General features: G+C 55.2%; 54 protein-coding genes and 2 tRNA genes (2 of these 56 running past the window's edge). 29 read left to right on the top strand and 27 right to left on the bottom strand.

Annotation, left to right across the window (positions count from 1 at the left end; genetic code table 11):
- From hscB to ACXAF0_RS09460, 7 genes are all read left to right on the top strand, one after another.
- Positions 1 to 602: the 3' portion of a Fe-S protein assembly co-chaperone HscB gene (gene hscB / locus ACXAF0_RS09430; protein ID WP_475345619.1), read on the top strand. The gene continues 19 nt to the left of window position 1, outside the view; the window shows 602 of its 621 coding nt (coding positions 20-621); its start codon lies off the left edge, out of view; its stop codon occupies positions 600 to 602.
- A 25-nt stretch (positions 603 to 627) separates the two neighbouring features.
- Positions 628 to 2526: a Fe-S protein assembly chaperone HscA gene (hscA, locus tag ACXAF0_RS09435; RefSeq protein ID WP_475345620.1), complete on the top strand. Its 1899-nt coding sequence runs from the start codon at positions 628 to 630 to the stop codon at positions 2524 to 2526.
- A gap of 153 nt (positions 2527 to 2679) precedes the next feature.
- Positions 2680 to 3015 carry a ferredoxin family 2Fe-2S iron-sulfur cluster binding protein gene (locus ACXAF0_RS09440; protein WP_062957393.1) on the top strand — a complete coding sequence of 112 codons (336 nt, stop codon included), beginning with the start codon at positions 2680 to 2682 and terminating at the stop codon, positions 3013 to 3015.
- A 56-nt stretch (positions 3016 to 3071) separates the two neighbouring features.
- Complete coding sequence (iscX, locus tag ACXAF0_RS09445) at positions 3072 to 3269, top strand: Fe-S cluster assembly protein IscX (protein ID WP_033067522.1); 198 nt, start codon at positions 3072 to 3074, stop codon at positions 3267 to 3269.
- A 125-nt stretch (positions 3270 to 3394) separates the two neighbouring features.
- Positions 3395 to 4099 (top strand): thiaminase II, encoded by a 705-nt coding sequence (tenA, locus tag ACXAF0_RS09450; protein ID WP_475345621.1) that lies wholly within the window; start codon positions 3395 to 3397, stop codon positions 4097 to 4099.
- A 129-nt stretch (positions 4100 to 4228) separates the two neighbouring features.
- Entirely contained in the window at positions 4229 to 5374 is a 1146-nt protein-coding gene (gene mnmA, locus ACXAF0_RS09455) for a tRNA 2-thiouridine(34) synthase MnmA (RefSeq protein ID WP_475345622.1), read from the top strand.
- A 170-nt stretch (positions 5375 to 5544) separates the two neighbouring features.
- A tRNA-Met gene (locus ACXAF0_RS09460) sits at positions 5545 to 5621 on the top strand.
- A gap of 190 nt (positions 5622 to 5811) precedes the next feature.
- Here ACXAF0_RS09460 and ACXAF0_RS09465 read toward each other — a convergent pair.
- The 5 genes from ACXAF0_RS09465 to ACXAF0_RS09485 form a co-directional block, all read right to left on the bottom strand.
- Positions 5812 to 6387, bottom strand: a complete 576-nt coding sequence (locus ACXAF0_RS09465; protein WP_475345623.1) for a DUF4145 domain-containing protein — start codon at positions 6385 to 6387, stop codon at positions 5812 to 5814.
- 86 nt (positions 6388 to 6473) lie between these two features.
- On the bottom strand, positions 6474 to 6899 hold the full coding sequence (locus tag ACXAF0_RS09470; RefSeq protein WP_475345624.1) for a type II toxin-antitoxin system HicB family antitoxin: 426 nt from the start codon (positions 6897 to 6899) through the stop codon (positions 6474 to 6476).
- A 39-nt stretch (positions 6900 to 6938) separates the two neighbouring features.
- Entirely contained in the window at positions 6939 to 7151 is a 213-nt protein-coding gene (locus ACXAF0_RS09475) for a type II toxin-antitoxin system HicA family toxin (RefSeq protein WP_475345625.1), read from the bottom strand.
- A gap of 94 nt (positions 7152 to 7245) precedes the next feature.
- Complete coding sequence (locus ACXAF0_RS09480; RefSeq protein WP_475345626.1) at positions 7246 to 7614, bottom strand: type II toxin-antitoxin system HicB family antitoxin; 369 nt, start codon at positions 7612 to 7614, stop codon at positions 7246 to 7248.
- A gap of 48 nt (positions 7615 to 7662) precedes the next feature.
- On the bottom strand, positions 7663 to 7851 hold the full coding sequence (locus tag ACXAF0_RS09485; protein ID WP_475345627.1) for a type II toxin-antitoxin system HicA family toxin: 189 nt from the start codon (positions 7849 to 7851) through the stop codon (positions 7663 to 7665).
- A gap of 178 nt (positions 7852 to 8029) precedes the next feature.
- Between ACXAF0_RS09485 and ACXAF0_RS09490 the strand changes: the two genes are divergently transcribed.
- Positions 8030 to 9340 (top strand): diguanylate cyclase domain-containing protein, encoded by a 1311-nt coding sequence (locus tag ACXAF0_RS09490; protein WP_475345628.1) that lies wholly within the window; start codon positions 8030 to 8032, stop codon positions 9338 to 9340.
- Positions 9340 to 9795 (top strand): N-acetyltransferase family protein, encoded by a 456-nt coding sequence (locus ACXAF0_RS09495; protein WP_475345629.1) that lies wholly within the window; start codon positions 9340 to 9342, stop codon positions 9793 to 9795. The genes ACXAF0_RS09490 and ACXAF0_RS09495 overlap by 1 nt, the downstream gene beginning before the upstream one ends.
- A 35-nt stretch (positions 9796 to 9830) precedes the next feature.
- Here the strand turns inward: ACXAF0_RS09495 and ACXAF0_RS09500 are convergent, their stop codons facing one another.
- A complete protein-coding gene (locus tag ACXAF0_RS09500) occupies positions 9831 to 10733 on the bottom strand; it encodes a LysR substrate-binding domain-containing protein (RefSeq protein WP_475345630.1) in 903 nt (300 codons plus the stop codon).
- Between the two features lie 125 nt (positions 10734 to 10858).
- Here ACXAF0_RS09500 and ACXAF0_RS09505 point away from each other — a divergent pair, with 125 nt between their 5' ends.
- Positions 10859 to 11776 carry a dimethylarginine dimethylaminohydrolase family protein gene (locus ACXAF0_RS09505; protein WP_475345631.1) on the top strand — a complete coding sequence of 306 codons (918 nt, stop codon included), beginning with the start codon at positions 10859 to 10861 and terminating at the stop codon, positions 11774 to 11776.
- 92 nt (positions 11777 to 11868) lie between these two features.
- On the opposite strand, the gene ACXAF0_RS09510 is transcribed toward ACXAF0_RS09505, so the two are convergent.
- The 8 genes from ACXAF0_RS09510 to ACXAF0_RS09545 all read right to left on the bottom strand — a co-directional run bounded on the left by ACXAF0_RS09510 (position 11869) and on the right by ACXAF0_RS09545 (position 20644).
- Positions 11869 to 12885, bottom strand: coding sequence for a DMT family transporter (locus ACXAF0_RS09510; RefSeq protein ID WP_475345632.1), 1017 nt, complete (start codon positions 12883 to 12885; stop codon positions 11869 to 11871).
- 140 nt (positions 12886 to 13025) lie between these two features.
- Positions 13026 to 13937 (bottom strand): DMT family transporter, encoded by a 912-nt coding sequence (locus ACXAF0_RS09515; RefSeq protein ID WP_475345633.1) that lies wholly within the window; start codon positions 13935 to 13937, stop codon positions 13026 to 13028.
- A gap of 303 nt (positions 13938 to 14240) precedes the next feature.
- Positions 14241 to 15569 (bottom strand): branched-chain amino acid ABC transporter permease, encoded by a 1329-nt coding sequence (locus ACXAF0_RS09520; RefSeq protein WP_475345634.1) that lies wholly within the window; start codon positions 15567 to 15569, stop codon positions 14241 to 14243.
- Positions 15566 to 16576: a branched-chain amino acid ABC transporter permease gene (locus tag ACXAF0_RS09525; RefSeq protein ID WP_475345635.1), complete on the bottom strand. Its 1011-nt coding sequence runs from the start codon at positions 16574 to 16576 to the stop codon at positions 15566 to 15568. The genes ACXAF0_RS09520 and ACXAF0_RS09525 overlap by 4 nt, the downstream gene beginning before the upstream one ends.
- Before the next feature lie 12 nt (positions 16577 to 16588).
- Complete coding sequence (locus tag ACXAF0_RS09530; RefSeq protein ID WP_475345636.1) at positions 16589 to 17296, bottom strand: ABC transporter ATP-binding protein; 708 nt, start codon at positions 17294 to 17296, stop codon at positions 16589 to 16591.
- Positions 17293 to 18075 carry an ABC transporter ATP-binding protein gene (locus ACXAF0_RS09535; RefSeq protein WP_475345637.1) on the bottom strand — a complete coding sequence of 261 codons (783 nt, stop codon included), beginning with the start codon at positions 18073 to 18075 and terminating at the stop codon, positions 17293 to 17295. The genes ACXAF0_RS09530 and ACXAF0_RS09535 overlap by 4 nt, the downstream gene beginning before the upstream one ends.
- 141 nt (positions 18076 to 18216) lie before the next feature.
- Positions 18217 to 19413 (bottom strand): ABC transporter substrate-binding protein, encoded by a 1197-nt coding sequence (locus ACXAF0_RS09540; protein ID WP_475345638.1) that lies wholly within the window; start codon positions 19411 to 19413, stop codon positions 18217 to 18219.
- 331 nt (positions 19414 to 19744) lie between these two features.
- Entirely contained in the window at positions 19745 to 20644 is a 900-nt protein-coding gene (locus tag ACXAF0_RS09545) for a LysR substrate-binding domain-containing protein (protein ID WP_475345639.1), read from the bottom strand.
- A 160-nt stretch (positions 20645 to 20804) separates the two neighbouring features.
- Between ACXAF0_RS09545 and ACXAF0_RS09550 the strand changes: the two genes are divergently transcribed.
- From ACXAF0_RS09550 to ACXAF0_RS09580, 7 genes are all read left to right on the top strand, one after another.
- The gene (locus ACXAF0_RS09550; protein ID WP_475345640.1) at positions 20805 to 21077 is read left to right on the top strand and encodes a hypothetical protein; all 273 of its coding nucleotides are present in this window, start codon (positions 20805 to 20807) and stop codon (positions 21075 to 21077) included.
- Positions 21078 to 21123: 46 nt separating this feature from the next.
- The gene (locus tag ACXAF0_RS09555) at positions 21124 to 22314 is read left to right on the top strand and encodes an NADH:flavin oxidoreductase/NADH oxidase family protein (protein WP_475345641.1); all 1191 of its coding nucleotides are present in this window, start codon (positions 21124 to 21126) and stop codon (positions 22312 to 22314) included.
- A gap of 121 nt (positions 22315 to 22435) precedes the next feature.
- A complete protein-coding gene (locus tag ACXAF0_RS09560) occupies positions 22436 to 23347 on the top strand; it encodes a helix-turn-helix domain-containing protein (protein ID WP_475345642.1) in 912 nt (303 codons plus the stop codon).
- 325 nt (positions 23348 to 23672) lie between these two features.
- Complete coding sequence (locus tag ACXAF0_RS09565) at positions 23673 to 24665, top strand: C4-dicarboxylate TRAP transporter substrate-binding protein (protein ID WP_475345643.1); 993 nt, start codon at positions 23673 to 23675, stop codon at positions 24663 to 24665.
- Between the two features lie 87 nt (positions 24666 to 24752).
- Positions 24753 to 25205 (top strand): TRAP transporter small permease, encoded by a 453-nt coding sequence (locus tag ACXAF0_RS09570; protein WP_475345644.1) that lies wholly within the window; start codon positions 24753 to 24755, stop codon positions 25203 to 25205.
- Entirely contained in the window at positions 25205 to 26485 is a 1281-nt protein-coding gene (locus ACXAF0_RS09575) for a TRAP transporter large permease (RefSeq protein ID WP_475345645.1), read from the top strand. The genes ACXAF0_RS09570 and ACXAF0_RS09575 overlap by 1 nt, the downstream gene beginning before the upstream one ends.
- A 55-nt stretch (positions 26486 to 26540) precedes the next feature.
- Positions 26541 to 27257, top strand: a complete 717-nt coding sequence (locus tag ACXAF0_RS09580) for a GntR family transcriptional regulator (RefSeq protein ID WP_475345646.1) — start codon at positions 26541 to 26543, stop codon at positions 27255 to 27257.
- A gap of 93 nt (positions 27258 to 27350) precedes the next feature.
- Here the strand turns inward: ACXAF0_RS09580 and ACXAF0_RS09585 are convergent, their stop codons facing one another.
- Positions 27351 to 28190, bottom strand: coding sequence for an SDR family oxidoreductase (locus ACXAF0_RS09585; RefSeq protein ID WP_475345647.1), 840 nt, complete (start codon positions 28188 to 28190; stop codon positions 27351 to 27353).
- A 161-nt stretch (positions 28191 to 28351) separates the two neighbouring features.
- Between ACXAF0_RS09585 and ACXAF0_RS09590 the strand changes: the two genes are divergently transcribed.
- The gene (locus ACXAF0_RS09590; RefSeq protein ID WP_475345648.1) at positions 28352 to 28978 is read left to right on the top strand and encodes a TetR/AcrR family transcriptional regulator; all 627 of its coding nucleotides are present in this window, start codon (positions 28352 to 28354) and stop codon (positions 28976 to 28978) included.
- A gap of 120 nt (positions 28979 to 29098) precedes the next feature.
- On the opposite strand, the gene ACXAF0_RS09595 is transcribed toward ACXAF0_RS09590, so the two are convergent.
- Entirely contained in the window at positions 29099 to 30073 is a 975-nt protein-coding gene (locus ACXAF0_RS09595; protein WP_475345649.1) for an EAL domain-containing protein, read from the bottom strand.
- Positions 30074 to 30332: 259 nt separating this feature from the next.
- Here ACXAF0_RS09595 and ACXAF0_RS09600 point away from each other — a divergent pair, with 259 nt between their 5' ends.
- From ACXAF0_RS09600 to ACXAF0_RS09610, 3 genes are all read left to right on the top strand, one after another.
- Positions 30333 to 31106: a helix-turn-helix transcriptional regulator gene (locus tag ACXAF0_RS09600; protein ID WP_475345651.1), complete on the top strand. Its 774-nt coding sequence runs from the start codon at positions 30333 to 30335 to the stop codon at positions 31104 to 31106.
- A gap of 306 nt (positions 31107 to 31412) precedes the next feature.
- Positions 31413 to 33173, top strand: a complete 1761-nt coding sequence (locus tag ACXAF0_RS09605) for a tetratricopeptide repeat-containing sulfotransferase family protein (protein WP_475345652.1) — start codon at positions 31413 to 31415, stop codon at positions 33171 to 33173.
- A 68-nt stretch (positions 33174 to 33241) separates the two neighbouring features.
- Positions 33242 to 34216, top strand: a complete 975-nt coding sequence (locus ACXAF0_RS09610) for an adenosine deaminase (RefSeq protein WP_475345653.1) — start codon at positions 33242 to 33244, stop codon at positions 34214 to 34216.
- Positions 34217 to 34219: 3 nt separating this feature from the next.
- On the opposite strand, the gene ACXAF0_RS09615 is transcribed toward ACXAF0_RS09610, so the two are convergent.
- The 3 genes from ACXAF0_RS09615 to ACXAF0_RS09625 form a co-directional block, all read right to left on the bottom strand.
- On the bottom strand, positions 34220 to 35140 hold the full coding sequence (locus ACXAF0_RS09615; RefSeq protein ID WP_475345654.1) for an alpha/beta fold hydrolase: 921 nt from the start codon (positions 35138 to 35140) through the stop codon (positions 34220 to 34222).
- Positions 35141 to 35155: 15 nt separating this feature from the next.
- Positions 35156 to 36445: an alpha/beta hydrolase gene (locus tag ACXAF0_RS09620; protein WP_475345655.1), complete on the bottom strand. Its 1290-nt coding sequence runs from the start codon at positions 36443 to 36445 to the stop codon at positions 35156 to 35158.
- Positions 36446 to 36578: 133 nt separating this feature from the next.
- On the bottom strand, positions 36579 to 36983 hold the full coding sequence (locus tag ACXAF0_RS09625; RefSeq protein WP_475345656.1) for an OsmC family protein: 405 nt from the start codon (positions 36981 to 36983) through the stop codon (positions 36579 to 36581).
- A 198-nt stretch (positions 36984 to 37181) separates the two neighbouring features.
- On the opposite strand from ACXAF0_RS09625, the gene ACXAF0_RS09630 reads away from it, so the two are divergent.
- Complete coding sequence (locus ACXAF0_RS09630) at positions 37182 to 37514, top strand: hypothetical protein (protein ID WP_167723929.1); 333 nt, start codon at positions 37182 to 37184, stop codon at positions 37512 to 37514.
- 180 nt (positions 37515 to 37694) lie between these two features.
- Positions 37695 to 39356: a diguanylate cyclase domain-containing protein gene (locus tag ACXAF0_RS09635; protein ID WP_475345657.1), complete on the top strand. Its 1662-nt coding sequence runs from the start codon at positions 37695 to 37697 to the stop codon at positions 39354 to 39356.
- Between the two features lie 31 nt (positions 39357 to 39387).
- Here the strand turns inward: ACXAF0_RS09635 and ACXAF0_RS09640 are convergent, their stop codons facing one another.
- The 4 genes from ACXAF0_RS09640 to ACXAF0_RS09655 all read right to left on the bottom strand — a co-directional run bounded on the left by ACXAF0_RS09640 (position 39388) and on the right by ACXAF0_RS09655 (position 45044).
- Positions 39388 to 41220 (bottom strand): tetratricopeptide repeat-containing sulfotransferase family protein, encoded by a 1833-nt coding sequence (locus ACXAF0_RS09640; protein ID WP_475345658.1) that lies wholly within the window; start codon positions 41218 to 41220, stop codon positions 39388 to 39390.
- A gap of 103 nt (positions 41221 to 41323) precedes the next feature.
- Positions 41324 to 43096 (bottom strand): tetratricopeptide repeat-containing sulfotransferase family protein, encoded by a 1773-nt coding sequence (locus ACXAF0_RS09645; RefSeq protein ID WP_475345659.1) that lies wholly within the window; start codon positions 43094 to 43096, stop codon positions 41324 to 41326.
- A 137-nt stretch (positions 43097 to 43233) separates the two neighbouring features.
- Positions 43234 to 44643, bottom strand: coding sequence for a type I glutamate--ammonia ligase (glnA, locus tag ACXAF0_RS09650; protein ID WP_475345660.1), 1410 nt, complete (start codon positions 44641 to 44643; stop codon positions 43234 to 43236).
- Positions 44644 to 44705: 62 nt separating this feature from the next.
- Positions 44706 to 45044 carry a P-II family nitrogen regulator gene (locus ACXAF0_RS09655; RefSeq protein WP_007091888.1) on the bottom strand — a complete coding sequence of 113 codons (339 nt, stop codon included), beginning with the start codon at positions 45042 to 45044 and terminating at the stop codon, positions 44706 to 44708.
- Positions 45045 to 45434: 390 nt separating this feature from the next.
- Here ACXAF0_RS09655 and ACXAF0_RS09660 point away from each other — a divergent pair, with 390 nt between their 5' ends.
- Positions 45435 to 46607 carry an aminotransferase gene (locus ACXAF0_RS09660; protein WP_475345661.1) on the top strand — a complete coding sequence of 391 codons (1173 nt, stop codon included), beginning with the start codon at positions 45435 to 45437 and terminating at the stop codon, positions 46605 to 46607.
- 41 nt (positions 46608 to 46648) lie between these two features.
- On the opposite strand, the gene ACXAF0_RS09665 is transcribed toward ACXAF0_RS09660, so the two are convergent.
- Both ACXAF0_RS09665 and ACXAF0_RS09670 read right to left on the bottom strand, forming a co-directional pair.
- Positions 46649 to 47590: an IS110 family transposase gene (locus tag ACXAF0_RS09665; protein WP_475346236.1), complete on the bottom strand. Its 942-nt coding sequence runs from the start codon at positions 47588 to 47590 to the stop codon at positions 46649 to 46651.
- Positions 47591 to 47849: 259 nt separating this feature from the next.
- A complete protein-coding gene (locus tag ACXAF0_RS09670) occupies positions 47850 to 48851 on the bottom strand; it encodes a Gfo/Idh/MocA family protein (RefSeq protein ID WP_475345662.1) in 1002 nt (333 codons plus the stop codon).
- Positions 48852 to 49186: 335 nt separating this feature from the next.
- Here ACXAF0_RS09670 and ACXAF0_RS09675 point away from each other — a divergent pair.
- The 3 genes from ACXAF0_RS09675 to ACXAF0_RS09685 all read left to right on the top strand — a co-directional run bounded on the left by ACXAF0_RS09675 (position 49187) and on the right by ACXAF0_RS09685 (position 52505).
- Positions 49187 to 49263, top strand: a tRNA-His gene (locus tag ACXAF0_RS09675).
- 121 nt (positions 49264 to 49384) lie between these two features.
- The gene (locus tag ACXAF0_RS09680) at positions 49385 to 51568 is read left to right on the top strand and encodes an O-linked N-acetylglucosamine transferase, SPINDLY family protein (RefSeq protein ID WP_475345663.1); all 2184 of its coding nucleotides are present in this window, start codon (positions 49385 to 49387) and stop codon (positions 51566 to 51568) included.
- A 190-nt stretch (positions 51569 to 51758) separates the two neighbouring features.
- Positions 51759 to 52505 (top strand): serine hydrolase domain-containing protein, encoded by a 747-nt coding sequence (locus tag ACXAF0_RS09685; protein ID WP_475345664.1) that lies wholly within the window; start codon positions 51759 to 51761, stop codon positions 52503 to 52505.
- 356 nt (positions 52506 to 52861) lie between these two features.
- Here the strand turns inward: ACXAF0_RS09685 and ACXAF0_RS09690 are convergent, their stop codons facing one another.
- Positions 52862 to 53659: a hypothetical protein gene (locus ACXAF0_RS09690; RefSeq protein ID WP_475345665.1), complete on the bottom strand. Its 798-nt coding sequence runs from the start codon at positions 53657 to 53659 to the stop codon at positions 52862 to 52864.
- Positions 53660 to 53905: 246 nt separating this feature from the next.
- Here ACXAF0_RS09690 and pyrC point away from each other — a divergent pair, with 246 nt between their 5' ends.
- The gene (gene pyrC / locus ACXAF0_RS09695) at positions 53906 to 54949 is read left to right on the top strand and encodes a dihydroorotase (RefSeq protein WP_475345666.1); all 1044 of its coding nucleotides are present in this window, start codon (positions 53906 to 53908) and stop codon (positions 54947 to 54949) included.
- 70 nt (positions 54950 to 55019) lie between these two features.
- Here the strand turns inward: pyrC and ACXAF0_RS09700 are convergent, their stop codons facing one another.
- The gene (locus ACXAF0_RS09700) at positions 55020 to 55913 is read right to left on the bottom strand and encodes a putative metalloprotease CJM1_0395 family protein (protein WP_475345667.1); all 894 of its coding nucleotides are present in this window, start codon (positions 55911 to 55913) and stop codon (positions 55020 to 55022) included.
- 153 nt (positions 55914 to 56066) lie between these two features.
- On the opposite strand from ACXAF0_RS09700, the gene ACXAF0_RS09705 reads away from it, so the two are divergent.
- Positions 56067 to 56265, top strand: the 5' end (the start) of a protein-coding gene (locus ACXAF0_RS09705) for a DUF547 domain-containing protein (protein WP_475345668.1). It continues 656 nt past the right edge of the window; only the first 199 of its 855 coding nucleotides appear in the window; the start codon lies at positions 56067 to 56069; the stop codon falls past the right edge of the window.

The raw sequence follows: 56265 nt of genomic DNA on the forward strand, positions 1-56265 counted from the left end.
CGGCGCACAAGGTTTGCTGGTCCTGCAAGGGGCCGGTCGATGTCAGCGCACTGTTTTGCGAAACCTGCAACGCTATTCAACCCCCGGGCCAGCTGGATCATTTTACCCGCTTTGGTCTGGAGCAATCCTTTGCGGTTGATGTCGATGCGATGGAAGCGACCTATCTCAAGCAGCAGCAGAAGCTCCATCCCGACCGGTTTGCGTCAAAATCCGGTCGCGAACAGGCCCTGTCATCGCAACAGGCAGCGAGCCTTAATGAGGCTTTCGAGACCTTGAAAAACCCGGTTGCACGGGCGCATTACATGCTCCGTCAGGCCGGTCACGAGCCCGAAGGCGACGAAGGCCACACGGTCAATGATCCAGAGCTTCTGATGGAAGTGATGGAAATGCGTGAAGCCCTTGATGATGCCGATGACAAACTCACCATCGATGCCATGATCAAGGATACCCGCAAACAGGCGCGTGCCTGTGAAAAGGACCTGGGTGCCGCCTTTGACAGCCAATCCTATGACGCGGCCAAGAAACTGGCCACCCGTCTGAGATACCTGATGAAAATGACCGAGGAAGCGCGCGCGAAGAAATCGCGCCTTGTCGCTGCCTGATCATAGAAAAAGACTGGACGTAAAGATGGCTCTGCTAAAAATTCACGAACCGGGCGAAACGCCACTCCCGCACGAGGATGAACGCCAGGTTGCTGTTGGCATCGACCTTGGCACGACCAACTCGGTTGTCGCGATTTCGAACTCGGAAAAGCCCGAAGTGCTGCGCGATAAATCCGGTGGCAACGCGATTGTGCCCTCTGTCGTCTATTACGGCGACGAGACCCCGGTGGTTGGCGAAGCGGCCCGTGATCAGATCAATACCGATGCCAGCCGTGTAGTATCGTCGGTCAAACGCCTGATGGGCCGTGGGCTTGATGATGTGAAATCGGTCGCAGGCACGCTGCCATATCACGTTGAGGTCCCCGAAGAGTCCGAAACCGAAAACGGCGAACCGATGATGGTGCGCCTGAATGTCGGAAAACGGGTTCTGACCCCGGTTGAAGTTTCCGCCGATATCCTGCGCTCCTTGCGTGCGCGGGCAGAAGAAAGCCTTGATCAATCGGTCGAAAAGGCCGTGATCACGGTTCCGGCCTATTTCGATGACGGCGCACGTACCGCGACCAAGGATGCCGCCAAACTGGCCGGGATCGAAGTCTTGCGTCTGGTCAATGAACCGACGGCCGCCGCCCTTGCCTATGGCCTGGATAACGGGGCAGAGGGGCTCTATGCCGTTTATGACCTTGGCGGCGGGACGTTTGATATCTCGCTTTTGAAAATGCAGAAGGGCGTCTTCCAGGTGAAGGCAACTGGCGGTGATGCCGCCCTTGGCGGCGATGATTTCGATCACGCCATTGCCGAACATCTTCTGGCGGAACGTAAAGACGGCGGTGCGACCGATGACCTTGATGCGTCTGATGCCAAACGCCTGCTGAAAGCCGCCCGGAAGGTCAAGGAAAGCCTGACCGATCAGGACAGTGTCGAAGTGACCGTGGCGCTCAATGGCACGGAAACCAAACACAGTGTTACCCGCGAACAGTTCGATGGCATGATTGCCAAGCTGGTGGCGCGCACGACCGCGATCACCGAACAGGTCCTTGATGACGCCGATGTCCTGCCCGAAGACGTCAAGGGTGTGGTGCTGGTCGGCGGGTCGACCCGAGTGCCTGCTGTGCGCAAGGCGGTGGCAGACCTGTTTGAACAGGAACCGCTTTCTGACATTGACCCGGACGAGGTTGTCGCCCTGGGGGCTGCCCTTCAGGCCGAAGCACTCACGGGTGGGTCTGATAACCTTCTTCTGGATGTGACGCCGCTGTCGCTGGGGCTGGAAACCATGGGCGGGATTGTTGAAAAGGTCATTGACCGTAACACCTCGATCCCGGTCGCCAAGGCACAGGAATTCACCACCTATCAGGATGGCCAGTCGGCCATGATGATCCATGTGGTGCAGGGCGAACGCGAAATGGTTGATCAGTGCCGCTCGCTGGCACGCTTTGTTCTGACCGGTATTCCGTCGATGGCCGCAGGCGCTGCGCGCATTCGTGTGCAGTTCAATGTCGATGCCGATGGTCTTTTGACCGTCTCGGCGCGCGAAGAAACCACCGGCACGGAACAGGAAGTCGCGGTCAAGCCGACCTATGGCATCAATGAAACCGATATGGCGACCATGTTGCGCGACAGCATGGTCCATGCCCGTGAAGACATGGAAATGCGTGTCCTGACCGAAGCCCGCGTGGAAGCACGCCGCAATATTTTGGCTGTCAATGCCGCGATGGCGGCCGACAACGCGCTTCTGACCAAGGAAGACGAAACCAATATCAATCAAGCGATTAGCAACCTTGAAAAGGCCATGGCCGGCGAGGACCGCGAAGCCATCAATGACGCCGCCGAGGCGCTTGAAAACGCATCGCGCCCGTTTGCCGAGGCCCGTATGGATAGCCGGATCCGCCAGGCGCTTGCCGGGCAGAATGTCGATGAAGTGAACTAGGAAGTGAATTAATCGACACCGGTAGAATTGACAAACCGGCGAACTGCGGCGATTGTCCCCGACGACCGCCAAGGTCAGGGCCGGACAAGTGCGAAGCACTGCTTCGTATAAACAGAGATCGAACGACAAGTATTACCGAGGAGAAAGGCACAGATGCCTAAGATCGTTTTTGTTGAGCCGGATGGCACCGAAAAGGAATTCGAAGTTGCCGACGGCCTGTCCGTACTGGAAGCTGCCCACAAGAACGGCATTGACCTTGAAGGCGCATGCGAAGGTTCGCTGGCATGTTCGACCTGCCACGTCGTTCTTGACGAAGAATGGTTTGACAAGCTTGACGAGCCGTCCGAAGACGAAGAAGACATGCTTGATCTTGCTTTCGGCCTGACCGAAACGTCGCGTCTTGGCTGCCAGATCATCATGAGCGACGAGCTCGACGGTCTGCGTGTGACCCTGCCGTCCGCGACCCGCAACATGATGGTCGACAAGTAAGTTTCACCTTCTGCTGACCGGGCGGTTTAATCGCCCCGGCACCAAAGGAGACGGATATGCGTTGGACAGACATTCAGGACATCGCGATCGAGCTTGAGGATGCCCATCCGGACAAGGATAACCTCAACCTTCGCTTTACCGACCTGCACAAATGGGTCACCGAGCTTGAAGGGTTCGAAGACGATCCCGAGAAATCGAACGAGAAGATTCTCGAAGCCATCCAGATGGCCTGGATCGACGAACGCGAAGACTGAGTTTGATGAGCGTGATGTGCGCCAGACGGCCTGCACCCTGATCACCAAATACCGGACCAGCCTGCAAATGCGGGCTGGTCCGTTTTTGTTTGCGCCAAGCTAAAAGAAAAAGGGAAGGGACATCCATGAGCAAGCCCGCCACCTTCACCGACATCATCCCGGCCGACAGCCTGTTTGGCAAATTGCGCACCTGTGCGCCTGATGCCTGGCAAAGCTATGTTTGCCATGACTTCGTCAAACAGTTGGGTAAGGGCACGCTGCCCGAAGCCGCCTTCAAGCATTACCTGATCCAGGATTACCTGTTCCTGATCCAGTTTTCGCGTGCCTATGCGCTGGCGGTCTACAAGGTCGAAGACCTGCATGCCATGCGCCAGTTTTCCGGCACGGTCCATGCCATCCTTGATATGGAAATGAAGCTGCATCTCGACTTCTGCAAAGGCTGGGGCCTGTCGGAAGCCGATATCATCGCACAGCCCGAAGCCCGCGCCTGCATCGCTTATACCCGCTATGTGCTTGATCGCGGTCATCAGGGCGATGTGGTCGACCTTCAGGTGGCATTGATGCCCTGTATGGTGGGTTATGCCGAAATCGCAAACCGCTTGATGGCAAGTTCTGATACTGTTCTTGAAGGCAATCCATATCGGGCATGGATTGAAATGTATGCGTCCGATGAATTCCAGGACGTGGCAAAGGCCGAGATCGAGTTGCTTGAACATACATCGGCCACGCGCGGCGGTCATCGCCGCCTCGAAGGGCTGGTTGAAACCTTTGCCATGGCAAGCCGCCTTGAAGCCGATTTTTGGCAGATGGGACTTGATCTGGCAAAATAGGGCAATATCGCCTATATAAGCCCGAATAAACCGTCACGGGTGGCGTACGCGCCGCCCGTTGGTCGTTTGAGATCGATCTTTGTACAACTTCTTGTCGCTGCGGCCTTGACCCGCAGATGGGTGGGAAAAATGAACTCTCTTGGCTTTGATAAAGCCCCGGAAGATACCCGCGTGGTTGTTGCCATGTCGGGCGGGGTGGATAGCTCTGCCGTTGCGGCCCTTCTGAAATCAGAAGGCTATGACGTGGTGGGCATCACGCTTCAGCTTTATGATATGGGTGCGAACGCACCGACCCGTGCGAAATCCTGCTGTGCCGGGCGCGATATTTATGATGCGCGCAAAGTGGCCGAGGATATCGACATTCCCTATTATGTGCTCGATTACGAATCCCGCTTCCGCGAAGAAGTGATCGATGATTTTGCCGACAGCTACATGCGCGGCGAAACCCCGATCCCGTGCGTGAAATGCAACCAGACCGTCAAGTTCCGTGATCTGCTTGAAACGTCTTATGACCTGGGTGCGGATTGTATGGCGACCGGTCATTATGTGCAGCGTAAACTGGGCGCCAATGGCCGCGCCGAACTGCACCGTGCGGCCGATCCCAACCGCGATCAAAGCTACTTCCTGTTCACAACGACCCAGGAACAGCTCGATTTCCTGCGCTTCCCGCTCGGCCATCTGATGAGCAAGGCGGAAACCCGTGCGCTTGCCGCCAAATACGGTCTTGAAGTTGCCGATAAGCCCGACAGCCAGGACATCTGCTTTGTCCCGGATGGCAAATATGCCCGTCTGGTCGAAAAGCTCCGTCCCGAGGCGGGCGAACCGGGCGAGATCGTTGATCTTGATGGCAATGTGCTGGGCGATCATCGCGGCCTGATCCATTACACGGTCGGGCAGCGCCGTGGTCTGAATATTGGTGGCACGGCCGAACCGCTTTATGTCGTCAAACTCTCGCCGGAAAAACGTCAGGTCATTGTTGGCCCGAAGGCCGCCCTTGGCAAGAAACTGGTCTATGTCCGCGAGCTGAACTGGCTTGATGGCGACGCGATCGATGAAAACGGGGTCGAGGTCGAAGTCAAACTGCGCTCGGCCATGCAGCCGACGACAGCAACCATCTATCCCGAGGCCGCTGGCGAAGCCCGCATTGAACTGCACGATGCCCAGTTCGGCATCGCGCCGGGGCAGGCCGGTGTGTTCTATCAGGGCGAACGCGTCCTTGGCGGTGGCTGGATCACCCGCGAAGAGCAGATTGGCAACACCGCAAGCGCTGCCTGATCACCGATAGCCACGGGCGAGGGCAGATGATCCTCGCCCGTCGGTTTTGTTTGGCGGATTTGCGGAAATCTTTTTTGACAAAATCGTCAAAAAGGCGCTTGACGGGGACGGTTCCCTGACTTAAAAACCGCCTCGTTCCGCACCGTACGGAACACCACAAAATTGCTTGTGGCGGAGTAGCTCAGCTGGTTAGAGCAGTGGAATCATAATCCACGTGTCGGGGGTTCAAGTCCCTCCTCCGCTACCAATCAAAGAAGCCCTGAACCAAATGGTTCAGGGCTTCTTTGATTCGTACGCGAAAGCAGAGGGCTTGTCTCCCTTGGGTTCGCGAGAAAGCGAGGCACGCAGCTTTCGAGAGACATCGCCCAAGGATAAAAAGCAGCCCAAAGGCTGTTTTTTACAATTCGCTCCGGTTTGTTTTCCTCAGCGGTTATTATTCACCGATCTTTCTTGTATCTCTCAATTTTTGTCGAGAGTGTATATACATAGGTCAATACAAGCTCAGTAAAATGTCGCATCTCTTCAGCTTGGTCTTGGGTGAATTCATCCTCATGGGCCGCATCGTTGCCAATTTGCCGAATGTGATGAGACCATTCCACCATATCAGGCGTTAGTTTGTTTTCGGCACCGAGTTGTTTAATAACAGCGTACAGTTTTCCTTTGGTTTCAGGATATTTTTGTCCAAGACCTCTTTCTAAAGATTTTCGGAACATCATGCCCGCAGCGTCGAAGTTTCCTGAAAGGTTTTCTAATCCTTGCTTGAAAAAACGTTCGACATCACTTGGTAAAAATTCGGGGATTCGGATTTGAGGCTTAGGGTAGACTTCACGTGGTTGCATCGTATGGTTGATATTAGAATACGATAGAACGATAGCTTCATAACAATGACCACAGTTGTATATTTCTGTCATGCCCTTATTCTTGGGGAAAATGTAATCACCTGTTTTCAAAAATCCAACGGACTTTACTCCGCAGTGCGGGCAATCATGCTTGATTGTGTCATAAGCGCTCATAAGGTAACTCATAGTTTGGTCTTTGTTTTAGCCGAAGCAAGCAGGGACATAGTTATTCTCCCGAGAATGCTGCCAAATCACCCTAACTAAGCCGCCTCAACCACCACAGAAATCCGCCGCCCCAACAAAGCCAATGCCTTTTCCAACCGACCGATCTTCGTGACGTGACGCGGATCAAGCATGCGGCGGATTTCGGTTTCGGCAAGGCCCATCTTGGCCGCAAGGGCGGTGTTGCTTGTACCGGTTTCGCGCATGGTGATGTAAAGGGCGGCCTTGGTTGCCATAAGCGTTCCCAGCGTTACCGTCGGGCGGCCCTTGGCGGAGGAGGGCATCGGAATATCTTCTTTGGCGATCATGGCCGCCGCGATCGCTTCCTCAAGCGCATCGGGGATCTCGCTCAGGGCTTCGTGCTCTGTCGCGCCATCGGTCGCGCAGCCGATGACATCGGGCACAATGGCAAGATAACCATCCGCGCCATCATCACTTAAATCCACGGGATAAATAAACCGCATTTCTGTTGCTCCGTTCCGGGTGGGCGTCATCATCGGATATCAAATATCCTTGGGATCGACGCACAGATCTTTCAGCATACTGTTGAGAAGGCCGGGGCTGATTTCCTTTTTGCGGTCTTTCAGGGTGGTACGATGACGTCCCAGATACACCGTGCCGTGCGACCCCTTGCCGCGATGTGCCTCGAATGCGAGCTCCAACCCGCGCGCCTTGGCATATTTCCTGAGCTTTCGCATCAGTTCATTGCCATTCATTCAGCCTTCCCCCGAACGTACTGATAAAATCACAGTCGAACAAAAATGTTCGAATGTCAAGCCGAGGTGGAAGGGCGATTGGTTCCGTTCAGCCTCAAAGCGCCTTCCGTCCAGCTTCCTCAAGGAAACTCGAAACCGCGCGCTTGCCGTATTTCGCCTCGATCAAATCAATCAGGTTTGCATCAAGTGTCAGGTTGATCCGGCGCTTTTTCCCCGGAATGGTTGCGGTGATGGCGACAATACCGACGGCTCCATCTTCAAGCTCGACAACCGGCGAGGGGGCCGGGATGTCTTCACCGTCCGCATGCATGCCTTCGATGTGGAAGTTAAGGGCTTCTGTGCCCAACTCCACCAATTCCGTCATCGTATCTGCCGCACTGACGCAACCCGGGAAATCCGGAAAGGAAATCCCGAAGCTGCCGTCATCGTCGGTATGGACCAAACCCCAATAGGTCTGTTTCATTCTGTTGTAATCCTGTTTCCCATTTCCCGTAAGGAACCGGAAAGCCATTTACAGCAGCTTTATACCCGATTGCCTTTCAATGCTTTTGACTGTGCCCTTTGGGATATCCCGCTTGGGATGTGGCACTGTCACGCGACCCGGTTTGGTCGGATGCGTTAGCTGATGGTGACTGCCTTTCGTGCGAACGATTTCCCAGCCATCATCTTTAAGCTGTTTGAGTATTTGTCTGCTATCCATGGCCCCCTTTCATTATCGATATGCGCATTATGCGTATTTTGGTGAGAATGTCAATTTATATACGCATAGTGCGCATAAAAGTGCTGTCATTCGACTTCATTTTCCTCCTAGCTTTTCATTCTACCGGTATATAGCTATAGTCAGAGCCACACTCTGTTTGGGAAGCCCACGCCTACTGATGCCCGACGCCGTTTATTTGTTTGTTTCCCTGTTTCTTGCCGTCATTGCCGTTGTTGCGGCGGGCTATGCGGTCCGTTTGCACAGGCGTGAAACTGCGCGCCAGGACCTGTCGGATGCCGTGATGGCGACGATTTCCGATGGTATCGTGACGCTTGGTGTGGATGGTTCTGTGCAGCGTCTCAACGCCGCCGCCAAAGCGATGTTTGACCGCGAGGTTTTGGGGCTGAATGTCGCCGACCTGTTACGGGGCTTTCCCGGCACGGGCAACGCACGGCCGCAAATCGAATACCGGGCTGATGCCGTTCGCGCGGACGGTTCGATTTTTCCGGTTACGGTGACGCTTTTGACGCTCCGTGACCGAAGTGAAACGGTGCTGATTATCCGCGATCTTTCGCGTATCCGCCCGGGCGCGACCGAGGAAGAGCAGCGCTTCAAGCAAAGCCAGTATTTCGCGCGCATCGGGACCTGGGACTGGCGCATTGATACCGACGAGCTTTATTGGTCTGACGCGATTTATGGCATGTTTGGCTATAAGCCGGGTGATGTGACACCGACCTATTCGCTGTATTGTGAGGCCGTGCATCCCGATGACAAGGAGCATGTCCGCGCAGGTGAAATCCGCTGCATCGAAACCGGTGAAAACCATGACGAGGAATACCGTGTTGTCTGGCCCGATGGCACCATCCGCTGGCTGCGTGAAACCGGCAATGTCACCAAGAACGAGGCGGGTCAAACCGTCAAGATGATGGGGGTCGTGCGCGACATTACCGAGGAACGCGCAGAAGCCGATCAGATCCGTGACCTTGCCTTCCATGATCCGCTGACCCGCTTGCCCAACCGCATCATTTTTGAAGACCGGCTGCGCAAGGCGATGGACCGTGCCAAACGCAACAAGAAGCAGGTTGCGGTGGTGTTTATCGATCTTGACGGGTTCAAGCAGATCAATGATGAGCTCGGCCATGTTGCGGGGGATCACATTCTGATCAATACCGGGCAGCGTTTGATGAATTCCGTCCGGGCGTCCGATACCGTGGCCCGCATTGGCGGTGATGAGTTTACCGTCATTCTCGAAGACCTTGAAACCGATGCCGAGGTCCATGGCATTGCCGACAAGATCCTTGGCGCAATCGCAGCACCGCTCGAATTGGGGGAGGGCACCTATCGCGTGGGGGCCAGCCTTGGTATCGGCATTTATCCCGAACATGCCCGCACCCTTGATACCCTGATCCATATTGCCGATCAGGCGATGTATGCCGCCAAGGCAGAGGGCACGAACCTTTATCACATCGGGTGGGAGATGGCAGATTGATGGCTGACAACATCGACATACGCCCGGCAATCCACGATGACCGCCATGCCTGGGCCGGTCTATTTCGTGACTATATGGTGTTTTATGGCTGCGCTGTTTCTGAACCAGCCCTCGACACCACTTGGGGCTGGATCATGGATGCCAACGGCCCCATGGAATGCATGCTGGCGGTGAAAGCCGGGCAGGTCGTCGGGTTTGCGCAATATCGCGCGGTGCCGGAAACCCTGACCGGGGCGTGGTTCGGTCATCTTGATGATCTCTATGTTGCGCCTGAAATGCGACAGCAAGGCGTGGCACAGGCCCTGATGACCAAGCTGGGCAATATCGCCCGCGACCGGGGATGGTTCAAACTGACCTGGATCACGGCCGCGGATAATGCGGCGGCACGGCGTCTGTATGACCAGATCGGTGAAGCCTCAAACTGGGTGGTTTATGAGCAGCCGCTTGAGGACTGACGGCGAAAGGTTGCGTTACAGCCTTGATGGGGGCCTCAGGGCGTCATGTCGGTCTTAGAGACTTCCCGTTTAAGCCAGCGCGTGAACGCACTTGCGGCCGAGTTTTCCGGCTCGTTGATCCGCGTGGCAAGGTAATAGCCGCTCAGTTTCAGGGCATTGGGGCCAAACGGCTGCACCAGGGTACCCGATGCAACATCCTCCTGACCAAGAACCCTGTCAGACAGGGCAAATCCCGCCCCCTTGCGGGCAAAGGCCATCGCATCATGCAGGGAGCCGGCATAGATGTGGCGCCGTGGTGTGAGCGGCGCGATGCCCGCACCGGCAAACCAGCGCGACCAAACATCGCCATTGTCTTCGTGAATAAGGGTATGGCGTTCAATGATGGTCGGGTTTACCGGATAGGGGCCGGCGACCAGCCTTGGTGCGCAAACCGGAAACACATCGATTTCCAGCAAGGGCGCGACAACCCGGCCTGAAAATTCATAGGTGTTAAAGGCAATGGCGACATCAATCTCGCTTGGGATGGTGGTGCGCCCGCGTTCCATCGGCACACAGCGCAGACTGAGATTGGGAAAGACCGTCAGAAAGTCGGCCAGTTTCGCCGCCAGCCATTCATTGAGAAACGACACCGGTGACATGATCGTCAAAACACCGGAAAACGCATCTTGCTGTAATGACAGGGCGGCGGCACTGATGCCGTCAAATCCGGTCTGGATCGCGCTCATGAACCGGGCGCCAGCCGGTGTGATCTCGATCCGGCGGCCGTGGCGTTCAAAAAGCGATACACCAAGCGCGTCTTCAAGGGTGCGGACCTGATGGCTGACCGCACTTTGCGTGACGTTCAATTCGCGCGCGGCCTGGCCCATGTGGCCGTGGCGGGCGGCGGCCTCAAAGGTATGCAGCGCATTGAGCGATATCCATCGGTCGCCAATTTTCATCAAAACCACTCATGATCTGAACTTATTAAGCTGATTAATAATCATCGCTATGCACAATATAAATTCAAGTAGAAACTTGTGGTCAGAAACGATCTTTCAGGGGAATAAACATGGTATCGAGTGGAATGAGCAGCACATTGATGGCGCGCAACCCGAATGGCGGCACGCCGGAGCTTGAAGATTGGGGGATCAATTCCGAATACGGCACCTTGCGCGATGTCCTGCTGGGGCCGATCGAAACATTTGGACCGATGGATAATGCAAAGTTCAGCTCCGTCTATCGCGAAACCGAAGCGCAGGGGCGCCATTTCGATCATCAGGTGGCCGTGCGGCAATACCGTGAAATGTGCGATGCTTATCACGATGCCGGGGTCAAAATTCATACCCTGCCGGCTGACGAGAACCTTAAATATGGGCTTTATGCCCGTGATTCCAGCTTCATGACCCCATGGGGGGCGGTGATCACCCAGTTGGCCAATCCGCGCCGCCGGGGCGAATACGCAACCGCAATCCGCTTTCACATGGATGCGGGCATTCCGATTTATGACATGGTCAATGCCGGAAGCTTCGAAGGCGGTGATTTTCAGATTATCGAGCCGGGTGCTGCCCTGATCGGTTATACCGGCCTGCGCTGCGAAGAAGTGGCGGCCAAGCAGATCGGCGGGTGGTTTGAAAAAGAAGGCTGGGAGGTCAAATACGCCCCGATTGATGGTTTTTATGTCCATATCGACATCATGGTCTGCATGATTGCCGAAAAATGTGCGGCGGTGTGCCTCGATACCGTGCCAGACGATGTTCTGGCCTGGCTCAAACAGCGCAAGATTGAAATTGTACCGATTGGTTTCAAGGATGCGATGTCGCTTGGCTGTAATGTCATGTCCTTGGGCAATGACCGGGTCTTGTCCCCGGCAGCCAGCACTGACCTGAATGAAAAGCTGCGTGCGCTTGGCTTTAAGGTCTATGACCCTGATCTATCGATGATCACTATGATGGGCGGTGGCGTGCATTGCATGGCCCAACCGCTGCGCCGTGATCGCGTGTGACGGCATTGGTTGTGATCTGACACCGCAATAAAGGGACCAGAAATTTCTGGTCCCTTTGTGTTTATGGATGACTGTTCACAGGGCAAGGGGTGTTAACGCCAAGCCATCAACCGCCCGTCAATGACCAGCAGGCCAAGCCCGATAACAACCATGCCAATGATGTGCTGCATCATCAATGCTTCGCCAAGCAGACCCACACCGAGCAAAATCGCACTGACCGGGATCAGGAAGGTAACCAGCAGCAGGTTCGATGCCCCGGCACGTTTGAGAATGGCGAAATACAGGATATAGGCAAGTGCGGTACTCAGCGTTGCAAAGCCCAGAACGGCAAGGATGGTGCTCGTCGTCGGGACGGGCAGGTGCCAGGGCTGATCAATCATCAGTGAAAGTGGCAGTAACATCAGGCTTGAGGTACTTGTCATCCCGGCTGCCGTCAGGATTGGCGGGGTGGCGGCAAAACGACGGCCAAACACCCCTGCACAGCCATAACTGAACGCGGCTAGGAGCACCGCAGCCGGGGCAAGCAGGCCAAAAGCAGTGTCGCTATTGGGAACGCCAAAAATCACAACAACGCCGCCAAATCCGATCAGAACGCCAATGGTTTTGCGGAGCGTCAGCTTTTCGCTGTCCGTCGCGATATGGGCGATCAGCAGGGTAAAAAGCGGGGTGGTGGCATTCAGGATCGCGGCAAGGCCACTTGTAATATGGGTCTGGCTCCAGACGATCAGGCAAAACGGCACAAGGTTATTGAGCGCCCCCATCACACCAATCGCACCCCAGAATTTCAGATCGCGCGGTATCGGAATATTACGCAGTAGAACCACCCACCACAGAACGATGGCCGCAATCGACACCCGGCACAGCACAAGTGTTAGTGGCGGCAGATCGACCAGTGCAATCTCAGTGAAAAAGAACGAGCCGCCCCAAAGCACCGACAGGGAAATCAGCATCACCCAGCTGGTGCGATCCATCAGCGGGGCAGGCGCATTGGGCCGCGCGGTATGGGTGGTTTTTGCGCGAGGCGGGGCATCAACCCCGCGACCCGCCGGGCGTGCGGCAATCTCGTTCTCAAGCGATAAAAGACGCGTGGTGTTTTCGTGGGGCAGCATCGCGGGCTCCATCCATCTGTTGGTGACAGACGAAGGTTAGGCAAATGCGACGAATGCTGCTCGCCAGTTTCGGACTTGTACGTGCGCGCAAAAAAGCGGGGCAACAAAGGCCCCGCGTTATCATCAGACAAGTAGATCTATCAGTCCGTGGCGAGGGCCTTATTCCTCACACCAATGGATTTCGGCAGTTTGGCAAAGATGGTGATATTGCCGAGTAGCACCATGGCAAGACCAGTCGCGCCAATCGGGGTCCAGACATAGCCTTCCAGGAAGGTTGAGACGGTAAGGGCGACCACCGGGAACAGCACGGTGACATAGGCGGCACGCCCGGCACCGACCCGGTTCACAAGGGCGAGATAGGCGATGAAGGCGACGACAGAGCCGGGAATGGCGAGATAGAGCAATCCGCCGATATAAAGCGGTTCGCTCGGTATGACAGGTGTCTGGCCCTTGAACATGGCGAAGATGAACAGCAACACCGTGCCATAGATCATGCCGCGTGCGACCGCATCGCGGTTGGGGATGCCCATGGCATGCAGCTTGACCGACACCATGTTGCCGCAGCTAAATACCGCCGTGCCGCATAGGGCGAAGATCATGCCGGTGATAGCGTGCGGATTGTGCGACAGGGCATAGATCTGATTGGTAAACAGACAGGCAATGCCGCCAAGGCCAAAGGCCGCGCCAAAGACAAAGCGCAAGCCGGGACGGTTGCCATAAAAGGCCCAGTTGCCCAGCGCATTGAAAATGGTCGAGGTGGTAAAGATCACCGCAACAATGCCGCTCGCGATATAGCCGGTCGCCGAGTACATCAGGATAAAGTTGATGCCAAACAACCCGCAGCCCAGAAGCACGATCCAAGGATGCGCCCGCCACGGCACCGGGCGCCATTTACGTGTGAGCAACAGGAAGCCGCACAGGACGGCTGCCGCCAGTGCAAAGCGATAGAAGATCGAAATTTCGACCGGGATCGGGCCGATCTGAAGTTTGATCGCATACCAGGTAAATCCCCAGCAGGCGGTGACGATCACGAATAAAAGAGTTGTCATCATCGGGGCTTTCAAAACAGCACGTGCAAAGGCGTTGGTGGCACGAAGGGTTGCGCGAACTGGTCACGCGGGGTGGTGGCGCGCGGGGACCAATCAGGGAAGTTGGACCATGTGGGGCATAGCCAACGCCCGATAATAAGCCACAATCAGCACCACGTGGCTTTCACGTTCTTGCGCTGTTTTTACATTCTTGCAACCGGTGTGGATGGCCGCCGGGGTGTTTGGGGGAGGGGAAAGCAGATGCAAGCAGCCATAAAGAAACGGGGCGGGTACATTCAAGTACCCGCCCCGTTTGAGAATGCTTTGTCAGGATGCCCGCGTAACAGCGGGTCTGTTGGTTGATTCGGGTATCAGCCCCTTTGGCGCAAAGCGCATCACAACCAGCAGGATCGCACCCATCATCAGATAGCGCATATAGGCCGCACCGGCGACCAGATGCTGTGCGAGTTCTGAGTCTTCACCAAGCGGAGCGGTCACGGTGGACATGAACCAGTTGCCAAACGGCTCTGCTTCGACCCACAGGAACCAGATGATGAAACCACCCAGGATAGAGCCCCAGTTGTTGCCCGAACCGCCAAGGATCACCATCACCCAGATCAGGAAGGTGTAGCGCAGCGGAATGTAACTGGTCGGGGTCAGCTGACCGTCAAGCGTGGTCAGCATCGCACCGGCAATACCGCAAACGGCACAGCCCAGAACAAAGGTCTGCAAATGGCGACGTTTGACATCCTTGCCCATCGCAGCCGCCGCATCGCGGTTGTCACGAATGGCGCGCATCATACGGCCCCACGGGGACTTCAACGCGCGTTCGGCAAACCACATGATGATCGCCAGCACGACAACGAACAGCACCGCATAGCACAGTTTGACAAACAGGCTGGCAGCATCGGAAATCTCGGCGGCCCCAAAGAAGTTCGCCAGATTGATGAACCATTCGCTTTCGATCAGGTCGACCTCATAGGGCACTGGGCGCGGAATGCCGGTGACGTTTTTAACGCCACGTGACAGCCATTCTTCGTATTTGATGATCGCAATGATGATCTCGGAAATGCCAAGGGTGGCAATCGCGAGATAATCGGCACGCAGACCAAGCGCGATACGCCCGATCAGCCAGCCACCCCCCGCAGCCACCAGACCGGCAATCGGCCAGGCAACAAGGACCGGCAGGCCCGCACCACCAAGATAACCACTCAGCGCCGGGTCGATGCTTTCAATCGCATCGGTTGCCGGACCAAAGAACACACCGATCAGGAAATAGCCGCCAAGCAGCAGCAGAAGCGTGACCGGAAGCTTCAAGGCGGGCGGTACAACACGGCGGGCGTAAATGACCGCCGCAATGGTCGCAACAAGGCTGAGCAGCGACAGGGCAATATCCCCGCCCGCAACAGACCAGGCTTCGCCCACCGGGGGCATCGACACCAGAACGGCCGTCAGGCCACCAAGGGCGGTAAAGCCCATCACACCGACATTGAACAGGCCGGCATAGCCCCACTGCATGTTGACGCCGAGCGCCATCACAGCAGAGATCACACAAAGATTGAAGATGCCAAAGGCGACGTTCCAGCTTTGAAGAAAGCCGATCGCGATCAACACCAGGCACATCAGGCCATATAGGAGCGCAACTCTCTTCGTCATATCACTTTCCCACGAATAATACCGGTTGGCCGGATCAGAAGAACCGCGACCAGAATGATGAAGGAGACCGCGAACTTGTAGTCAGTCGACAGAAGCTGCACGAGCCCTTCGGGTGCCCAGTCCGTGGGACCGAGATAGGCGAGGAATTTCTTGAACGCATAGGTCACCGTGACTTCAGAGAAGGCAACAATGAACGCGCCAAGGATCGCGCCGACCGGTTGACCAATGCCGCCCAGAATGGTGGCCGCAAAGATCGGAAGGAGGATCTGCAAGAAGATGAACGGCTTGTAGGTCTTATCAAGGCCATAAAGCGTCCCGGCAATGGCCGCGAGTGCTGCCGCAATAACCCAGCAGATCATGACCACACGTTCCGGGTTGATCCCCGACAGCAGTGCCAGATCCTCATCATCGGAATAGGCGCGCATGGCCTTGCCCGAACGGGTTTTCTGCAGGAACCAGAACAACCAGGCCACAACGATGGCCGTTACAACAACCGTGATCAGCTGGCTTTGCTTGATCGCAATGCCTTCATCAAGGCCAAGGGCCCGACGGCTGTCAAATGCGCCGATGATAAAACGCTGACCGTCGGCAAAGCTTTGATCGGCCGGGCCGATGACGATACGAATGATGCCCGCAATCAGGAACATCACACCGACCGAAACGATGGCAAACACAATCGGGTTGGAGCGTTGCTTGCGATAGAACCGGAAAACCATCCGGTCAGTGACAAGCGCCATGCTGATTGCAGCCAGAATACCAAACGGCAATGCCAGAAGGGCGGTCGGGAACGGTGCGATCGACACGCCCATATTCTGCAGGAACCAGGTCACCAGGATGGTGATCATGGTGCCAAACGACATCAACTCGCCATGTGCGAAGTTGGCAAAGCGCAGGATGCCGAAAATAAGTGTGACGCCAAGCGCCCCGAGGGCGAGCTGTGCGCCATAGGCGGTCGCCGGAACGACCACGAAATTGGCAAACAGCGCAAGTGCGTTAAGGATTTCCATTCAATACCCCATTTATCCGCCCAGGAAGGACCGGCGGACTTCTTCGTTGGCGAGAAGGGCTTCGCCCGTATCGGTGAACCGGTTGCGTCCCTGTACCAGAACGAAACCGTGATCGGCGATTTCCAATGCCTGACGGGCATTCTGTTCGACCATCAGGATGGCGACGCCGGTTCGGGCGACCTCCACAATTTTGTCAAACAGTTCATCCATCACGATTGGCGACACACCTGCCGTCGGCTCATCAAGCATGAGAAGCTTCGGCTGGGTCATCATTGCACGCCCCACAGCAACCTGCTGGCGCTGACCACCGGAAAGCTCGCCGGCCGGCTGATTGCGTTTTTCGCCAAGGATCGGGAACAGGCTGAAAATCTGTTCCTTGGTTTCCTCGATCTTGTCATCGTTGCGGATGAAGGCCCCCATATCGAGGTTTTCTTCGACCGTCATCGAGACAAAGACGTTGCGGTTCTGCGGAACAAACCCCATGCCCTGGGAGACACGTTCCTGCGGGGCAAGGTTGGTGATGTCCTTGCCATCAAGAACCACCGACCCCTCACGCAGGTTCAGCATGCCAAATACCGCCTTCATGGCGGTGGATTTGCCAGCACCGTTCGGGCCGACAACGACCGCGATCTCGCCTTTTTCGACGGTGATCGTACAGTCATGCAGGATATCCGTCCCGCCATAGCCACCGGTCATGCCGGTTGCGCTTAAGAAACTCATGACGGCACCTTCCGTTCATGCTTGCGACCTGTTCCGAGATAGGCCTCAATGACCTCCTCGTTGTTTTTGACCTCTTCAATCGTGCCCTGGGTAAGGAGCTTGCCCTCGGCCATGACGATAACGGGGTCACACAGGCGTGCAATGAAGTCCATGTCGTGCTCGATCAGGCAGAAGGTATAGCCGCGCTCCTCATTGAGGCGCTTGATCGAGGTGGCAATGGTATTGAGCAGCGTACGGTTCACGCCGGCACCAACTTCATCAAGGAAGACGATCTTCGGTTCGACCATCATGGTACGGCCCAGCTCAAGAAGCTTTTTCTGACCACCTGAAAGGTTGCCAGCCAGCTCGTCCTTGATATGGCCGATCTCAAGGAAATCAATCACTTCGAGCGCGCGCTCGTAGTTTTGTGCCTCGATTTCCTTGACGCGAGAAAAGTTGAACCAGCTGTGACGGAGTTGTTCGCCGGGTTGTTCGCCCGGAACCACCATCAGATTGTCCAGCACGCTCAGTGTCGAGAATTCGTGCGCAATCTGGAACGTCCGCAGCAGGCCCTTGTGGAACAACTGGTGTGGTTCCAACTCGGTAACGTCTTCGCCATCAAGGAAGATTTTCCCCGAAGACGGCGGAAAGACGCCCGCAATAATATTGAAAAGCGTGGTTTTTCCGGCCCCGTTCGGCCCGATCAGGCCGGTTATGGAGCCCTTTTCGATCGATAGCGATACGCCATCGACCGCCTGGATGCCGCCGAAATTCTTGGCGATGTTTTCGACCCGTATCATGGGGATTTTTTGACCCTTGTCATTCTATCAGTACCGGATGCCTGTGCGTCGCGCCGCAATAAAGGTCCGGTAATAGAGGAACTGCCAGAGACCGTAGTCTCTGACAGTTCCAGCGTCTTTAGCGATCAAAGGAAGACCGGCTTAGTGGTACATCTCCGTTTCCCACTTGCCGCCTTTGATTTCCGTTTCACGGAAGCTACCAGCAGACTCGCCCGGCTCGATCAGTTCGAGCGCGGTGCCACCGACATAGTCGATTTCACCACCATCGGCGAGGATCTGAAGCGCTTTGGCCAGTTCGCCCGGGAAGATTTTTTCGCCCGGTGCGTTGGCAACTTTCATGATGTGGTCTTTGTAGACAGCACTGTCGGTCGAACCTGCAGACTGCATGGCAAGCAGCAGCAGAGCCGAGCCGTCATAAGCTTCCGGGACGTACGGATCGTCGCCCTTGAAGCCTTTGTCTGATGCCAGTTCAGCCAGCATCGATGCGCCCGGGCTATCGGTACCCGGGTTGGTGCCGATGGAACCGTCAAGCGCGTCGCCGAAGTTGTCGGTCAGTGCTTCACCAACCATGCCGTCCGGCAGGACGAAGGTTTCGAATGCACCGGTGTCGAGCGATGCCTGGATGATGCCTTTACCGCCCTGGTCAAGGTAACCAGCAACGATCAGAACTTCACCACCGGCAGATGCCAGCGTACCGATTTCAGCAGAGTAGTCGGCCTTGCCGTCTTCATGTGCTGCAACCGCAGTGATTTTGCCGCCTTTTGCTTCGTAGGCTGCCTGAATGGCGTCTGCAAGACCTTTACCATAGTCGTTGTTGGTATAGGTCAGTGCTGCCGAAGCAATGCCGCGACGATCAAGGATTTCTGCAATGATCTGGCCCTGACGCGCATCCGAAGGAGCGGTACGGAAGAAGTATCCGTCATCCTCGATTTCGGACAGTGCCGGCGAGGTTGCAGACGGCGAGATCATGACGACGCCGTTTGCGCGGACAACGTTGTTAAGGATGGCCGTGGTCGCACCCGAGCAGGTTGCGCCGTTAATGCCGTGAACGCCATCAGACGTCACGAGACGGTCTGCCGCAGCCGTAGCTGCTGCCGCATCGATACAGGTACTGTCACCGCGTACCGAAACGACTTCACGACCGCCAAGCAGCAGGCCGCTGTCGGAGACTTCCTGAATGGCCAGTTCGCCACCCAGTGCCATCGGCTTGACGAGAGATTCCGTCGGGCCGGTGAAGCCTTGCAGCATGCCAATCTTTACCGGTTCCTGTGCAGCGGCACCGGCGACGACTGCCGTCGAAAGTGCTGCCGAAAAGAGGAGGGTAGAGAGTTTTCCCATAGTGTAGCCTTCCCTGTTTTATTGGGCCTTTATATTCGTCGGGCAGTATACAGAAAACGCTAAATGTTTCCAGTTTCTTAACTGCAGGTTTTGAATTCGACACCCAATTCTTGCCGTTAAGCGCGGAATTCCAAGGCCTTCAGCCCTGATAAGGCGCGCGATACGTGTTATCTTTGGATTGTGATGGGTGTGATGGTTTTCAGCGTTTGGTATTCGTTTTGCCGCTGGTTTTTGGCTCTAAATGGTCGGATGAACCGAATCCTCATTCGGAACGCAAATCAGGCGATAAAAATACCTGATGATTGAGGATAAACAACGGCTTGGCGGGCGATCAGGCAAACACCCGCATGCCGCGTTCCGAGCTTTTGCGGAATCCGGCGATCACATGTTCGGCAAGGGCATCTTCGACCGGTCCGTGACCATCGCGTTTGGCAAGGGTCATGCGGTATTCACCAATTTCCGGCAGGCCGTGTGCGGCGCCCAGATGGACCAGATCATCTGAAATCACGCTGATCGGGACGGCGGCAATGGCCAGATCGGCGCGTGCGGCGGCAATCTGCGCCTGACAGAATTCACTGGTATAGGCGATGCGGTAATCCACCCCGGCCTCATCAAGCGCCTTGAGCGCCATGATCCGCCAATAGCATCCCGGTTCGGCCATCGAAACGGGCAGGGGGCGTTTGTCAATGGCCGTGCCATGACGCGCGCCCAGCCAGACCAGCGGTTCGGTATGGATGGGCGGTTGGTGATCAAGCTCCGCATCAAAACTGAACACCGCGATGTCGACATCGCCGGTCTCGACGCGCTGACGCAGGGTGCGGGTCGGGCCAAAATTGACGTCGATATCAACATGCGGGTGGGTTTGCGCAAACCGTTTGAGGATTTCGGGAATGACAACCACGCCGGTGTCATTGGGCACACCAAGGCGCACTGTCCCGGCGAAATCCGGTGCATGGAAATGCGACATCGCTTCGTCATTGAGTTTGAGCAAACGCCGCGCATAGCCCAGCAAAACCTCGCCATCCTCGGTCATGGTGACCTTGCGGGTTTCGCGTTTGAACAATTCCCGGCCGACCATGGTTTCAAGCTTTTTGACCTGAAGACTGATGGCCGATGCGCTGCGATGGACCTTTTCGGCCGCGCGCGAAAAATTCCCGGTTTCACAGATCGCAACAAAGGTACGCGCCAGATCAAGATCAAGATTGTGAATAACGCTTGTCGGGGAATTCATGACCAGCCTTTCGGGTTCCAAGGGTAGTTGCTTTTCACGCTCACCAAAACAGCAAAATCGTTTCTGTGAGTTTTTCTAATAGCATAGATTAGATCTTCTCGTTTGATTAATCAATGAGAAATCCTCAATCTCGAGAAAACATCAATTGGAGATTCTCATCATGAAAGCGAACGTATCTTTCGAACATCCCCCGCTGGGTCTTGTCGGTCACCTGCGTGCCGCGGTTGAGGCCTGGCAGCACGAACGCGCGTTGCAAAAGGCCATCGACGCAACAGCTGAGCATCATGATGTTCCATCAGACAGAGTGTCGCATCTGACGGCGGCTGAGCTTTATGAAAGTCGTCGTGATGCTGCCCGCGGGATTACAGAAACCGGCGATGTCCTGACGGGGCTGGTTCTGAACTGGCCGTCGCCGTCAAACCGGCAGCACTGATGTCAGCTGTTTATATGTCCTCACCCCAGACCGGGCGGAATGATCAATGACCCTGAAACACCCGTTGTTCAGGCCGCTTGAATTGCCAAGTGGTGTCATCCTCAAAAACCGGATCGCGAAATCGGCGATGTCGGACTCCCTTGGGGATGGCACCGGCCACCCGACCGAGGCACAAAACCGGCTGTATCGTCGATGGGCGGATGGCGGTGTGGGTGTTTCGATCATCGGTGAGGTGCAGGGACATCCGGGATATGCCGAAAAGCCCGGCAATCTTGTGTTGCATGATAATGCCGATCTTGACCGGTTTCGGGCGCTGGCCCGCGAGGGGTCGGTAAATGACAGCCACCTCTGGCTGCAGCTTGGTCATGCCGGTGCGCTGGCCTATGCCCCGACAAGCACGCCAAAGGGGCCGAGTGCCCTTGATCTGCCGGGCCTTGAATGCGCGGCACTTACACTTGATGAAATCGAAGAAATTCCTGCCGGTTTCGCAAAGACCGCCCGGCTTGCCCAACAGGCCGGGTTTGTCGGGGTGCAAATCCATGCTGCGCATGGCTTCTTGCTCAGTCAGTTTCTTTCCCCGCTGTTTAACAAGCGCGGTGATGACTATGGCGGATCAATCATCAATCGCATGCGGTTGCTGCTTGAAACGATCCATGCGGTGCGCGCCGCCGTCGGGCCGGAATTTGTCGTGGCGATCAAGCTTAATGCCACCGATCAGCTGGAAGGCGGATTGAGCGAAGAAGACGCGCTGTCTGTTGTCGCGGCACTTGATGACACCGAAATTGATCTGATCGATATCAGTGGCGGTACCTATTTCCCCGGCGCCAAGGCAGCCTCAGACGGGGCGGGTGGTGGTCCGTATTTTCTCAAGTTCGCCCAACGTGCCCGCACACTGACGTCCAAACCATTGATGCTGACGGGCGGCTTTAAAACCCGTGCGCAGGCAGAAGACGCCATCGAAAGTGGCGTCATTGATGTTGTCGGTCTGGGCCGTGCGTTGGTGATCGAACCAGAATTGCCAGCGATCTGGCAAGACGGCGGTCTGCAAGATCCAGTCTTCCCCCGGTTTGAAAGTGCCCCGGCAGGCGGAGTTACCGCATGGTACACAATGCGCCTGACCGCGCTGGCAGAAGGCGTGGAAATGCCGGAGTTTAACGATCTCAACCAGGCGCTTGCCGCCTATGAGGCGCGCGATGCGGAACGCTCACAAATCTGGCTGCGCCATTTCGGGCGATAAGTGTTTGGCAATCGGCGGGATTTTCACATTCTTGCGCAAAACAGGGCAGCATTGCATTCGCCTTGCTTTGAAAAATGTCACCGCGATGCGATGATGCGCGCTTCAATGTCAGGAACAGGTCATGGAAGAAGCTGGCACCAATTTTCAGCCCAACGGGCGCTATCAGAAGTTTGAAGTCTTCAATCAGTTGATTGGGGATGCAAATCTGCTGCGCGCGGGCGATTTTGGTGAAAGCATCTCGGTCGCCCACTGGCGGCGCAATGCCGATGTCCTGACGCGCTACACCGACCCGGATCACCACACGATCAGTCTCTATGTCAATGGGGGTACCGGTATTCAGCGCAAGATCGGCGCTGATCCCATGAGCGGCGGTGGCCCTGGCCGGGTTTGTTTGATGCCAGCCCATCTGACATCGGACTGGGTTGTGCATGGCGAGGTGGAGCTGTTTCACCTTTATATCCCGCATGCATCGTGGGAACGCGCTGTGGTCGAGGCGTTTGACATTGAACCCAATGCGGTCGAAGTGCCGGAAAAGACGTTCTTCCTTGATCCGCTGATCGAGCAGACTGTGCGTCAGGCGATGCTGCCCCTTGATTGGAATGTGCCCGCTGATCGCATGGCAATGTCCAATGCCGGGCAGCTTTTGATGGGGCATATGCTGCGCAGTTATTCGACGCGCCGTGATCTTGGCTTCAAGGTGCGCGGCGGATTGTCACCCGCAATCAAGCGCCGGGCGTTTGATTTTGTCGATGCCAACCTTGATCAGGCGCTGACCATCGAGGAACTGGCAGAGGTCGCCGGTCTTTCGGCCTATCATTTTGCCCGGATGTTCAGAAAAACCGTCGGCGAGGCACCGCATAAATTCGTTCTGCGCCGGCGGATCGAACGGGCCATGCATATGCTGCGTGAAAGCAATGCACCAGTTGCCGAAATCGCACTTGCGACCGGCTTTTCCAGTCAGGCCCATCTGACAACGCGTTTTAGCCGCTTCACCGGCCTGACGCCCGCGAAATATCGCAATATTTCCCGCTAATCCTGTTTGAGCTTCAAATAGCACTGCCCAATGCCCGGTGATGCCACGGGCGTTCCGGCTTTGTTGGCGTGTTCGCGATCGGTTTTCTAACTGCCGCATGGGGCAGTTTGGAACTGGTTTTGAGAACGTCAGGCCTGTCCAAATCGTGTTTGGGTTGATGACAAGTTGCTATGCACAAGCAAGCCTGTTCAGTTCAATGCGTTGAAAGAAAACATTTTTACAGGATTGAGAAATCCGTTGACAAGATTGATCCGCGATATCTAGAATTTCAAAGAAACTAAAATATCAATTTTGGCAAAGGCCAATCCATCGGGAGGACATCCAAATGAAGCGCACTATCAAATCACTCGGGAAAACGTTCGGACTATGCGCCGTACTGGCGGGGGCACTTGCGGCCAGTATGCCGGCAACAGCAGCAACAACATTGCGGATCGGCACCGTTTTGGCGCCCAATGATCCGATGGGGCAGGGACTTGAAAAGTTCAAAGCAGATGTGGAAAAGGCCACCAATGGCGATGTCGTCATTGAGGTGTTTCACAACTCGCAGCTTGGCGATACCACGGAAATGATCGATCAGGCGCGCGCCGGGGCCGCTGTCGGAACCGTGACCGATGTCGCCCGCTTGTCGAGCTTCGTGCCGTCACTGGCGATCATGTCGGCACCGTTCCTGTTTGATACCTATGAGCAGGCCGACAAATTCGCGTTGTCTGACGAATATATTTCCTGGGGCGAAGAGCTGCGCGAAAAATCCGGTCTCGTGATGATTGCCTCGAACTGGTATCAGGGCGCGCGTCATGCCCTGACGCAAAAGCCGATTTCCGGTCCGGCAGACCTTTCGGGTGTGCGCATGCGCACCATTGGTGCGCCGGTCTGGATTGAAACCATTCGTGCGATGGGGGCTGAACCGACCCCGATTGCCTGGGGCGAAGTATACAGCGCGCTTCAGCTTGGCACCATTGACGCTGCCGAAGCCCAGCCGACTGCGATCTGGAACGCCAAGCTTTATGAAGTGATCAAAAACGTCACTAAAACCGGCCATATCCAATTGGTGACCGCCCTTGTGGTTGGCGCAGATGCCTGGGACGACGTTTCCCCGGAAAACCAGAAAATCGTCCGTGATCTGGCGGTGGAAAACGGTCGTTATGCCTCTGCCCTGACGATCGAGCTTGGTGATAAGGCGCTTGAAGATGTTGCGGCAAGCGGCGTTACGGTCAGCGAAGTGGATCTGGCACCGTTCAAGGAAGCCGTTACACCGGTTTATCAGATGCTTGATCTCGAAGCCGAGGCTGAGATCGTTAACAAGGTCCTCGGGCGCTAAGACCCGGTTCGCCAATCTTGCCAAATGAGCGTGCGTTGCCCGGATGCGCGGCAACGCACTTCAAACTTCACAACGGAAATTGAATTGATGCTCAAGCGGATTGAGTTTGCCTGTGGGGGCATGTTGCTTGTCGCTGTGGTCATTCTTGTGGCGGTGGCCTCTGTCGCGCGGGCCATGGGATCGCCGATCATCTGGTCGGTCGAAATGGCGCAATTGATCTTTGCCTGGCTTTGCATGCTGGCGGCCGACATCGCCATGCAGGAAGACCGGCATTTCGGTCTTCAGGTTATGCGTGAAATCCTCTCGGACCGGGCCAGTTATTGGCTGGAGATCATCAATATTCTGGTGATCATCGGATTTCTTGCCTTTCTTTTGAATTACGCATGGACCAACATGGTTCTGATGCATCCGCGACTGGTCGGGGCAGCGCAAATTAACGCGTCCTATATTCATGCCTCGATGGTTGTTGGCATTCTTTTGATGATTCGCACCATGATTTCCCAGCTTATCCGCCGCATCCGCAACAGGGAGGCGAACTGATGCTGTTGCTGATTGCAGGGCTGTTTACGCTGTTTTTGGTGTGTGGGCTGCCGGTTGCTTTTGCGCTGGGGCTTGCATCCATCCCGGTCTTTGTCATGACCGGCGCCATGCCGCCGACGGTTGTGATCCAGAAAATGGTCACCGCCACCCAAAGTTTCCCGCTTCTGGCCGTGCCGTTCTTTATCCTTGCCGGGAACCTGATGAATGTGACGGGGATTACCCATCGCCTTGTCAAATTCGCAAGCCTTCTGACCGGCTGGATGGCCGGCGGTCTGGCACAGGTTTCCATTGTGCTCAGCTTCATGATGGGCGGCATTTCGGGGTCGGCCGTGGCCGATGCCTCGATGGAGGCGCGCCTGCTGGGTCCCAGCATGATCAAGAAAGGCTATTCCAAGGCCAACACAGCTGCGGTTCTGGCTTTTGGCTCGGTCATTACCGCCACCATTCCGCCGAGCATCGGTTTGATCCTGTTTGGGTTTGTGAATGAAGTTTCCATCGGGCGTCTGTTTTTGGCGGGTGTCCTGCCGGGCATTTTCCTGACCATCGTGCTGATGATCACGTCCTGGCTGGTGGCGCGCAAAAATGGCTATACGCCGGATCTGCCGGAACTGCCCAAGGCCAAGGACCTGACGGCGAGCTTCTTTGAGAGCATCTGGGCGCTGGCCTTTCCGGTTATTCTGATCATCGGGTTCCGCTTTGGCATCTTTACCGCGACCGAGGCGGGGGCGTTTCTGGTGTTTTATGCGCTGGGCGTTGGTGTGTTCATTTATCGCGAACTGGATTTTGCCCGGCTCAAAGAAGCCATTTTCGGCTCAATCTCGGATTTGGGCATGGTGATGTTGCTGATCATCATGGCGGCTGTTCTGGGCTATGCCATGACGATTGAACGCGCCCCGCAGCAGATCACCGAATTTGTCACAACACTGACCGAAAACAAAACCGCGATCCTCATCCTTGTGGTCGCAGTGCTGGTGATCAGCGGCATGTTCCTTGAGGGGGCAGCCAATATCCTGCTGGTAACCCCGATTGTCATGCCGGTTCTGGTCAGTGCCGGGTATGACCCCGTACACATGGGCATCCTGATTGTCACCCTGATCAATTTTGGCGGCCTGACCCCGCCTGTGGGTGTGATCATGTTTACGGTCTGCGGAATTTTGGGTGTCAAGACCGGGTCTTATACACGGGCATCCATTCCGTTCTTTATCGCGATGGTGCTGTTTTTCATTCTGATGGCAGCGGTACCAAGTTTGACATTGTTGTTGCCCAATACACTGATGTGATGACAGTTTCAGACGAACACGGGCATATGCACAGATGCCAGGGAGACAGAGAAAGATGAATACGACCACAGGCGGACTGCTTGCGATGCATGATGGGGCGGCTAAAACCAGCGCCCATGTGCCGGCATCGGCACTGGTGTATGAAGAAGTCCGCAACCGGATCATCTCGCTGTCGCTTCTGCCTGAAACGACGCTGGTGCGGGCCGAACTGGCCGAAAGCTTCAATGTCAGCCAGTCCCCCGTGCGCGAAGCCATCATGCGTCTTGAACAGGATGGCTTGGTTGTTTCCTATCCCCAGTCGCGCACGGTGGTCACCAAGATCGATGTTGCCCGTATCCGCGAGGAGCACTTTCTGCGTGTCGCTGCCGAATGCGAAGTGGTGCGCCAACTGGCGGAGGCGGGTGAATCATCGGCCGTTGTCAAAGCCAAGGGCATTGTCAAAATGCAGGAAGCCCTGGTTGGTGATATCGAACAGATTGATCTTTTCAAGCAGCTTGATGAAACCTTCCACGCCGCGCTGTTTAACGGTGTGAGCCAGTCAAACCTGCATCTTCAGATCACCGCCCGCAGTGGCCATCTGGCGCGTGTACGTACCCTTGATCTGCCGCGTGCGGGGAAAATGGTTTCCGTCCTTGAAGGTCACAAGGCGATCATTGATGCGATCCAGTCGGGCGATGGCAACGCTGCCAGTGCCGAAATGCGTCAGCACCTTTCAGGTACCATGGAACGCCTGCCGCAAATCATTGAGGAAAACAAAACCCTGTTTTCCTGATCTGTCGGAGGGGCATCTCACAGCCGGATCAATGGCAAAAGGCAACCCAAACGGCGCGCTGCATTCATTGCTGCGCGCCTTTTGGTTTTCTGATCACGCGCGTTTGGCAATATCCCAGACGCCAGTGCGTGCCACTTCTTCGGCAAAGTGGCGCAGGCTGTTGGGCTGACGTCCCAAGATCGCATGCACGTCATTGGTCGGCTGGCTGTTGCGGCCATCGAGCACTTCGGAAAACAGATAGCGGATCAGTCCCCGAACCTGATCGGGCAACCCATCGGCCGCCAGCCCATGATCAAGCTCATCAAGGGTGATGGGCACGAAATTGACCGGATGGTCGGCGACCTCGGAAATGATTTTGGTGACCTCGGCAAAGGTCACGGCTGTCGGGCCGGACAGTTCATAGGTCTTGCCGATATGGCGGTCATCAAACAGGCAGGTAACGGCACATTCCGCGATGTCATCGGCGTCGACAAACGGCTCGGGCGTGTCGCCGGCGGGCAGGGCCAGTGTGCCCTGCTGAATATAGGGCAAAAACAGATCTTCGTTGAAATTCTGGAAGAACCAGTTGGCGCGCAGCACCGTGGCATCAGCACCCGAGCCATGCAGGGCGTTTTCCGCCTGATGGGCGGCTTCTTCACCACGGCCTGACAGCATCACAATGCGTTTCACACCATGCAACAAGGCGCGTTTGGCAAAACCGGCAATGATTTCATCTGATCCCGGTACGGCAAGGTCGGGTTGGAAGGTGACGTAAACTGCATCGCGATCACGCAGAACCTCATCCCAGGTTTTTGGATCGGTCCAGTCAAAGGCGGGCGTGGTGCTGCGTGAAACAGCGCGTACATCATAACCGAGAGAAAGCAGTTTTTCAGCAACGCGCCGGCCGGTTTTGGCCGTTGCGCCAAGAACAAGAAAGCGGGGATTGGTCGACATAAATTTGGCTCCTGACAAGGGGTTTCAAAATGTGAGGAATCCTCACATTTGCCAAATGTGATAAATCCTCATATTTTGATCGTCAAGAGATTCGGGCGATCAAAAGCCCGTGAAACCCAGGCAGGTATGCTTGAGTGCTGTGCGAAAAAGGATCCAAGGCATTGACTGATAACGCGAAAAAGATGCGCCGTGCACCAACCCAAAAAAGAAGCCGGGAACGGGTCGATACCATCCTCAAGGTCGCTTGCGATCTGATTTCAGCCCAGGGCAGTGATGCGATCCGGATGGGGGAAGTCGCGGAAAAGGCCGGAGTCTCCATCGGGTCGCTTTATCAGTACTTCCCGGACAAGGCATCGATCATTCACGCGCTTGCCGATCGCTATCACGACGAATCCCTGCGCTGCATCGAAGACGGCCTTGCCAAGGTCAGCACGGCAGATGAGCTGAAAACCGCGTTCGATAAGCTGATTGATACCTATTACGAGCTGTTTCTGGCCGAGCCTGTGATTTGCGATATCTGGACAGGCACCCAGGCCGACAAGACCCTGCGCGACATGGAATTGGAAGTCAGCCGCGCCAATGCGGGCCTTCTGGCCAAGGCGATCCTGCGCGTGCGGGGCAATGATGGGGATTTCAAAACCATCGCCGCGCGCTGTCTTTTGATCATGTATGCCGGTGAAGCCACCATGCGTCTTGCCATCTCGGTCCCCCGTGCTGAGGGGCGCGAGATCGTGGCAAGCTACAAGCGGATGGTCGGGCGCGAATTGGCCGAGATGGCCCGCGTTTAGGCTCGTGTGGGGTGGTTGGGGCGCTTATCCGGCCTTGGCCGAAAACGGCGTCGGGGCAGGACGGCCAAGCAGGAAGCCCTGCACATAATCAACTTCATGGTCGCGCAGGAAATCGAGCTCCTATGCGCGTTCGATCCCCTCGGCAACGACCTGGATATCAAGCTGTTTGGCGAGTGCGATCAGTTTGCTGACGATGGCTTGTTTGAACTTGTCATGATCGACATGGTCGACCAGTTCGCGGTCGATCTTGATAATGTCCGGGCGTAGTTCCGGCAGCAGGTTCAGCGTCGAATAGCCCGATCCGACATCATCGAGTGCCACCCGGAAACCCGACGCGCGGTAGCTTTCCAGAATGGCGCTCAGATGGGCAGTGCTGCGGACTTTCTCGGTTTCAATAACTTCAAACACCACATTGCTGCGGTCCAGATTGCATTGTTCGACGACCTCGATTGTCGAGCGCAGGCAGGAATCAGGATCATAAATCGAGCTGGGTGTGAAGTTGATAAACAGGTTCCCGTTGATCCCGGCCTTGTGCGCATTGCGTACATTGGCCGCACGCGCCGCGCGATCCAGCTGGAACAGAAGGGTGGCCGATTGGGCCGCATCAAACAATTGGCCGGGATTGATCACATCGCCGGTCGGGCTTTCCCCACGGACAAGGCATTCATGGGCATAGGGGGATCCAAGGTCGTTGATGGCAAAAATCGGCTGGAATACCGAGTTCAGCCGGTTGTCACGCAGCAAATCGCCCAGCCATTCGGCGCCAATGGCGGCCTGAATTGCGCCAAGGCTTGTGATATCGGCGATATCATCAATCTCGGGGCGTTTTTCGCCCGGCATGATCAGGGCCTTGGTATCGGCAAGCTCTTCGGGCAGAAGATCTTTTGAAAGGGAATCAATCAGCGTGCGCAGCCCCGGACGGGTGTAATGGATGGAAAGCGTTGCGACAGAGGGCGACTTTTCCACCTCAACACCAACGGACTTCGCACCGGTCAGGATTTTACCCGTCGTATGGGCGACCGGCGGCCAGAGATAGAGTGTCCCGTTTGCGGGGGCGATTTCGGGAACCGAATCACATTTTTCACAATAGGTCACCTCATTCTCCCCGGTCCGCCCGTCGTGCTGCTGTTGGCTTGTGCCAACCGGCTTTGTTCGTATGAATCTAGCGTAACATATGGCTCTGTGCGACAAAAAATCCAGCACAGAAAACTTGGCAATCAATGGACTAGTTCCACTTTCTACCATCTACGACAAAAGTGCGGGTAGGTGATCAACTGCCGTGCTGCGCGAAAGAATTGGTCATTGCCCGGCGCCCTGATATGGTTTGGCCCACACGTGTTGTTTTGAGGACCAGATGCGCTACAGCATGCGGCAATACCGCGCCGAAGTCGAAAGCCACAGCCACAGCGATTTTCACCAGATCATCATCTCCGACCTTGGCAAGCTCGAGTTGGAGGTTGAAGGTCGGGGCGGGGAAGTTTTGGGCCGTCAGCTGGCTTTTGTCGAAGCCGGGAAAACGCACGCCTATCGGGCAGAGGGGCTTAATCGCTTTCTGGTGCTCGATGTAAACATCGATTTGGCTCAGCGTACCGGCATCGAGACACTCTGGCATCGCCATGGCAGTGCCGCACCTTATCTTGAGGTCCGGTCTGGTCATCAACAGGGCTTGGCGAGATTGCTTGGCGGCATTGCCGCTGCGAATGAGGATATCGATGCAGAAGGGGTGATGTGCCTGAAAACCTTGTTGGTGCGCAGTCAGAGGGCAAGAAACGTTGGGGCAGTCACCCAACAGGAATTGCCATCACGGCTTCTGCGGACCATGGCATGGGCCGAGGCCCGGTTGGGCGAAGATATTTCGATTGATGATCTGGCCAACGTTGCCACAAAGTCGCAAAGCAGCCTGTTTAGTGCCTTTCAGCAATATGTCGGCACAAGTCCGATGCGGTGGCTGACCGAGCAACGCCTGCAGATGGCCTTGGCACTTTTGCGCGATCCCGACATCCATCTTTCGATGTCTGATCTGTCAAAAATGGTTGGCTTCACCGATCAAAGCGCCTTTTCCCGTGCCTTTTCCCGCCGGTTCGGCTATGCGCCGAGGACGGTTGGTTCAGAAATCTCGGCTCTTTAAGGCTGATTTACCAACTCATCTTGGTCATTTTACGCACCTCTTTTATGGGAAGCGGGTGCTGAGCTGTGTGTTAGCGGACTGCCCCTAAACCCAGTTGGTTTGTGCGGATCGCGATAAATCTGAAATATAACCAAAAAAGTAATGTCTAAGGATGAGGTTTTAAGTGTGTGGCAGTTTGGTCACATTTACGTGAACAATGGTCATAAATAGTTGGATTGTGCTATGCAGCAGAAGATAGCTGACCTATAGTCGTTCTGTGCTTGGGGTGGGGGCGTGTTAATATTTTGCGCATCCAAGGACAGATCAATGACGCAGTCACAAAAAGATATTGCGCTGGAAATGAAGCGAGCAATGTCATCCGCCCAATTTGATCGGGCGGCCAAGATTGGTGCGCAACTTACACGCCTTCATCCAAAAAGAACCGACATCCAGATCATGACAGCTGTCAGCGAGCTTCAGGGTGGTTCGCCTCAAAATGCCGGTAGGCGTTTGAAAAGACTGTTTGGTTCCTTGCCAGTGACAGATCGGCTTTTCGGGCCTGTTGCACAAAACTTTCTTCAATACGCTTACGCATCAAATGACTTTGGATCATTGGAAACGGCTATCAGAAGGCGGTTGAATGCTGCGCCGCAAAACGCGATGCTGACCTACATGTTGGCAGACGTACTTTATCAGAGCGAGGTGTTCAGAAGTCCCGGCCTTAGTCACGCGCCGCAACTTGAAAAAGCGGTTGAAATGCTCTGTACATTTCCTGCCGCAAACCCGAAATACCGAGATAGCCAGACGCTGCTTGCTCGTATCTATCTACATCAGGAAAAGTACACTCAGGCGTTTGATGTGCTTGAAAAGCTGGTAGCAAATGAACCTGATGATCTTTCGTTGCGCATGTTTTTGGCATCCTCCTATGCGCTGGCAGCCGATACGGAAAAAGCCGTTAGCGCGAGCTTGGCGTTAATTGAGTCGAACCCTGCCTGCAGTGCGCACCCTTATGTCATTGTTTCATTCATGCGACCTCAATCCATGCCGAAGGATTCGTCGGGTTATCTGGACGCAATGTTGAAAAATGAAGATGCAGCGAAAGGTGAGAGATACAAAGCCGCGTTCGCGAGAGCAAAGATCGAAGAAATCAAAGGCGATATGAAAGCGGCCTTTGACTTCTATAAACAGGGGCACGCGGCGAACCGTTCGGAACGTCCCTTTGATATGGCACGAGAGCTCAAGGAACTTGCTTGCCTGCAAGAGATGGTCGGTAAAGAGCCTATTTTGGAAGATACTGTGAATGTTGAAGAAATCGGCCCACAGCCAGTTTTTATCGTCGGCATGCCGCGCTCAGGCACGACCCTGACAGAGCGGATTTTGGGCGCGCATCCCGATGTGCATGCAGCTGGTGAAATTGGTGATTTTGCCAAGGCGGTGATTGATGTCGTCGGGCGTGGCCAGATATCCGAGCAACTGGCGCGGATTGATACCAAGGCCGCAGTCAAAATTCGCAAGCAGTATCTGGAAGCATTGAAGGCCTATGCGCTAGACAAACGCTTTGTCACCAACAAGACACCGGCCAATTTCCTGCGGATCGAGATGATCCGACGGGTGTTTCCCGATGCGCCGATCATTCACACCCATCGTCATCCCCTGGCGACCTGTCTTTCGATTTACACGACGCCGTTTTCGATCCCAATGCGCTATTCCGACGATCTGGGCGAGTTTGCCGAGTATTATCGCGCTTATGTCGATCTGATGAAGGCAGCGTTTGAAACCGATCAGAATGGCCAGATTTATGATCTGGTCTATGAAGACCTGGTGTCGGCGCCAGAGGCTGTGGCGTGCGATTATCTGGCGCATTGCGGATTGGACTGGCATCCGGAATGTCTGGAGTTTTATCGCGCAGACAAAGCCGCTGCGACGGCCAGCATGATCCAGGTGCGCCGTCCGATCAATCAGGACTCTCTTCGGAAATGGCAACGGTTTGAACCGTTTATCGGACCATTGGCAGCATTGGCCGATGATCCTGAAATTCGTGCGTGGCGTGCCGCCACCAAGTCGTCGCGGCGTGCGGTTGCTGCGTGACCTTTGGTTGTTGTTCGGGTTACAAGGTATCAAATGGAAACAGATACCGAGAAATCCGGAGTACGTCGATGACCAGCACCATTCCCAAGGCAGAACTGCATTTGCACCTTGAAGGGGCGATGACGCCCGCCCTTGTGCGGAGCTTTGCCAAGCGTAATGGCCTGACCCTGCCAGATGGCATTTACGATGATCAGGATCGTTATATCTGGAACGATTTTCCGGAATTCCTCAGAAGCTTTGACAAGGCAAGTGCGGCCATCCGCACAAAGCAGGATTACGCCGACCTGACCTATTCGTATCTGGTGGAGCAGGCAAAGGTCGGAACGCTTTATGTCGAAATCTTCTGCTCTCCGACCCATGCGGCGGATTGCGGGTTGTCCTTTGACGATCATCTTGAAGCGGTGGTCGCGGGCATCGATCGTGCCGAAAAGGAAACCGGCATCATTGGCCGCATCATCATGACCTGTGTGCGCCATGTCGGCCCGGATGTTGCGGTCAAGGTGGCGCGCGAAACAGTGGCCTGTGGCCATCCATACATTGTTGGGTTTGGCATGGGCGGCAATGAAAGCATGTTCACGCAGGAAGATTTCTATCCGGCTTTCAAAATTGCGAGTGATGGTGGTCTTGGCTGCACGACCCATGCCGGCGAAGTCGAAGGACCGCAGAGCGTCTGGGATGCGATTGAAAAACTTCCCGTCACCCGGATTGGTCACGGCGTGCGATCCATCGAAGACCCGAAACTGCTCGATACATTGGCCAAACGCGAGATCGTGCTGGAAGTCTGCCCGGGATCGAATATCGCGCTTTCGGTTTTCCCCGATTATGCATCCCACCCGTTGCGCAAGTTTTACGAGGCCGGGGTCAAGGTCACCCTGGGATCGGATGATCCGCCGTTCTTCTTTACCTCGCTGGCAGATGAATATCAGCGGGCCGAGGATGTGTTTGGCTTTAGCCCGGCGGAGCTTACCGGCCTGACCCGTACGGCCATTGATGCTGCCTTTATTGATAACGACACCAAGGCGACGCTTCTGGCCAAGCTTTAACCGTCAAGCAGTCTGGCAGCGCGCGATATGCGCATCAAACGCCTGCCAGAACTTGTCGCGGTAAAGATTGCGTTCCTGAAGGATCTCGTGACGGGCTTCGGGGATTTCCGTGACGGTGACGGATGGCACATTGCCAAACAGGTCTTCGGTGGTCTGGTTGGAGACAACCTGATCATTGCCAGCCAAAACCATGGTGATGGGCGGCAGTGACCATTGGCCTGATTTCATCTGCTCGATCCGGTCGGAAACCGATGCCTGTGCCTTGAAGCAGGCATCAAGCCATCCGGCAGAAACACCACCAACCACAAGGTTCGGGTGTTTTTGCAGGATCGCGACATTTCTGGCATGACGGGCCTCATCGGATGTCAGGATGTTATCAGCTTCGAACGTAGCTAAGGGGCTGAGCTTGCTTTGACCGGGCAGGTATTGCTTGTCAAAGCCATAGCGGCACATGCTGTCTGCAACGAATTGTGCCGCGAGCGACAACCAGTCATGGCCACCCAGACCGAAAAAGGGTGCGACCATCACGGCACTTTCCCACAAATCTGGTTGGTCAAGCATCATCGCCATCGCAACCAGACCACCGGTCGAGTGGGTCAGCGCAATCGGGCAGGTGATGCCGTGGTTGTCGCGGACATGGCCGATAACATGGCGCGTGTCGGCAATATAGTGGGCGACATCATGGATATAGCCCATAACCGGGTCGCTGGTTTCCCGCGATGAGCCGCCATGGCCGCGAAAATCAAAGGTTACACAGCCAAAACCACGCTCAGCAAGCTCATCCGCGGTTTCCTGATAGCGTTCGATATATTCCCCGCGTCCCTGCAAGATCAGGATATGCTGGCGTGCATTTTTTGGTGTCTGAACGCCATAGCGGATGTTGATACCGCCCGGTGTTTCGAAAATTTCGGTCTTGATGGTCATGCGTGGTTATCGGTCTTACTCTTGAGCTGTCAAAGACATCGCGATGAAACGTGACATCTTGTCCATCATGCCGGTGAAGTCCGGGTTGAACGTACCGCGGCGAAGCACGCCATCCGGGGCCGTGTCAAACAGGTTGCGCTCGGCATATATGATGTCGGTTCCCGACTGGCAGCGCGAAAGGGCATCGGCGTCATCATAGTGCCCGCAATCCGGTGCCGAGCCGTCCAGCCCGTAAATCGGGTCTTTCGGGCTCATGGTGATGGCCGTATGGGCGTGGTTGAGCGTGCGGAGCTCATGATTTTCCGAGCGCACAATATCAATGCCCGAACAGTCCGGCAGGATCGTGGCAGAGGTTATCTCTCCCTGATACCAGACAAGGTGTTTTCGGGCGGCTGTGACTTTGTTGCAATAAAAATCAAGCATGACGTCCGGGTTGATCGTTTGATCGTCCGAGCTGACAACCCCGAAAACCGGAACATCAAAATCCGGCAGGCTGCCATCGCCATAAGGCTTGGTCAGCAGATAGAACTCTGCGGCGGCATTCATTGCCATTGATCCGTATTTGCCCGGATCGTTGTTTTTGCCAACGCCGACCCAGTCTTTGACGTAGCGGACATAAGGGGTGAGCCACGCCTGACCACTTTTGGCCGCAAGACCGGGCGAAAGCATGACAAGTGCGCTAACCCGGTCCTGATCAGGATGTTTGCTATAAACCCGGCCAATCAGGGCCGCACCGGTGGAGAAGCCCATCGGAATGATGTGTTCAACGTCGTCGTCAAAGCTGTTGAACCCGAAACGCACTGTTTCCAGCCAGTCTTCATATTCGACATCAAGCAAATCACCCGGAACGGTGCCGTGCCCCGGTAACAGGACCCCGTGGAAAGCGGCACAAGGGAAACGGTCACGCAAATCGTCACGAATGTCACTGAGCCAATAGGTACTGTCGGTCAGGCCATGAATCATCAGGAAGCCAACACCATTTCCCCGCAGGCTGGTGTCTTCACCTTCGCATGTGGTGCCAACAGGGCCCAGGGCATAGGGCGCCCGCATGTCGACAACCTGATCAAGGGAGTGGGTGTTGAACGGTTTTTCTTCTTCGGCGAACCGTGTTTGGGAAAGGACATCGCGCAATTGTTGGCGCGTGGATTGGACATAGTCATCAAATGACGTACCAGCAGCCGGGGCCGTAATCGCGCCACCAGATGGTTTAAGGGCCGTTTCCGATGACGCGCAGGCACCTGTTGCCAACAAGCTGCATATTGCAAGTGAAGCCAGGCCGGTTTTGAGGATGCGGGGCGTGCCCATGATGTCTGCTCCGTTTGGGTCCTGAGCCTAGTGTCTTGCGTGATGTTAACGCGCCGATCCGTATGGTGCGAGCAACAAAAAAGCGACCTGTGAACAGATCGCTTTTTTAAGGCATGCCGATTGGTGAAACCGCTTACTCGATCAGTTCCCAGCTATGGGTAACTTCTGCGGCTTTCGACAGCATGATCGAGGCAGAGCAGTATTTTTCCGCCGAAAGTTCAACCGCGCGCCCGACCTTGTTTTCGTTGAGGTTTTCACCCTTTACCTTGAAGTGCAGATGGATTTTGGTGAAGACCTTCGGGTCGGTTTCGGCTCGTTCTGCTTTGACGTCGGTTTCGACATCCAGAACGTTTTCGCGGCCTTTTTTCAGGATATGCACAACGTCGATGGACGAACAGCCCCCAATGCCAAGCAAAAGCAGTTCCATCGGGCTGGGGCCGAAACCGTTATCCTTGTCGCCATCCATAACAACGCCATGGCCCGTGCCGCTGGTGCCGGTGAAGGTCAGGTTTTCAAGCCACTTTACACGTGCTTCCATATTCGCATTCCCATCTCTAAAAACTGTTGCATTAACCTCTAGCCCGCCTTGGATGTGCCTGCAAGGTGTGATCACGGACAATCGGATGTGCGATGGTGAAATCGGCGACCATGAGTGGTAAGTTGTTATAGGAGTTTTTACTTTCCGAGCGGATACTGATGCAAATATTCAGATCCATATGGTTCAGGAGTGACGGACATGACACAGGACCCGACGCGCAGCAAAAGTCGTTTCATGATGGGCATGGAGCATGTCCTGCGTGAGATCAATCACGAGATCATAAGTCCGGCCATTCCCAATATGTCTGTTGAAAATGCCGTTCCGCTGATGATCACGGTTGCCCGACTTCGGGCAGATTACCTAAAATTTGCCTTCCATCTTTGCGATGATCGCGCCGATGAGCACCCGACGGCCGAAGAGTTGAAAAAGCTCAAACACCTGCGCGAATGTTTTCAGGAAATGCTCGCGGTGGCCAAGGAACTCGAACATTGCATTGACCGCGGCTATATCGATCTTCCGGCCAAAAAATAGGGATTAGTCGGCTAATACCTGTATTCGACATTCTGATGATCAGAAAAATAATGACTTATTCTCCAGTATATGCAATGGGTTGGGCATAAATATACAAGACCACCTTAAAAGGTCTGATATGGGACATCACATAAAACATGAATAAAGGGAGAGCGCTGCCTTTGCAGCGCGCCGGGTGTCTTGTCAGTCAGTGCGGATGTGGTGGCAACTGCGGCGTTGTCACGCGATAGTCTTATTTTTCTTGATCCAGGCGATCTTAAGGTCGTCTATGTCAACGCGGCTGCGGAAAAGCAGCTTGGCGATGCGAAATCGGTTTTGCGCAAGGGCACAGAGGTCAAACAACTTCTGGCGTATCTCGCCAAGAATGGCGAATTTACCGATGGCGACGCGGTGAGTGCGGTGCGTACTGCTCTTGCTGCCATTTCATCGGGCGAGTATTCCGAACTTCCGGCGTTTCGCCTGGGCAAGACTCCCTTCTTTTGGCATTGCGATGTCGGACCGTCAGGCACATTTGCGCTTGTTCTGCGCGATGCTGGCCGGGCACAGGAACTTGCCAAGGCACTGGCAGAACACAAGACCTTTATCCAGCATCTGATTGATGTACTACCCACCCCGGTTTATCTGAAAAACCACGAAGGGGTTCTGACGCGCTGCAACGAAGCCTTTGCAGAGCTGTTTGGCCTCAATGCCCTGGACGCGATCGGAAAGCGAATGGACGATTTCGCGCCAAAATCACTTGCCAAGACGATCACAGAATTTGAAACCCCTTTGTGCAAAACCGAAGGGCAGGTGCGCGACGAGGTCAGTTTTACCATGGATGATCACGAATGCACCGTCTTGTTTGCCGCATCAACGCTTAAAGGGCCGAGCGGGGCGATTGCCGGTACCATCGGGTCGCTGATTGACGTGACCAGCCTGAAAAAGGCACAGGCTGAGGTAGCCGAAGCATCAGAGCGCCTGACGGGGCTGCTTGAAAGTGCGCCGATCGGGGTTGGTATTTCAAAGCGCGACAGCGGTGTCTTTACCTTCTTTAACAGCACGTTTTCCAAGATGCTTGGCATTGAAGACGAGAAGGAGCCCTCTGATGCCATACTTCTGTCCAAGCGTTATCGCGAAAAGTCGCTTAAGGATATGGATCTCCTTGGCGAACTTCAGGATGTTGAAATTCGCCTGCGGCGCCCGGATATGGCCGATGCGCGCTGGCTTAAGACATCGATCGAACCTTTGTCGTTTGAAGGCGAAGAGTCGGTCTTGTGGTGGACAAGTGACATCACCAAGCAAAAGCATGCGGCGCGCGAACTGCAAAACAAGGCCAATAATGACGAACTGACCGGCTTGGCCAACCGCGCGCGCTTCATGCAGAAGCTGGATCAGTGCGAAAACGTCCTGCGTGGTACCGATACGCCAGCGGCGATCTTTATCCTTGATCTGGATGGCTTTAAACGGCTGAACGACACAAAGGGCCATGCGGCAGGGGATTGGGTGCTGGTCGAAACAGGCAAGCGCCTGAAACGGGCTGCACGCCGGGCAGAAGAAGTCGCACGGTTGGGCGGTGACGAATTCACCTTGCTGTTCTTGAACAAGGGCGGCGAAAAGGAAATGTCTGAGGCTGCTGATGCCATACTTGCCGAAATGAGCCAACCATTTGTCTGGGAAGGACAGGATTGCGGCATTTCAGCGTCTATTGGCTTGGCCGTGTTTGATGGGGGCAGATGTGATATGAGCGAACAACTCCGCCGCGCGGACAAAGCAATGTATGAAGCCAAGGCGGCGGGCAAGGCGCAATATTGCCTTTATACCCCCGAGCTCGAACCGGACCTGCATCAGGACGAGGGACAATAAGTCCTTCGGCTTTTCGGGCCCGTTCCGGTGCCTAAGAGTTCGAAGGCCGTCCTGATTTATCCAGACCGAGCGTGTCAAGCAGCGGTTGCAGATAGTTTGTGTAGGGCTCCCAGTTTTTCAGGCCGTCACGATAGATTGGCTTGCGCACCTGCATTGCACTGTGGGTGCGGATTTGCCGCTTCGTCTTATAGAATTCCATACAGGTGTCATCCCATTCAAGACCGACGAAATCGATCAGACGTCGGGCTTCGGTTCCCAGATCCTCGACAACGTTTTCATAATCGACTTCGATAAAGCGATCTGCTGGGAGTACCTGACGCCAATGTTCCATGAACTTCAGGTAGGTATTGTAATAATGGCCCAGTTCTTTCTGGTCATAGGCGAAATTCTGAATGCCAGCGAAACGGCGGTTATAGATCGAAAAGCAGGTCGCGACCGGGTTGCGACTGCAATGAATGATGCGGGTGTTCGGTAACATCAATGCGATCATGCCCGCCCGAACAAAGTTTGCGGGAAGCTTGTCAATGATACGGCGCGTTTTGTCAGGGGTGGGGCTGTTTGCCGCAATGCGTGACATGCGCGCTATTGTCTCTTTACGATATGCCTTGCCGATCAAATGAACAAATTCGTCGTCGTACTGTGTGGGTCTTTCGCGATTGGTGCCGGATTTCATCTTATGCTCGATCAACCCATGATGGTGACGGGCCATAACATCAAGTTCGCCTGCGCCAAAAATCGCGGGGTGGGAACTCATAATTTGCTCAATCAGTGTCGTGCCTGAACGTGGCATACCGACAATGAAGACATGTTGCGGTTCAGAATCCTGGTCGCGGACAGGGGCCAATTGCGCAAAACGCTTTGCTGGAAATGCCAATCGCATATCATCAAGCAAGTTCTCGATTGCTTCGGGCGAATAGGAGATGTTTTGACGCTTGATACGGTTGGCCTCTTCAAGCGCCTTCATTGCGGACCCGTAGTTGTTCTGGTCCATTTCCGTCTTGCCAATCGAAAACCAAAACATCTCGCGGTCTTTGGCAGGCAAGTTGTGGTGTTTGCCGGAAGAATAGATTTCCTGCATTTCTGACTGGGTTGGGTGGTTTTGCGGGATTTTCGAGATCAGGCTCAGACAGTGCCATGCGCGAACGTTACGGGGTTCACTCTTTAGGACTTTCTCGAATATTTTTCGTGCTTCCTCGAAATTGCCAAGTTCCTTGTGGCATTCGCCCAAGCTGATTTGGGTATCGTTCGAGGCCTTGGTTTCACCGTTTTGCTGGGCCAGTGCGAACGCATTATCAAAATGCCGCATGGCTGCCTGAATGTCGTCGAGGGATAAAAGAACTGCCCCCATTGCATTCCACGTATTCCAGTCCTTTGGCGCGAGGGCAATGGCGTGCTTTAGGTGTTGAACTGCACGGTGTATTCCAGCGAGGCGAGCTTCGAGAAGACCCAATTGCAGATGGACTTTTGCCTCAAGCGGAAACCGCTTTTGTGCGGCGAGCAAAACGGTGCGGGCCTGATCGCTGTATCCCGAATTGCTAAGAATTGCGGCAAGATCAGTAAAATAAACCGGTTTGGTTTCGGCGCTGTTGCAGGCGCCTTCAAGACTTCTGATCGCTTCGTCTGTTTGGCCGTTTTCGTGAAGAATCAAGCCGTTAAGCTGCATCAAGTCGCCGTTTTCAGGATGCTCGCTAATCAGTTTGTTACATAACTTGCGAGCGGTACGGCGGTGTCCTGATGACCATTGCTTGCGGATTTCAGCCAGGCCAGTCTTCAATTTACAAGATTGGGCTGGTACGAAATTGGCTTTCGCATTGACGTTCGTTGTGCGCGTTTTGGCGCGTCCGACGAGCTGATCATCAATCATCTGCGGGCATCCTGTTTGCTCGAATGTTTTGGCCGTTCGTGAGACGTTAGGCCGCCTAGAGCAAACACGGATTAGCCAGAAGAAACTGGCGCTTCGATCGGTTTTATTTTAGTTGGTCCGGGGTGGTGCCAAGCGCTTTGAGCAGCGGCTGGATATAGGGCGCGTAGGGCTTCCAGCGTTCAACGCTGGTCTGATACAGGCCTTGGCGGACTTGTGCAGCGCTGGCGGTACGGACCGAGCGTTCCGTCTTGTGGAAATCAAGGACTGCATCATTCCAGGGCAGCCCCAGAAAATCGATGAGACGACGGGCTTCGGGTTCGATGTCCGAAACAAGGTCTTCGTAATTGATCTCGATAAACCGGTCCTTGGGCAGGACAGCCCGCCAATGCGCCATCAGGTCTTCATAGGCGCGGTAATAGTGCCCCAGTTCTGTTTGGTTGTAGGCATATACCTGCAGACTGGCAAAGCGCTTGGAATAGCATGACAGGCAGGTGTCGACCGGATTGCGGCGGCAGTGAATGATCTTGGCGCCGGGAACTGAAAGCAGGATCAATCCGGCCCAGGCGAAGTTCCCCAGCATCTTGTCGATCATGGTTTTGGTCGTCGCGGATGGCGGATACATCGCAAGGAGTTCTTCGCGGTAGGATTTCGCAAGTTCCGCCCGCAATGCCGGGTTTTTGATCTTATCGTGGTCCTCGGGATGGCTGGGGAAAAGGCTGCCAAACAGTCGGTCCTTGAATTTCGGCAAGCTGCGCACTTCGCCGGTGGCCAGCGCATCAGGATGACTGCCAAGAATTTGTTCGGTTAGCGTGCTGCCACAACGCGGCATGCCGACGATAAAGGCATGATCAGGACCGTCACCTGCTTTTTCCGGCAGGTTTTCAAACAGGGTGGCTGGAAAGTAGTCAGCAATCGCCCGCACACGCGCACAGGCAGACTTTGAATCATAGGCCTTGTGGGTCGGGGTGTCCTCGGCAAAGTCCTTCCGGCGCAGAGCATTTGCCGCATTGAGATGAAAGATTGCCTGTTTGGGATTTTTGCTGTCGATATAGGCCTTGCCGAGTGCAAAGCCGATCATTTCGCGATCCACCTTTGAAAGATCACCCGTATCCTCGCTCAGGATATTTTCCATGGTCGTGATATCAGGGCTGTCGGCGATGAATTTCGTGACATCGGCAAGGCCATGCCATGCACGTCCGGATTTGGGTTTCTCGGCGATGGCTTTGCGGAAGTATTCCGTCGCCTTTTCAAGATCGCCCGTGTGTCGCTTTGCTTCACCGATTTGAAGTAGGTTGTTGACCCGACGTTCCTGATCGTCCGGGGCGAGTTCTTCGGCGCGGGCAAGATATTCCAGTGCCTCGGCCTCGCGCCCGACCTTGAGCAAGGCGGAGCCAAGATTGTTCAGGGCACGCCAGTCATCGGGACTGAAGGCCACAGCCTTTTCAAGGATGCTGATGCCCTGATTAATGTGTTCTCCCCGGATCAGGTAAACCCCAAGGTCGCTATATGTCTGGCCGTGGGTTGGAAATTTGCGGATGGCGGCAAACAGGATTTGCTGGACAAGGTCATACCGGTTGCTTTGGGCAAAAATACCGGCGAGCTCCCTGAAATACTCAATCTTGGTATCAGGAAGGTTGCAGGCTGTTTGCAGCAGCTTTGCGGCTTCCGTCAGATTGCCGGTCGTGCGCTGAACTTGTGCGGCAATAAACAGGGCAGGGCCGTAATTGGGAGTAAGCGATACCGCCTGTTGCGCCTGTGTCAGCGCATCATTAGCCTTGCCCGACGCCAGCGCGCTTTGCGCCGCGCGGATCAGCTTGTCGGCCTTTTGGCGGTTGCGTTTTACCGCAAAACTGGGCGTGGACGCTGCCTTGCTCATGACACTGATTAAATCCCGATACAAATGGTTGGGTCAAGCCTATCGGAAAGGGGTAATCAAACGGTTTAAGTCGAAACGAAAAACGCCCGGCCAATCGGCCGGGCGTTTCCTGTAAGCGAAGTCTTCCGGATGGAAGATTATGCGCTGTAGTACATGTCGAATTCAACAGGGTGCGGAGCCTGTTCGAAGCGAATGACTTCTTCCATTTTCAGCTCGATATACGCGCTGATCAGGTCGTCGGTCATAACGTCGCCTTTTTTCAGGAAGTCACGGTCTGCATCGAGGCTTTCAAGCGCTTCACGCAGCGAGCCGCAAACGGTCGGAACTTCTTTGAGCTCTTCCGGCGGAAGGTCATAGAGGTTTTTGTCCATTGCTTCGCCCGGGTGGATCTTGTTCTCGATACCGTCAAGGCCAGCCATCAGCATCGCGGTGAAGGCGAGGTACGGGTTGGCCATTGCATCCGGGAAGCGGATCTCGACGCGCTTGCCTTTGGGCGATGCGGTGTACGGGATACGGCAGGATGCAGAACGGTTACGGGCAGAGTATGCCAGCAGAACCGGTGCTTCGAAGCCCGGGACCAGACGCTTGTAAGAGTTGGTCGACGGGTTGGTGAATGCGTTCAGGGCCTTGGCGTGCTTGATGATACCGCCGATGTAGTACAGAGCGGTGTCAGACAGGTCAGCATAGCCGTTACCTGCGAACAGCGGCTTGCCTTCGTGCCAGATCGACTGGTGGGTATGCATGCCCGAACCGTTGTCACCGAAGATCGGCTTCGGCATGAAGGTTGCGGTTTTGCCATACTGGTGTGCAACCATCTGGATGCAGTACTTGTAGATCTGGATGGCGTCGGCATGTTCGATCAGGGTGCCGAATGCGATACCCAGTTCGTGCTGCGACGGTGCAACTTCGTGGTGGTGCTTTTCGCAACGCACGCCCATTTCGTTGATGTAGTTGACCATTTCGGCACGAATGTCGTTTGCCGAGTCAACCGGCGGGACCGGGAAGTAACCACCCTTCGGACCCGGACGGTGGCCGCGGTTGCCGCCTTCGAATTCGGTGCCGGTGTTGTACGGACCTTCTTCGGAGTCAACAGCGTAAGCCATGCTTTCCTGGGTGGTGCTCCAGCGAACATCGTCGAACAGGAAGAATTCCGGCTCTGCGCCGAAGAATGCGGTGTCACCGATACCAGCGGCTTTCATGTAAGCCAGTGCGCGTTTCGCGGTCGATCGCGGGCAACGCTCGTAACCCTGGCCGGTGGCCGGTTCGATAACGTCGCAGAACAGGATCAGGCAAGGCTGAGCAGTGAACGGATCAACAACAGCGGTGGCCGGATCCGGCATCAGGATCATGTCGGATTCGTTAATGTCTTTCCAGCCGGCAATCGACGAACCGTCGAACATGATGCCGTCAACAAAGACGTCTTCGTCGATCGTGCAGATATCCTGCGCGGTGTGCTGCCATTTACCTTTGGAATCGGTAAAGCGCAGATCGACAAACTGGATGCCTTTTTCTTTGATCAGATTAAGTACAGAAGCAGCGTCAGACATGATGCAACCCTTTAAAACTCATAAACAGTTACCGTATGGTGTTCTTCTTAAGGCGTGACCGATCAGATCGCGTCGTTACCCCGTTCACCAGTACGAATACGGATCGCGTCCTCGAGTGAGGAAACGAAAATTTTACCGTCGCCGATACGCCCGGTATGAGCGGCTTGCTGGATTGCCTCAATCGCACGCTCGACCAGCGTGTCCTCGACGACGATTTCCAGCTTTACTTTCGGCAGAAAGTCCACAACGTACTCGGCGCCGCGATACAGCTCCGTATGACCTTTCTGACGTCCGAAACCTTTGGCTTCGGTAACGGTAATCCCTTTGAGACCGATCTCTTGAAGGGCCTCTTTTACCTCGTCAAGCTTGAACGGCTTGATGATGGCTTCAATTTTTTTCATTAGCGCCCTCTGCTTTTTGGCGAGAGTTGCGTTGAACTCTGTAAAGCGTAATGCTTCGCCCGCTGACTATTGCATGGACCATGCCAGTTTTCACCGGCCACGGCATTCTAAGGATTCTCGCTGCGAAAACCCAGCAAAACCCATGAAATTTTTAAGATTTTCGGGCATATCGCTGACTGCGTTTTAGGCAAAATGTTCAAAAAATATGCAAATAGCCTGTTTGGAAGACAGGCAGTCCCATTCAATCGGTTACGGGCTTGCCAATCATGGGGCATCATGCAACAGGATTTGCGATGAAAGGGTTCTATCGTGCGCGAAAATGTGCACGATGATCGGGACTCGACCGGAAGCCACCAATCCGGTGATTGACCATAATATAAAGGACGCCTCATGACTGAATTCGTCGGCAATCCGCTTTTCGCTTCGGGCGGGATTACGATCTTTGAAGTGATGAACGAACTGGCCATCAAGCATAAGGCCATCAATCTGGGGCAGGGCGCACCAGATGAAGATGGACCGGCCGATATTCGCGAGGCCGCAGCGAAATCACTGACCGATCTGTCCAACCAGTATCCGCCGCTGGCCGGTGTGCCCGAACTGCTTCAGGCCGTTGCCGATCATAACAAGCGTTTCTATGGCATCGAGGTCGATCCGAAAAAAGAAGTGCTGGTGTCCGTCGGTGCGACCGAAGGCCTGGCCGACGTCATTCTGGGGCTGGTTGCCCCGGGTGATGAAGTCATCCTGATTGAGCCGCTTTATGACAGCTACCTTCCGATGGTGAAGCTGGCAGGCGGCATTCCCAAGCTGGTGCGCGTCACACCGCCGAAATGGGAACTGCCACGCGAAGAGCTTGAAGCTGCCTTTTCGGATAAAACCAAGCTGATCCTCCTGAATTCGCCGCAAAACCCATGCTCGAAGGTTTATCGCGAGGACGAGCTGCAATTCATCGCCGATCTGTGTATCAAGCATGACGTGATCGCGCTGTGTGACGAGGTTTATGAGCACCTCGTCTTTGACGGGCGCAAACACACCCCGCTGATGACTTTGCCGGGTATGCATGAACGCACCGTGCGCATCGGATCGGCGGGCAAGACCTTCTCGCTTACGGGATGGAAGATCGGCTATATCACGGCCTGTGCCAAGCTGATGGAGCCGATCAAGAAGGCGCACCAGTTCCTTGTCTTTACCGTATCGCCAGCACTTCAGCATGGTGTGGCGTTCGGACTGAACAAGGATGATGCCTATTTCGCGAACTTCACCGCCGAAATGGAAGCCAAGCGCAACTATCTGATGAAGGGGCTCAAGGACGTCGGGTTTGAAGTGCTGGATTCCCAGGGGACATATTTCATCACCTGTGATTTCCGCCCGCTGGGATATGATTGTGATGATGTCGAGTTTTGTCAGATCATGATCAAGGAAGCCGGCGTGGTCGCCATTCCGGTATCGGCATTCTATCAGGGCGAAGATGGCGGCGTGCGCCACTTTGTGCGCTTTTGCTTCTGCAAGGACGAAGCCAAGATGGACGAGGCAATCGCCCGCATGAAAAAGGCGTTTGCCAAGTAAACCGGCCGCCGGTCAACGATCAAAATGAAAAAGGGGCGGTATTAACCGTCAAGGATTAAAGCATAGTGGTCACGCATTCTCGCATTGAGGATCGTGACCATTTTTCTGACGACGGCAATGACAGCAACCTTTCCGGGTTTTCCGTTTTCAGTCAGGCGCTTATAGAAGTCGCGCAGCAGAGGATCGAAACGTATTGCCGGTAATGCGGCGTAGTAAAGAGCATTGCGCACTTCCATGCGTCCGCCGCCAATCATTCTTTTGCCCTGGAACAGACCGCTATCTCTGTTGATCGGGGCGACACCGACCAACTTTGCAATCTGCCCTTTTTCAAACAGTCCGATCTCGGGCAATTCAGCGATCAGCACACAAGCCGTTACAAAACCCACTCCCTTCTGGGTCAACAGAACATGTAATATCGCCGTCAAATCCGGGGATGAGTCTACACATTCGCGCATCAGCTTCTCGACCTCCTGTCTCTGACGGGTGAGGAAGTTGACGGTTTCCTCGATCAGGGCCCGAGCCGGATTATCAGGCTTCTCAAGCCGGTTCTTCTCCTGGATCAGCATGTGTGTAAGTTGGCGCCGACGGGCAACAAAATCAGCGAGTTTATAGCGGGCTTCATCTGTTCTGGCCATCAGGCGCGGCGACATGCGTTGGCCGTAATCAGCCAGTACAAAGGCATCAATCCTGTCTGTTTTGCTCAGGGTTCCTGACGCTTTGGCAAAGTGGCGGATCAGAAGGGCATTGACCTTTGAAACAGGTAATTGTGCAGCTTGCAAAGCTCGAACCAGAAGGCGTTGATAGCCGCCGGTTGGCTCCAGAACAATCCGCTCCAGCCCCGGGAAAGCCTGCAGTCTGGCGATCAGGTCTGCAATCCCGGTTTCTGAATTGGCAAAGCGCAGGGTGTGTTTGTCTGGTAAAATGCACAGATCAAGCGAGGATTTTGATACATCGATACCAACAAAACGGGTAGTATAAGACACGGCAATGTCCTCCTTATACTCGAGCGTCAAAGCTCTTCCAGCGGTTCGACAATGCCTCCAGAGACCGTGAGTGTTCAGCTTTTTTACGGATGTAAAAATCCAAGGCCGCATCAACACCTCACGGATCCGGGAGCCTGCGTATACGCAGGCTCCAAAATGAAAAGAGGCACGAACATCATACCAAATGTTCGTGCCTCTCAATGTATAAGGGGCGCCAATCATATGTTGGCACCCCTTTTTCGTCTGTCGCAGGTGTTGATCAGGATTTGACCATTTCCCAGCTGCCGGTTTTGGCAGAGCGGGTAAAGGCATCCAAAATCTGCATATTGGCAATCGCGTCTTCAATCGGGTAATCGACCGGGCTGTCGCCAGAAAAAATCGCAGTCGCAGCTTCGCTTTGCAGGGTGTACTGGTTGCAGACCGGAAACTTGATTTCGCGGGCTTCGTCAAAGCCCGGCTGTTTCTGGCCGGCAACGCGAATGACGGCTTCGGTTTCCGGTACGGCGTTGAACGGCATCAGGATTTCAATCCGGCCCTCAGAGCCAAGGATATGCACGCGCTGAACGGCTGCCGACTGAGTGCCGCATACAAAGCTTGCCTGCAGGCCGGACCCGAAATCCAGCATGCCCGATACCAAACGGTCGGTTCCGAATTTCGGATCCTTGTCCATCAGCGACACCACACGCACCGGCTCCTTGCCGGTGATAAAGCGTGGGCCGACAATGCAATAGCAACCGATATCAAGCAAACCGCCGCCGCCAATGTCCTTTTTGTTGCGCACATTGTTCGGGTCGGCGTTGAAATAGGTAAAGATGCTCTGCACGGTCGTAAGCTGGCCGATTTGGCCGCTTTCAACGATTTTGCGGGCCTCAAGCCATTGCGGGTGATGACGCACCATGAAGGCTTCGAGAACCTGTTTGCCGCTTTTGTCGCGGGCCTCAATCAGGCGTTTGGCGTCTTCGGTATGAAGGCCGATCGGCTTTTCGCACAGAACATGTTTTCCCGCCTCAAGCGCCTTGATCGTCCATTCGACATGCAAATGGTTGGGCAGGGGATTGTAAATCGCCTCGATCGACGGATCGGCCAGCAGTTCCTCATAGGAGCCATAGGCGCGCGGAATGCGCATGTTTTCTGCCACCTCACGGGTCTTTTCAAGATCGCGTCCGGCAATGGCCAGGATTTCAAGCTGATCGCTTTCCTGCATGGCCGGAATGACCTTTTCCGTGCCGATCTTGGCGGTGCTAAGAACGCCCCACTTCATTCCGATACTCCGTCTGTTTTTCTCTTTTGTGGCCAGCATCCCGTTGCACTTGCTGCGGGGCAGGCAGCCCGCCTGCTGTATTATATGGTGATCCCAACAGCTTTGCGGGTCCGTAATCGAATTGATCTAATTAAGCCATATGTCACGACATGCAAGATGCCCGAAAGGTCAGGGTGGGCAAAAAATTGAATGATTTAAGGCTTCAGGCCATGATCGCAAAGCGCAATCCCGCAAAATTCGGCGCTTTGAATGACTTGCCCGTTTTGCCGGGAAAAAAGTGAAAATATGCGCTTGACGTCGCAGGCCTCGGGCCATATAAACCGCGCCACACGATGGCGGGTGTAGCTCAGGTGGTTAGAGCACCAGTTTGTGGCACTGGGGGCCGTGGGTTCAAGTCCCATCACTCGCCCCATGTGAAAAGGTCAGGCAGAAATGCCTGGCCTTTTGTCTTTTGCGGGCCTTTTTCCCGCGCCCCGGTTGCCTTTGGCGGTTTATCATCTAGACTGCCCAAAAATATCTAGGTTCGGGGTCGTATGGCGAAGCTCAAAGTTGATCAGGCAATGAAGCGCGCGAAGGCGCATATACGCAAAGGTGAAATCGCCGAGGCGCGCGCATTGTATGAAGCCATTCTTGTTGATTACCCCAAGAACGAACGCGTCAAATCCGCCCTGGCGGAGCTAAGTGGTCCGGTCAAGCCCGGTGCCGGGCCAAAGGGTGGTGCAAGCGGTGCTGGGGGCGAACCGCCAGCCGAGGTTTTTGCCAAACTGTCGCAAGCGTATCAGGCCGGTCGCCTGCAAGATGTGCATGCCATGACCGGACAGCTATTGGGTCAATATGGCAATTCGGCCAAGCTTTGGAACTTCCGTGCTGCGGTCAGCAGCAACCTCAACCTGCTTGACGACGCCGAGCAGGCTTTGCGCCAGGTCGTGCGCCTGCAGCCCAATATGGTTGCCGCCAAAAGCAATCTCGGGGTCATTCTCGAACGTCTGGGCAAGCTGGCGGAGGCCGAGGAATGCTATCGCGCGGTGATTGCCGCTTCGCCAGAGTTCCCTGAGGCGCACAACAATCTTGGCAATCTCCTTAAAGGTGCGGGTAAGCTTGAAGAAGCCCAAGGCTGCTATCTGAATGCGATTGCGCGCAAGGCCGATTACGTTGATGCGCACTATAACCTTGCCAACACGCTCCGCGAACGCGAACGGCTTGAGGATGCCAAACAGCAATATTTCAAGACGCTCAAGCTGCAGCCAAAATTGGCTGAGGCCTGGTACAGCCTTGGCCAAACCATGGCCGCACTTAAGTCCGCGCCCGAAGCGATTGAGGCCTATCAACGTGCCTTGGCGGTCAAGCCCGGTTACGTCCCGGCCATTGTCGAGCAACTGCGTCAACAAAGCCAACTGTGCGACTGGCGGGCGTGTGATTTGTTTGATCAATACGCCGATCAGCTTGGGGTGACCGGGGAGGCAGCCGTGCCATTCCCGCTGTTGCCATTTGAAGATCATCCGGCCCATCAACTGGCGCGCGCGCGCAACTGGGCACAAAGCCATTTCTCGCAAGCAGCCCCGATCTCGACGATTGAGCCGACGCCTGCCGACAGGCGCAAGATCCGGCTTGGCTATTTCTCGGCCGATTTTCATGATCACGCGACCATGTTCCTGATGGCGGGCATCTTGCGCCATCATGACCGGCCAAAGTTCGAAATCTTCGTTTACAGCTATGGCAAAAGCAAAACCGATGCGAACCGCGATCAGGTGCTTGAAAATGTTGATCAGTTCTTTGACGTGCAGGACATGTCCGATGGCGATTTGACGCAGTTTGCCCGAGAACACAGCCTTGATATCGCGATTGATCTCAAGGGCTATACCCGCGATGCCCGGCTGGAGCCATTTACCGGGCGCATGGCGCCGCTTCAGATCAGCTACCTTGGCTATCCCGGCACACTGGGGGCAGATTTCATCGATTATATCGTTGCCGACCCGGTGGTTGTTCCGCCCGAACAGCGCGGCGGTTATCATGAGAAAATCATTTATCTTCCCGATTGCTATCAGCCCAACGACAATACGCGCGAAATCTCGACGAGGTCGATGACGCGTGCCGAACTTGACCTGCCCGAAGACGGTTTTGTTTTCTGCTGCCTGAACAACAATTACAAAATCATGCCGCAGGAATTCGCCATCTGGATGCGCGTGATGGCAAAGGTCGAAGACAGTGTGCTCTGGCTTTGGTGCAATGATGATGGGGCCAAGGCCAATCTGCGCGCGGCGGCGGAAAAGCACGGTATTTCTGGGGATCGTTTGATCTTTGCCGGTTACATGCCGCAATCCGAACATCTCGCGCGCCTGCGCCATGCCGATCTGTTTATCGATACCTTCAATGTCAACGCCCATACGACCGCCAGCGACGCGCTGTGGGCCGGATTGCCGGTGGTGACACTGGCGGGCAAACAGTTCGCCGCCCGCGTTGCCGCCAGCCTGCTGTCGGCCATCGGTCTGCCGGAACTGACCACGGAAACGCCTGAAGCCTATGAGGAACTCATCCTCAAACTCGCGCAAAACCCGGACATGCTGGCTGAACTGCGCAGCAAACTTGCCACCAACCGCGAGACCAAGCCGCTCTTTGATACCGAGGGCTATACACGCGGTTTTGAGCAGGGGCTTGAGCGTGCTTTTGCACAACGACTGGCAGGCGAAGCACTTTCGGATATTGCCGTGAGTGTCTAGCTCCGGACTCTGGGCAGGATCCATTGTGATCTGATGTCACATTCCTGACGAATTACTTCCAGATAAGGGGTTAATCTTCCGGTTCGATGGGCCGGAAGGTTGTGCGTTGCTGCCACCTGATCATCCCGGTCATCTGGGCTGCCCATGGTTTGAGCTCGCATATGATCCCAACCGCCAAGGACTGATATAAATGCCCAGCGACCACCCCCTTTTGATGCTGACCCGCCGTGCCTTCTCAGCGAGCCTTTTGGGGGCGGCGGCCGTTCCCTTTGCTGGCCGGGCCTTCGCACAAACGCCGTCCGACATCCGCTCGCGCATTTCGGGCATGTCCCAGCTTCATGCCATCATGGTCCAACGTGGTGACGAGGTTATTGTTGCCGAAGCCCCGCGCGGGCCGGGTCTGGATCGGGTTGCGAACATCAAGTCATGTTCGAAAAGCATCATCGGTCTGCTGACGGGTACCGCGATCGCAGAAGGCGCGATCCCCTCGGTCAAAGCCACCATCGGCGAGATCGCGCCATCTATCATTCCCGCGAACGCCACCCACGGTGTCGAAAATCTGACCATCGAAGATCTGGTAACGCTCCGGGCCGGGCTTGAGGGCACATCAGGGTGTAACTACGGCGCCTGGGTCAATTCCGACAACTGGGTTGCCTTCGCGCAGCGCCGCCCGATGGTTGCAAACCCCGGCGGGCGTATGATCTATTCGACCGGTACCACCCATATCCTTGGTGCCGTGCTCACGGTTGCGACCGGGAAAAGCTTGCTGGAACAGGCGCGCGCTGCCCTTGGCCAGCCGCTCGGCATTGAAATTCCGGCTTGGACACAGGATCCGCAGGGCTATTATTTCGGCGGGAACGAGATGGCGCTGACACCACGCGGGATGTTGCGCATCGGGGCGCTCATGCGCGATCAAGGTCGGTTCGAAGGTGATTAGATCATCCCGGCCGACTGGATTGACCAATCAACCCAGGCCTACACCCGATCACCGTATTCGGGGCTTGCCTATGGCTATGGCTGGTTCCTGAGCCGCAGCGGCTTCATCATCGCCCGCGGCTATGGTGGCCAGATCATCGCGGCACATCCCGAAAAGGACCTGGCGGTGGCCATTACCTCTGATCCGACATCACCGGCACGATCAGGCGGATATTTCGGGGATTTGATGGACCTGCTTGAGGGGCCAGTGCTTTCACTGGCCTGATTGAAGTGACAACGAGCATATGAAAAGGCCAGACAGGAATAGCAGGCCTTTTCACTTTTTCGTAGTCGTTGTGCGGGTAACGGTGTGTGAAGTTAATCCAAAACCCTAGTCTTTTGGCTTTCGATAGAATGCAACGACGTCAGAGCTTCCCCGATCTTTTTTATGCAGATATTAGGGGCGGCAATGAAGATGGCGTAAGACTCTCGTTCGTCAAAGCGAGTTGGGCTAGTGTACATAAACGGGTTCATTGGCCCTATCCGTGACTCTTCAGCCTTTTGTGTTGCTAGAAGCAAGCAATCCCGAGCGTACTTCACTTTGAACATATCTCTTGGTGACAAAGTTGCTTCCATGTTGTCAGCAATCCAAGTTAGTGCTTCTATTACGTTTCTTAGAGAATAGATTGCTTCCTCTAGATGTCGTGTAGAGAATTCCTTAAACATTGAACTAAGATCGTCGCAGTCCTGTTGGATCTTGTTGATTCTGTCTGCAGAGAGCCGGAGTGTGCCCGTTCTCATTTCCTCGGCAGTTCTGGGTTCCAAGGCTTTCGGTAGTGGCCGAACACGGTTGGCCTCTACTGCGCGTTCATGTAGTGTTTGCAGTTCTTTAGCTGAATGCTGAATTAGTGGCTGCGTTCGTGGAAGCATATACGTTGCCAATTCATAGCGTTCTCGGAATGGCTTAAGTGCACTAATTCGACTGGCATTTTGATGGCGCGAGAAACTCCAAGAAGCAGCGATGAACGCACCAGCGGCACCGAGAGCGGAACCTAGGATGCTGCCCCAACCGCTAGGTAGAGCAGGGATATACGGAAAGAATAGTGCGCAACCGATGAATCCGAGTAGGCACCCGAACAGTATCAACAAGGTCGCGTTCCAGTCTCCTGGTTTCATTTCAGATCTAACCTTAGTATGCGTTGCATCCAAACATTCCGATACTAGACATCATTTGCAGGCTGTTGTCCTAATTGGCAGTTTAGCTAAACGCTTAATTTGAGGATTCGTCAATTCTTGGTTGTTTTTCTGCGCTTTTATCTACGAGCAGGATAAGGGAGTTTGACATTCCCAATTCCGCGCCAATCTGCTAGGTAACGCTCCATATTTCCCAAACGGGTTCATTGCTTGCCAGGAGATCGCCCTATGTCGACCAACCGCATTACCCTTCGCCGTCCCGATGACTGGCATTTGCATCTGCGTGATGGCGAGATGCTTAAAGGTGTGATTGGCGAGACATCAGCGCATTTTGCCCGTGCGATCATTATGCCCAATCTGGTGCCGCCGGTGGTCAAGACGGCTGATGCCGTTGCCTATCGCGACCGGATTACCGCAGCCATCCCGTCGGGCCATGATTTTACGCCGCTGATGACGCTTTATCTGACTGAGGGCAGCAATCCCGATGATATCGAGGAAGGCTACAAGGCCGGCGTGATCACGGCACTGAAGCTTTATCCGGCGGGTGCGACCACCAACTCAGATAGTGGTGTGCGCAATTTCGATAATGCCATGCCTGCGCTGGAGCGGATGGCTGAGCTTGGCATTCCGCTCTGTATTCATGGGGAAGTCACGGATACGGAGATCGATATCTTTGACCGTGAAGCGGTGTTTATCGACCGGGTTCTTGAGCCGCTGCGCAAGCGTCTGCCGGAGCTGCGCGTGATTCTCGAGCATATCACCACGGAAGACGGCGTTGAGTATGTCAAAGCCAATGACAAGAATTTGGGTGCGACGATCACGACCCATCACCTGATCATCAACCGCAATGCCATTCTGGTCGGCGGCATTCATCCGCATATGTATTGCCTGCCGGTTGCCAAACGTGAAAAGCATCGTTTGGCGCTCCGTGTGGCTGCGACATCCGGTGATTCACGCTTCTTCCTGGGCACCGACTCAGCCCCGCATACTGATGAGCGCAAGATCAGCCCCTGTGGATGTGCCGGTATCTTTACCGCCAATAACACCGTGCAGCTTCTGGCCCACGTGTTTGAGGAAGAAGGGGCGCTGGACAAGCTTGAAGGCTTTGCCTCGCTGCATGGGCCGCAATATTACGGCCTGCCGCTGAATGGCGATCAGATCACGCTGGAAAAACGCAGCGAGCCGGCCAAGTTTGCCGAAAAGATCGAAACTGGCGAAGGGCCGGTGACGGTGTTTGATCCGGGCTTTGATGTGTTCTGGCATTACGCCTAAGCGCAAACGCACGACACAATAAAAGCGGCTCCATCGGGGCCGTTTTTTTTCGTTCGGGGGGTATCCGAGGTTAGCCGCTCAGATCCACGGTGCCAGGCGCGGCGTTCAGGCCGATGGTTGCGCGATAGCTTTCTGCCGCCGCATAGGCCTGTGCTGAGATCATCGCCGAGATGTTCATCGATGCGCCCTTGGCGACATTGAAATCAGCCGCTGAGCTTCCGGGCACGGAGGCTGCGCGGGAAATGGCGGCCTGATTGGCGATGGCAGCAGCACCTTCAAGGCCCTGAATGGGGCGGATGCTGACCTTGCCGCCGGTGGCATAAAACCGCCCATCCGGGCCGGGCGTGTAGCTATAAGTGATCATGCCGGCATTGGCACCGGCCAAGGCCTGATGGCTTTCTTCCTCTGTCCGGACAACCGCGTCACGGGCGCGCAATTCTTGCACGATTTCACGTTCGGTTGCGGTCAGAAGGGCCGGGTTTGATGTTGGCTGACGCGCGCTTTCAGGGGGGGCTTCGCGTTCTTCCTGCTGGCGCTGTGTCGGGCTTTGGGTTTCCGGTTCTTCCGGCGCGCCGCCATTAATGTCACGTGGGTCAAGCTGCTGGATGATCGTCACCACCGATGCCGCACTGTTGACCGGTGCGGTTTGCGCGGGCGGTGGTGGCGGTGGCACGGCTTGTTCGCCCGCATCCGTGCGGCCCGCTGTTTGGGGGGATGTCGCGGTTTCACTGCGCGCACTGGGCCCGTTTGCAGGGGGCTGTGATGGGGAAAGCGTGCTTGAAAGCGGGACCAAGGCAACAGCTGCCGGCAAAGTTTGCGGCGCAGACGCAACCGTTCCGCCCGACCCGCTGGTCGGCGGTTGGCTCCCGGAGCCGGGCAGGGCGCGTGTGGCAATAATCTGGCCAAGTTGCCCACCACTTCCGGGGATAACCTGTATTGCACCTGCCTGTATCATGACGGTCATTATAGCCCAACTCTGGGTTAAATGTACATAAGCAGATCAAGGAGATGCCTGGCCCGATGTTGTAATGATCGTCATCATGATCACGCTGGTTTGATGCGGTGGTTTTGCCTGCGCCGGGTAAGGTGGAGCCAATTTGGTCAAGATTGGTTGTCGATGATGCGCTTTGTTGCTTCTGCCCTGTTCCCTGTTTTGATTGCCGTGTTGATGTTTGCCGTGCCGTTTGCGGTGCACGCTGCGCCGGATGCGGACTTGTGGCCGGACTGGCAAGCCCATGACCCGCAAAGCACGATGACGATTGATCACGGGGATTGGCAGGTGGTGTTGGATCGTTACGTCACGGCGTCTGCGCCCG

The organism is Thalassospira sp. ABD4_177 (assembly GCF_056160125.1).

Bases quoted from the DNA above. Each gene is read 5' to 3' on its own strand.
- ACXAF0_RS09625 (WP_475345656.1), bottom strand. From the start codon at position 36,983: ATGGAAGCACGTGTAAAGTGGCTTGAAAACCTGACCTTCACCGGCACC.
- glnA (WP_475345660.1), bottom strand. From the start codon at position 44,643: ATGTCTGACGCTGCTTCTGTACTTAATCTGATCAAAGAAAAAGGCATC.
- ACXAF0_RS09480 (WP_475345626.1), bottom strand. From the start codon at position 7,614: ATGAAACAGACCTATTGGGGTTTGGTCCATACCGACGATGACGGCAGC.
- ACXAF0_RS09660 (WP_475345661.1), top strand. From the start codon at position 45,435: ATGACTGAATTCGTCGGCAATCCGCTTTTCGCTTCGGGCGGGATTACG.
- ACXAF0_RS09605 (WP_475345652.1), top strand. From the start codon at position 31,413: ATGACGCAGTCACAAAAAGATATTGCGCTGGAAATGAAGCGAGCAATG.
- ACXAF0_RS09550 (WP_475345640.1), top strand. From the start codon at position 20,805: ATGAAAGCGAACGTATCTTTCGAACATCCCCCGCTGGGTCTTGTCGGT.
- ACXAF0_RS09515 (WP_475345633.1), bottom strand. From the start codon at position 13,937: ATGATGACAACTCTTTTATTCGTGATCGTCACCGCCTGCTGGGGATTT.
- ACXAF0_RS09680 (WP_475345663.1), top strand. From the start codon at position 49,385: ATGGCGAAGCTCAAAGTTGATCAGGCAATGAAGCGCGCGAAGGCGCAT.
- ACXAF0_RS09610 (WP_475345653.1), top strand. From the start codon at position 33,242: ATGACCAGCACCATTCCCAAGGCAGAACTGCATTTGCACCTTGAAGGG.
- ACXAF0_RS09620 (WP_475345655.1), bottom strand. From the start codon at position 36,445: ATGGGCACGCCCCGCATCCTCAAAACCGGCCTGGCTTCACTTGCAATA.
- ACXAF0_RS09575 (WP_475345645.1), top strand. From the start codon at position 25,205: ATGCTGTTGCTGATTGCAGGGCTGTTTACGCTGTTTTTGGTGTGTGGG.
- ACXAF0_RS09475 (WP_475345625.1), bottom strand. From the start codon at position 7,151: ATGAATGGCAATGAACTGATGCGAAAGCTCAGGAAATATGCCAAGGCG.
- ACXAF0_RS09645 (WP_475345659.1), bottom strand. From the start codon at position 43,096: ATGAGCAAGGCAGCGTCCACGCCCAGTTTTGCGGTAAAACGCAACCGC.
- ACXAF0_RS09555 (WP_475345641.1), top strand. From the start codon at position 21,124: ATGACCCTGAAACACCCGTTGTTCAGGCCGCTTGAATTGCCAAGTGGT.
- ACXAF0_RS09440 (WP_062957393.1), top strand. From the start codon at position 2,680: ATGCCTAAGATCGTTTTTGTTGAGCCGGATGGCACCGAAAAGGAATTC.
- ACXAF0_RS09485 (WP_475345627.1), bottom strand. From the start codon at position 7,851: ATGGATAGCAGACAAATACTCAAACAGCTTAAAGATGATGGCTGGGAA.
- iscX (WP_033067522.1), top strand. From the start codon at position 3,072: ATGCGTTGGACAGACATTCAGGACATCGCGATCGAGCTTGAGGATGCC.
- ACXAF0_RS09580 (WP_475345646.1), top strand. From the start codon at position 26,541: ATGAATACGACCACAGGCGGACTGCTTGCGATGCATGATGGGGCGGCT.
- ACXAF0_RS09535 (WP_475345637.1), bottom strand. From the start codon at position 18,075: ATGATACGGGTCGAAAACATCGCCAAGAATTTCGGCGGCATCCAGGCG.
- ACXAF0_RS09525 (WP_475345635.1), bottom strand. From the start codon at position 16,576: ATGGAAATCCTTAACGCACTTGCGCTGTTTGCCAATTTCGTGGTCGTT.
- ACXAF0_RS09495 (WP_475345629.1), top strand. From the start codon at position 9,340: ATGGCTGACAACATCGACATACGCCCGGCAATCCACGATGACCGCCAT.
- ACXAF0_RS09505 (WP_475345631.1), top strand. From the start codon at position 10,859: ATGAGCAGCACATTGATGGCGCGCAACCCGAATGGCGGCACGCCGGAG.
- ACXAF0_RS09565 (WP_475345643.1), top strand. From the start codon at position 23,673: ATGAAGCGCACTATCAAATCACTCGGGAAAACGTTCGGACTATGCGCC.
- ACXAF0_RS09655 (WP_007091888.1), bottom strand. From the start codon at position 45,044: ATGAAAAAAATTGAAGCCATCATCAAGCCGTTCAAGCTTGACGAGGTA.
- ACXAF0_RS09490 (WP_475345628.1), top strand. From the start codon at position 8,030: ATGCCCGACGCCGTTTATTTGTTTGTTTCCCTGTTTCTTGCCGTCATT.
- ACXAF0_RS09700 (WP_475345667.1), bottom strand. From the start codon at position 55,913: ATGACCGTCATGATACAGGCAGGTGCAATACAGGTTATCCCCGGAAGT.
- ACXAF0_RS09465 (WP_475345623.1), bottom strand. From the start codon at position 6,387: ATGAGCGCTTATGACACAATCAAGCATGATTGCCCGCACTGCGGAGTA.
- ACXAF0_RS09630 (WP_167723929.1), top strand. From the start codon at position 37,182: ATGACACAGGACCCGACGCGCAGCAAAAGTCGTTTCATGATGGGCATG.
- ACXAF0_RS09500 (WP_475345630.1), bottom strand. From the start codon at position 10,733: ATGAAAATTGGCGACCGATGGATATCGCTCAATGCGCTGCATACCTTT.
- tenA (WP_475345621.1), top strand. From the start codon at position 3,395: ATGAGCAAGCCCGCCACCTTCACCGACATCATCCCGGCCGACAGCCTG.
- ACXAF0_RS09685 (WP_475345664.1), top strand. From the start codon at position 51,759: ATGCCCAGCGACCACCCCCTTTTGATGCTGACCCGCCGTGCCTTCTCA.
- ACXAF0_RS09585 (WP_475345647.1), bottom strand. From the start codon at position 28,190: ATGTCGACCAATCCCCGCTTTCTTGTTCTTGGCGCAACGGCCAAAACC.
- ACXAF0_RS09530 (WP_475345636.1), bottom strand. From the start codon at position 17,296: ATGAGTTTCTTAAGCGCAACCGGCATGACCGGTGGCTATGGCGGGACG.
- ACXAF0_RS09510 (WP_475345632.1), bottom strand. From the start codon at position 12,885: ATGCTGCCCCACGAAAACACCACGCGTCTTTTATCGCTTGAGAACGAG.
- ACXAF0_RS09570 (WP_475345644.1), top strand. From the start codon at position 24,753: ATGCTCAAGCGGATTGAGTTTGCCTGTGGGGGCATGTTGCTTGTCGCT.
- ACXAF0_RS09470 (WP_475345624.1), bottom strand. From the start codon at position 6,899: ATGCGGTTTATTTATCCCGTGGATTTAAGTGATGATGGCGCGGATGGT.
- ACXAF0_RS09690 (WP_475345665.1), bottom strand. From the start codon at position 53,659: ATGAAACCAGGAGACTGGAACGCGACCTTGTTGATACTGTTCGGGTGC.
- pyrC (WP_475345666.1), top strand. From the start codon at position 53,906: ATGTCGACCAACCGCATTACCCTTCGCCGTCCCGATGACTGGCATTTG.
- ACXAF0_RS09640 (WP_475345658.1), bottom strand. From the start codon at position 41,220: ATGATTGATGATCAGCTCGTCGGACGCGCCAAAACGCGCACAACGAAC.
- mnmA (WP_475345622.1), top strand. From the start codon at position 4,229: ATGAACTCTCTTGGCTTTGATAAAGCCCCGGAAGATACCCGCGTGGTT.
- ACXAF0_RS09520 (WP_475345634.1), bottom strand. From the start codon at position 15,569: ATGACGAAGAGAGTTGCGCTCCTATATGGCCTGATGTGCCTGGTGTTG.
- hscA (WP_475345620.1), top strand. From the start codon at position 628: ATGGCTCTGCTAAAAATTCACGAACCGGGCGAAACGCCACTCCCGCAC.
- ACXAF0_RS09540 (WP_475345638.1), bottom strand. From the start codon at position 19,413: ATGGGAAAACTCTCTACCCTCCTCTTTTCGGCAGCACTTTCGACGGCA.
- ACXAF0_RS09545 (WP_475345639.1), bottom strand. From the start codon at position 20,644: ATGAATTCCCCGACAAGCGTTATTCACAATCTTGATCTTGATCTGGCG.
- ACXAF0_RS09670 (WP_475345662.1), bottom strand. From the start codon at position 48,851: ATGAAGTGGGGCGTTCTTAGCACCGCCAAGATCGGCACGGAAAAGGTC.
- ACXAF0_RS09615 (WP_475345654.1), bottom strand. From the start codon at position 35,140: ATGACCATCAAGACCGAAATTTTCGAAACACCGGGCGGTATCAACATC.
- ACXAF0_RS09600 (WP_475345651.1), top strand. From the start codon at position 30,333: ATGCGCTACAGCATGCGGCAATACCGCGCCGAAGTCGAAAGCCACAGC.
- ACXAF0_RS09560 (WP_475345642.1), top strand. From the start codon at position 22,436: ATGGAAGAAGCTGGCACCAATTTTCAGCCCAACGGGCGCTATCAGAAG.